Here is a 57,671-nt window from a genome sequence, read left to right as displayed (position 1 = left end):
TACAGCACTGTTATGAAAACGGCAGATTTGTATGCTTTTGATTTGGAGTATCAGCCAAACGGAGTTAAGGGAATGCTGCACACTCCGAAGGGTGAAACAGCTTTTTCTTTGCCTTTAGTCGGTCAGTTCAATTTATCAAATATGTTGGCTGCTGTCGGTGCTGTTTTAGAATTGGGTTTAGATTTGTCTACGATTGTGGAGAAATTATCTCAGTTTTCGGGAGTACCGGGACGGATGGAACGGGTGCAAATTAGTCCCGACCAAGATATTAGCGTTATTGTCGATTACGCGCACACTCCCGACAGTTTGGAGAACTTGTTGAAGGCGTCGCGGCCGTTTATTCCGGGCCAGATGATTTGCGTGTTTGGCTGCGGTGGCGATCGCGATCGCACTAAGCGGCCGATCATGGGTAAAATTGTTGCAGAATTAGCCGATATAACTGTTGTTACTTCCGACAATCCGCGCACTGAAAATCCCGATCGCATTTTGGACGATATTTTAGCAGGAATTCCCGCCGCAGTAAAGCCGAGCGTTTTGTGCGATCGAGCCGCTGCAATTCGCACTGCTATTATGGACGCTAAACCCGGAGATGGCGTGCTGATTGCAGGAAAAGGACACGAAGATTATCAAATTTTGGGAACAGAAAAAGTCCATTTTGACGATCGAGAACAAGCGCGAAATGCCTTGAAAGCCAGAATGAATTCGGTTAAGTGAATGCGGTGAACAGTTAACAGTTAAGTGAATTCACTTAACCGTTAACTGTTAGCTGTTCGCTGGCTGTAAAATTTATTGTATTTTTAAGTATGGATACGAAGGTATAATCTGATTTGCAGTAGATTATAATAGTAAAATAAAATATTTTAATAGCAAAATAATTATTGTTATGATAGAACTAACTGGCTATCAAATTCTCGCTCGAATTTATTCAGGCACTCGCACCCTAGTTTATCGCGGAACTCGCCTCTGCGACAAAAAACCGGTGGCCATCAAGGTCTTGCGAAACGAGTATCCCACCTTCAGCGAACTCTTGCATTTTCGCAATCAATACACGATCGCCAAAAACCTGAATTTGCCCGGAATTATCCAAACCTACAGCTTGGAACCCTACCGCAACGGCTATGCCCTGATTGTGGAAGACTTCGGGGGAATTTCTCTGAAGGAATGGACGGGGAAAGGAAAAACCGTGCAATCTCTGGTTGATTTTTTCCAAATTGCGATCGACCTAAGCAACACATTAGATATACTTTACCGCCACCGCATCATTCACAAAGACATTAAACCCGCCAATATTTTAATAAATCCTGAGACTAAACAAGTCAAACTCATTGACTTTAGTATTGCATCTTTGCTGCCGCGAGAAACTCAAATGCTGATGAGTCCCAACGTAATTGAAGGAACACTCAGCTATCTATCTCCCGAACAAACAGGAAGGATGAATCGTGGTCTTGACTACCGCACAGATTTTTATTCATTAGGTGTAACTTTTTACGAGTTACTGACAGGAAAATTGCCATTTCAATCCAGCGATGCGATGGAATTGATCCACTGCCATATTGCCCAGCACCCGCCATCTGTACGTGAAATTAATCCCGACATACCCCTTGTTCTCTCGGAGATGGTCAGCAAATTAATGGCCAAAAATGCCGAATGTCGCTATCAGAGTGCATTAGGGCTGAAAGCAGATTTAAAAACTTGTTGGCAACAACTCAATGAGACAGGTAAAATTGAGAGTTTTGCCATTGGGCGGCGAGATTTTTGCGATCGCTTTATCATACCAGAAAAACTCTACGGCCGAGCCACCGAAGTCGCTGCATTATTAGCCGCATTCGAGCGAGTAGCAAACCCCTCTAAATCTCGTCCCCCAGAACAGCCTGCGACCGATAGAAACGATGTAAAAGAAGACCTCGCCTTGATTAAGGAGGACTGGCGTGACTTGAACTTATCCCGCAGCGAAATGATGCTAGTAGCCGGATTTTCCGGCATTGGGAAAACCGCTGTAGTCAACGAAATTCACAAACCAATAGTTCGCCAGCGCGGTTATTTTATCAAAGGCAAATACGACCAATTTCAACGTAACATTCCCTTTAGTGCTTTTGTGCAAGCCTTCCGAGATTTGATGGAGCAATTACTCTCAGAAAGCGACGCTCAGCTAGAACGATGGCAAAGGAAAATTATCAATGCTCTTGGCGAAAACGGTCAAGTTATTGTAGAAGTAATTCCTGAATTGGAACGAATTATTGGCAAACAACAGCCTGTCTCGGAACTTTCGGGAAGTGCCGCCGAAAATCGTTTCAATTTACTATTTCAAAAATTTATCTCTGTTTTTGCCACAAAAGAACATCCCTTAGTGATTTTTTTGGATGATTTGCAATGGTCAGATTCAGCATCCCTGAAGCTTTTGCAAGTGTTGATGAGTGAAAAAGATAGTCAGAATTTGCTGGTAATTGGGGCATATCGAGATAACGAAGTCTCTCCGGCTCATCCATTTATGTTGGCAGTAGCAGAGATGGAAAAATCCCAAGTAACGGTAAATACTATTACCTTGGAACCTCTGAGTCAAGTCGATATTAATGATTTGATAGCAGATACTCTCTCGTGCGAGATCCTTCTTGCTCAGCCATTAACCGAGTTAGTTTATCAAAAAACCAAAGGCAATCCATTTTTTGCCACGCAATTTCTCAGGGCGCTACAGGAAGATGGGCTGATTACGTTTGATCCCACCCCCCTTTCCCAGGGCGGAGAGAAAGGGGTAACATCCCCCCTTATCAGGGGAGGACACAGGGGCGTAACAGGGGGGTGGCAGTGCGATATCGCCAAAGTCAAAGCCCTAACTATCACCGATGATGTAGTGGAGTTTATGGCGGTGCAATTACAGAAGTTGCCGCCAGAAACTCAGGATGTGCTGAAGTTAGCTGCGTGCATTGGAGCGCAGTTTGATTTGAATACATTGGCGGTAGTCAGCGAGAAGTCGCCGGAAGAAACTGCTGCAGATTTGTGGAAATCTTTGCAAGAAGGATTCATCTTACCAACCAGTGAAATTTACAAGTTTTATATAGGGAAAGAAGAGGGAAAAAGCACCCCCAACTTGCCAAATACTGCCGCTCAATTACCTCACTACAAATTTCTTCACGATCGGGTTCAGCAAGCTGCTTATTCATTAATTCCTGATGACCAAAAGCAAGCCACCCATCTCAAAATAGGACAGTTACTTCTTCCGAATTTCTCCGAGCTTGAAAGAGGAGAAGAAGTGTTCGATATTATCAATCATTTTATCATTGGCTCGGAGCTAATAACGCAGCAAGAAGAACGAACCAAGCTCGCTAAGATTAGCCTCTTTGCAGGGCAGAGAGCCAAACTCTCAACTGCTTATGAATCGGCGACCAAATATCTCGCTTTCGGCTTAAATTTTCTACCAGCTAATAAATGGGAATCGGCATATAAGTTAACATTTACGATGTATTTAGAAAGCCTTGAGGCTGAATTTTTGGCAGGAAATTTTGAGCAAGCTGAAAATTTTATAGAGATCGCATTTAGTTATGCCATTTCTAGTCTTGATCGAGCCAAAATAATTGCGATTCAGCTAACTCATTATCAAAATAAGGCTCTGTATCAAAAGGCGATTCAGGTAGGAATTGAAGGGCTAAAACTGTTAGGCTTAAAACTGGCGATTATGCCCAATGAAGCAGAGTTAGAAGGGCTGGCTCTGGAAGTTAAAAAAACCTTAAATCAGCGCGCAGTTGCAGGACTAATCGACGCACCACTCATTGTCGATGAAGAACGCCAAATGCTGATCAAACTGCTAATGAACATGGTACCGCCTACTTACCTAACTAATCAGGAGTTGTTAGTGTTGGTTGTTTTACACATGACCAATCTCTGTTTGGAATACGGGAATACCAACGTGGCGGGTTTTGTTTATGTTTGGTATGGCACAATTCTCTGCCAACGCTTTCAAGACTATGAATTGGGCTATGAGTTTGGACTTTTAGGGTTAAAGGTGAATGAAAAATTTCATAACACCACCCTAAATGGCAAAATTTATATGTCGTTTGGCAACTTTATCAACCATTGGCGCAAGCACGTCAGTTCTAATCTTGTTCTGCAACAAGCTGCTTATCAGGGGGCAATGGAGGTAGGCGATTTTTCTTGGTGCCATCACAGTGCTCTGTTCAGTTTCTGGCAGCAGGCGATCGTCTCAAGCGATATTCACAGCTTGCTGGCTCGACATGAAAAGTACATCAGCTTTGCCGAACGGACGGAGATTACGACAGCGTTTGCCCTAATTCTTCAGTGCAAGCTCCTAGAGAATTTGCAAGGGCTAACGATAGGGAAGTATAGCCTTAGCTCTGAAACATTTGATGAAGAGTCGGCGCTAGCAACCTTCAATGAAATTGGCTATGGCTATGGCAGTAGTACATACTATTTCGCTAAAGCATTTTTGTTTTTCACCTATGGTGAGTATGCTAAAGCTGATGAAATGTTAGTAGCGGCGGCAGAGTTTTCTAATACACTTTATGGACAATTTCAACGTGTTCTGCATTGTTTTTATCAGTCTTTGAGTGTATTGCAACTTTATGGGCAAGCACCGGAAAAACACCCAAAAGATTATCAAGAAGTTGTTCAGAATAATCGCCAACAACTTAAAATGTGGGCAGAGAACTGTCCTGAAAACTGTCTGTCCAAATTTCTGCTTTTAGAGGCGGAGATGGCTCGTGTTGCGGAACAAAACTGGCAGGCTGCTGAGTTGTACGATCGCGCTATTCAACTCGCTAAAGAAAACGAATTCCTCAACGAGGAAGCCCTCGCCTACGAACTCGCCGCTAAATTCTACCTCGCTTGGGGCAAAGAAAAAGTCGCTGCCGGCTATATGCAGGAAGCCTACTATTGTTACGCCCGCTGGGGAGCAAAAGCCAAAACCGATGACTTAGAAAAACGTTATCCCCATCTGCTGCGCCCCATCTTACAACAGTCCGCCGAACCCTTCACTATTTTAGAAACCCTATCCACCCTCACCAATCCCACCTACTCAATTCATTCGACCACCCATCCCACTACCTCAAGCACCTCCATCAACCATGCTCTAGATTTTACGACCCTGCTGCAAATCTCCCAAATGATCTCCAGCACGATCGACCTGGATGAGTTGCTGCAAATTGTCACCCAAACCATGTTACAAAACTCGGGAGCCGATCGCTGTGCACTGATGCTCTGCCAAGATCAACAATGGCAAGTGCGGGCAATAGCTACCTGGGAACACATTAGCCTGCAAAGAGAACCCCTAGAGAATAATCCCACCGTTCCTGTTAAATTAATCCAGTATGTCAAAAACACCCTAGCAGCAGTTGTCATCGATCACGCCAAAACTGATCTGCCTGTGATTGACGATTATTTAGAGCACCACCAACCAGAGAGTTTGCTGGGTTTGCCAATTCTAAATCAGGGGAATTTGGTAGGCATTTTGTATCTAGAAAATCGGATAACCAGTGGGGTGTTTAGTCGCGATCGCCTCCTAGTGCTGAATTTTCTCTCTAGTCAAGCGGCGATCGCTCTGGAGAATGCCCGCCTCTATCACCAAGTGCAGCAGACTTTGAATGAACTTCAGCAAACTCAGATGCAAATGATCCAAAGTGAAAAGATGTCAGCATTAGGTAATTTAGTGGCAGGGGTGGCCCATGAAATCAACAACCCCGTTGGTTTCATTGCCGGGAACATTAATGAAGCTCATGCGGGAGTCCAAGACTTAATTGATTATTTGCACCTCTATCAAGAAAAGTTTCCTCCATCCGAAACAGAATTGATTAAGAAAGCAGAGGAAATAGATTTAGATTATCTAGTAGAAGATTTACCCAAAATGTTGAGTTCCATGAAAATAGGATGCGAGCGCATCAAAAGCATCAGCACCTCCCTCCGCACTTTCTCTCGCGCCGATACGGCCCATAAAGTTGAAGCCAATATCCACGAAGGCCTCAATAGCACTTTGATGATTTTACGCCATCGCCTGAAAGCGAATGACAAGCATCCTGAAATTAAAATCATTAAAGACTACGGCAATATTCCCAAAGTAAAATGTTATTTGGGACAATTAAACCAGGTATTTATGAATTTGTTAGCAAATGCGATCGATGCCTTAGAAGAATCGAATCAAGGACGGAGTTTTGCCGAAATTCAATCCCATCCCAATCACATCACTATTCGGACTAAAGTCGAAAGTGAAAAGGTAAAAATTTCCATCGCCGATAACGGAAAAGGAATGTCAGAAGAGGTGAAAAATCGTATTTTCGACCATCTATTTACTACTAAAGATGTGGGCAAAGGAACTGGGTTAGGACTGGCGATCGCGCGTCAAATTGTAGAAGAAAAACACGGCGGAAAACTGAGTTGTTTTTCTTCACCGGGAGAAGGAACGGAATTTGTCATTGAGATTTTAATTGATTAAAGATTAGTTGTCCGTTGTTAGTTGTCCGTTGTTGACCGATATTAATGAGCTCTCTCTTCTCTTCCTCTGCGTTCTCTGCGTCCTCTGCGGTTAAATCATTCCGATGCAACCGGAATTGATAGGACAACCAACAACTGACAACTGACTATTGCAGCGGCAAAAATACCGTCATCACCTCGCCCTTTTGGGGCCGCTGGCGAATTACCAACTTCCCGCCAGCAGCCCGAAATAAATTCTTAGTCACGCTCAAGTTTAAACTCAAACTTCCCGTCTCCGGCTGCACCATCAACAAAGGCCCGATAGATCGCAAAGGAGCATTCCCCTTAGCTGCAAAAGTCGATGCGACATTACCTTCAGGTAGGTGTTCCGATTCCAACTGCAACTTTAACTGATCGCCCGCCAAAGTCACCTCCACCTGAATGCGACTCCCAGAGGGCAAAGTTCGAGTAAAATTCTCAATCAAATTAGTTAAAACCTGATCCAGCATCGTCGGATCGCTGACTACCGCCGGCAACTTTTTCGGCACAATAACTTCCAAAGTGTGGTTTCGCACAGCCGCCTGTTTTTGCCAGCGGGGAATGCTATTTTGTAGCACTTCACCGAGGGACATTGCTGTTAGCTGCACGCCCGAATTTTTAGCTTGCGACATTTCCAATTCCACGGCGCGGAAAATTAAACCGAAGCGATCGATCTGAGCGGTACACTCAGCATCAATCATTTCCAAACGCTTGACCACAACCGGGTCGAGTTTGGGACGTTTCAGCAGCAGCCGAGTCAGCGTGCGAATAGTAGCCAAAGGAGTGCGCACTTCGTGGGCGATCGCCTGTAGCAATTCCACCTCTTTAGTAGCCAGAGGAATTGGAGATTTGCAGTTGATATCTGTAGCCGATAACTTGTGATGTCTATGGTTCAAACCATCATCAATTCTTTCATCCTTTATCCTGCCTGCTTCATCTTTCCCAATCGGCAAATTATGCAACAGCAAGCGGCTGAACTGCATTACTGTTTGATAATTGGGTGCCACAGGCAAAAACTGCTGGAACAGCGCGTCTAATTTACTAGAATTATTAGTTAATTGGCTAACTGGTAAATTGAAGCTGCCGTCAGAATTGGCAAGCAAACATTCGCTTTCTGTCACCCTGCGCCGCAAAACCTCCCAAGCTTTGGCGACTACTTGCGGATCGAAAGAAAATAGAAAAGCCGGAATTCCTGCAGAATTTTCACCCAAAACCATCACCAGGCTAAAACTAGCAGTTAAAACCAAACAAAACTGCTCGTTGGCTAAGGGATCGCCACTTGCCAAAGCCAAAGCCGGGGCCGCCGCAGGCACTGATGTTTGCACATCAGCCGCCGGCATTAAAGCTAAAGTTTGTCTAGCTCGAAAAGACCACAAAGCTGCATCGTTGTCGGGAATACTGGTAAAAATCCAATTGGCAAAGCCGTTGGCCAAAGCGGGGTCAGTCAAAACCGAAGACGGGCCAGACAACACCAATCCCTGACAGGAATTGGGGATTGTCGATCGACAATTTGCTCGATCGGCATCTGTTTTTTGTCCGGCTTTTTGCCGATCGAGCATTTGATTCAAAGCTGCGATCGCCCCGTACCATTCGTGCTCAGCTTTCAGCCGAGAAGCCCCACGGCTTGCAGGACACCGATGGCGGTTGTTTTCTCCCGCCAACTTAGCATCAAAGAGACTCAGGTCATTTTCTTGGCCTTCGGAGGCTAAAATTTCGCTTATTGTCGGTAAAAAGTAAGTATTCACAGTTATAAACCCACCTTCGGAGGCATGAAGGGTGAAGTATTTATGTATAGGAAAGTTCAGGAGTTAGGAGTCAAGCACCAGCACGATCAAAAAATCCCGCATAATTTCTTGCACCTTCCTCCTAACTCACAGGATATCCACATTTGTCAACTAACGATATTGGCAGAACCGTACCAATAAGCCGCAATCTCCGCGCTTGGGGCGATATTTTGGACGATCGCCCTAACAAAAGTGCAAAATGAAGTAAGTTAAACACCGTGCTTTCCTTATGCCCACCTCGATCGCCGACTCGAAAAATCTGCTGTCCGACTTAATGGCACGCTACCGTCACCAAGTCGATTATCTGGCAATTCGACTGGAAGAAGCCGAAGGCACCGACATCCTGCTGCGGGGCGAAAAAATTGAAACCCTCAGCGAAGGAGTCTCAATTGGCGGTCAAGTCCGAGCTTGTCACAAAGGCGGCTGGGGCTTTGCCAGTTTTAACCGACTTTCCACCCTCGCCGAAAGAATCGAAGAAGCCATCGCCGCGGCAAAACTGATCGGCGAAGAAGAAACGATCCTGGCGCCTGTCACCCCAGTACAAGACATTTGTTTGCTGCCGCTGACAGGAACCGACCCCCGTCTGGTTCCCCTAATTGACAAAAAGCAATTGTGCGATCGCTACGCGGCCATCCTCCGCAGCATTGACCCCCGCATCGCCACAATCTCCGTGCGCTACGGCGACAGCACCCAGCGCATCATCCTCGCCACCTCCGAAGGCACCATGCTCGAACAAGGTTGGGCAGACATGGAAATGCGCTTTGCCGCCACAGCCCGCAGCGGGGAAACCGTACAAACTGGCCGCGAAACCACTGGTTCTCGCAAAGCTTACGAAGACTTAACCGATCTCGATGTTCAAGTTCGCAGCGCCGCCCAGAGAGCCGTAGATTCCCTAGCCTTACCCCCCGTCCAAGGCAACACCTACACCGTCGTCATCGACCCAATTTTAACCGGATTATTCGTCCACGAAGCCTTCGGACATCTTTCCGAAGCCGACATGGCCTACGAAAATCCCGACATTTTGGAAATTATGACCCTCGGCCGCCAGTTCGGCCCCAAAAACTTGCAAATTTTCGACGGTGCAGCGCCAGAGGGACACCGGGGCAGCTATGTCTACGACGACGAAGGCACTCCCGCGACTACTACTCAGTTAATTAAAGACGGCGCTTTAGTCGGGCGACTGCACTCGCGGGAAACGGCGGGTAAATTGGGAGAAACGCCTACTGGCAATGCTCGCTGTTTGAATTATCATTATCCGCCGATCGTCCGCATGACGAATACTTGGATCGAACGGGGTGACACGCCAGTTGCTGACTTATTTTCTGGTATCAAAGAAGGAGTTTATGCGCGCAATTGGCAAGGCGGCATGACTAACGGCGAAATGTTTACTTTCAGTGCCGGCGAAGCTTGGATGATCCGCGACGGAAAACTCGACAATCCGGTGCGGGATGTTACCCTTTCGGGTAATGTTTTCAGCACTTTAGCTGATATTGAGGCGATCGGCGACGATTTCTACTGGGATGAATCCGGCGGCTGTGGCAAGGCAGGACAAAGCGGTTTGCCCGTCGGTTGTGGCGGCCCGAGTTTGCGGATTCGCGATGTCGTTGTTGGTGGCGAAGCTGCGGAAGAAGATTAAAGCTGAAAAAGTTTAAAAAAGAAAGGTAAAGCGCCAGATTCCTACTCGCGCTTTACCTTTCTTTTTTGAGTGCAACATTTCGCGCCCGTTTGTGGTGTCTGATATTTTGACGATATTGGGCAAAAAAACCCGAATAGCGAACAATTATGCATTGAGTCGTCAAATACCGCTGAAAAATCGGTTTTTTGCTACGCAGTACGTAAGTCCCCAATTAATGGCTCGAAATTTTCAATTTTTCTCTTCTTCTCTCAATTTTATATTGTCCCATTCTCCCCCTAATTCCCTGCAATTATCGCTTTTTTCGGCTTTATCTCCCCTGGCCTCGTCCTGGTGGCGTATTATTATCTGGCTCTTTATCGTAAAAGGTCTGAGTGTCGGCTACGGCGGTTAAAATTTCGGGAGCAGAGTTGTCTCGAGCAAAAAAGGTCGATCGAGTTTCTAAGCTTTGAGCATTAACTGCGCCAGCACTCAGTAACAGGCTTGACATCAGGATGGAAGAGTAAACGCGCATCATAAATTTTGGTGTTTGTATTTTCTCCTTCTTGATACGCAGTCTGTACTCTGGTATCAGGATAAAAAAATAATTGTGGCGAAGTCATCAATTAGTAAGTGAGGACACCTGCAATTTTTTTGAGTTTTGGTTAAAAGCTGGTGAAATCCATCCTTTAGCTCGCTTGTTCGCGGGTAATTTCTAGTTATCTGCTACTGGCGGGCAACCAGCAGAATTCAAGACCATGTTCAAAAAAAGAATACTACTCTTCTCTGCCCGTGTTCCCCACCCTGGTAGCTATAAATCATTCCCAAATCTCAAATCTCAAATCTCAAATCTCAAAGGGTATCGCCCCAGGAATCCTTTTGAAACAGTCTTCCAAGAAAGAAACAAAAACCGCCAATTGTAAAGTTTTACTACTTTTATGATTAACTTGATAATTTATTGAGGTGAAGCGGCAACCCGGGGATTAAAGACACAATAGGAGAGTACCCAGCCGCGCCATCAGCACGTTAGATATAAATATCTTGGTGAATGAGATTCCTTAAAGTGGGCAATGCCTAATTTTTTACATTAACTTCATAAATGGTTGCTATTATATTTTCAAATAAATTGTGAACTTTTTATTTTTTGTGATTTTTTCTGACTTTTCTGATCTTGCTTGGTGACAAGAGGGCTTACGCGCCACTTTGAAGGAGGAGTCGAAAGCGGTTGGAGAAAAAAGCCCCTTCACAAAATCGTGGATTCAATCTCAAATCTCACCTCTCAAAGCGACTAACTGGCGCGCAGGGATTAAAAAAACCAGGTTTTAAAACCGCTATCGCGGAGTCAATCTCACATATCAAATCTCAAAGCGACTGACTTGCACATCTACCTCCAGGAATAGCGAGTCGAGCGTTGACGAGTTGTCCAAAATAACATCAGCTTGTTGACACTTTTGAGCTAGCGGCAACTGGGCGTTAATGCGGGCCTTAGCTCGATCGTAACTCAAGCCGTCTCGCTGCATTAGTCGTTCTAACTGCACTTCGGGTGAACAGTACACTACCCAAATTTCGGTACACAAGTCAGTCATGTTAGCTTCAAACAGCAGCGGCACTACCAAAACCAAAGTCAACGTGTCAGCCGGCGCGCAGAAACCGGGTTTTTTTTCAACAATACTTCGTTCTAGCTTTTGGTTAAAAAAGCCGGTTTCTTGAGTCTTTGTACCTAAATCCTGTGTGCTTTGGGATACCAAACTCGATGCAGCAATGTAGCTTTGAGTTTCCTCAACTAATCGGCGGCGCACGTAAGGGTGAATCTGTTGTTCCAACCACTGCCGCTCGTCTGGGTTACAAAAAATAATACTTCCCAACTCGGGCCGATTTAAATTGCCGTCCGGGAGCAAAATACCGGCGCCGTATCGTTTTACAATAGAGTCAAGTATTGGCGAACCGGGGTTCACAGCTTCGCGGGCGTAAATATCGGCATCTAAAATCGGAAATCCACAGGCATCTGCAAGATAATTAGATATAGCGGTTTTACCGGTGGCGATGCCCCCAGTTAAACCGATCAGACGGACAATTCGATCGCTCATAATTTTCTCTGTTTAAACTTCCTGTGTTTCGACACTTACTATCAGTCTTTGCTATGTTGGTGACACAATCAAATTTAGACTTAAATTTTAAGATTTGCGATCGAGAGTTCGCGTTAGGAAGTGTCAGGATGGGGGTGCGATCGACTCTTTTTTACCTAAAATCTCAATTTTAAACTCGAATTAAGGTCTAGACCGAGGCAAACTTATGAATGCTCAACGTGCTGTGCGGTCGATTCTGGCAGCAATTCCCCTTGCTGGATTTTTGATAGTAGATTTTTTACCCAACCTGGTTTTCCTCAAAGAAAACAGCAGCGGATGGGTACTCGTGGCAATTTATCCCCAATCTCAAATTGCTGCAGCACAATCTATTACTCCAGCCCCAGACGGCACCGGAACCGCTGTCACCGCCCCAGGTCCAGGGTCGCCTCCTCGCTACGACATTAAAGGCGGCACTACCTCCAGAGACGGAGCCAATTTGTTCCACAGTTTTACTCGGTTCGGTCTTAATTCTGGCGAAACTGCCAATTTCATCTCCAACCCAAGCGTTAAAAATATCCTCGGCCGTGTTGTCGGGGGCGACGCTTCCTTAATTAACGGTCTAATTCAAGTTAGTGGCGGCAATTCTAATTTGTTGCTGATGAATCCCGCAGGCATTATCTTCGGAGCAAATGCCCGACTCGATGTATCCGGGTCTTTTTTGGCTACCACCGCTAGCGGTATCGGTTTTGACAACGGCTGGTTCAACGGTACAGGGGCGAACGACTTCGCGGCCCTAGTCGGAGCGCCGAATGCTTTTGTTTTTGGCTCGCAGCCCGCGAGTATTGTCAATGCCGGTAACTTGGCTGTCGGCATGGGGCAAAATTTGACTTTGCTAGGCGGCACGGTGATCAGTACAGGGCAACTTTCAGCCCCGGGCGGTCAAATTACAGTGGCGGCTGTCCCGGGCGAAAATCTGGTGCGGTTCAGTCAAAACGGACTTTTGCTGAGTTTAGAAGTTTCTCCAGCAGCCGGAGTGTCGGGTTCGGAAGCGGTTCCCTTCTCTCCCCAGAGTTTACCAGGGCTGCTGTCGGGTCCCGGCGTGGCTCACGCTACGGGTATAACTACGAACGCTCAAGGTGAAGTTGTGCTCACAGGCGGTCAAACAGTGCCAGGAGGTGCTGGAACTGCGCTGGTAGCGGGTTCTGCGGACGTGTCTGCTACGGGGGGCCAGGGAGGAAGCGTCAACGTGTTGGGCGACAAGGTAGGGCTGTTGGGAGCGAAGATTGAAGCTTCGGGGCCCGACGGCGGCGGAACGGTGCGGATCGGGGGAGATTACCGAGGCGAGGGAACTGTGCCGAATGCCAGGATGACTTACGTGGATGGCAAAAGTTCGATCGCCGCCAACGCAACTGAATCAGGCAACGGCGGCAGAATTGTGGTCTGGGCTGACAACACAACAGCATTTTTGGGCAGCATCAGCGCAAATGGCGTTTCTGCAACAACCACCGCAGGTGTTGGGGGGTTTGTGGAAGTTTCGGGCAAGCAAAGATTGATTTTTAACGGTACTGTCGATACGTCTGGGACAAACGGTTTGGGGACTTTGCTGTTAGATCCAGACAATATTTTAATTACAGATTCGCCAGAAGGTGCGGGCGATGCGGAAATTATTGCCAACAATAATATTTTGGCAACAGGAACGCCATCACCACAGCCAAAAATTTCTGAGCCTTCGCTGACAATTTCGGCTACAGCTTTGGAAAGTATGTCGGCGACTGCAAATGTGGTTCTCGAAGCGCTCAATGATATTACAATTGCTGATTTGGCGGACAATCAGTTGAGCTTTCAAGCAACTACTGGTTCGGTAACATTGAGAGCAGATGCCGATCGCAATGGTGCGGGTGCTTTTTCGATGAATGCTGCAGATACAATTAGCACGGCTGGCGGTGCGATCTCCATTTCGGGAAGTCAAATTACTGCGGGCAATTTGTCGAGTAACGGCGGAAATATTAGTTTGATTAGTCCGGGTTCGACTGTTGCCAATAATATTTCTTCATCCAATCCCAGCACCGGCAGCAGCGGGAATATTGTGCTCGAAGGCCTGAACGTGACGGCCCAAAAACTTGATGCCAGCGGTCGGGAAGCGACGGGAAATGTAACTGTGACGGCTCGGAATGTTCTGGGAGTGAGATCGATCGCAGGGGGCTCGGGAAACATTACTTTGACTGGTGATGAAATTAATTTTAAAGGCGACAAAAATTCAGTCAGAGGTACGGGCTTTTTGGTACTGCAACCTTGGAGTCCAGGTCAAAATATTGCGATCGGCGGTTCTGGAGATGTCGGTACTAATATTTATTTGAATCTGACGGCAAGCGACCTCGGAAGTTTGGAAAATGGGTTTGCTGGAATTACGATCGGCCGCACCAACGGTATCGGTTCAATTCTGATTGCCAACGATTTCACATTTTACGATCCGCTAATTATTCAATCGCCAGCGGGTTTGGGAACAATCACTACCACAAATTCCCTGACAGGGGCAGACAATGCCTCAATTACTATCAAAGGTGACGGCAATATCCGTACCGGAAATATCACTACCCACAATCAGGAAATTCGCATTGTCAGCACCGCAGGCAATGTCACAACCGGTCGGCTACTTACTGGAACTTCTCGCACCATCAACACTTCTGTCAATTCTTCCGAAGATACAGGCAATTCGGCGGGAGATGTTAGTGTTACCGCACACGGGACGGTGACTGCCGGGGCGATTGAGACAAGGGGCGATCGCGCAGGGAATGTGACGCTGACGGGGCCCAAGGGAGTCACTGCGGGGGCGATCGAAGCTGGTGGCGTCCAAACAGGGGGAGATGTTACCCTGACGGGCAACGAAATTGACTTGACAGGTGACAAAAATTCGCTCACCAGCAACGGCAATCTGGTGCTGCAACCGGCTGATCCGAGTCAAAATATTATAATTCAAGGTTCTGGCGATACAGAAGCTCTGAACTTGACTGCTGCGGAATTGAACACTTTTCGGAATGGGTTTGCTTCGATCACGATCGGACGTTCTGACGGTAGCGGTGTGATTTCGATTCCTTCTGAAACTCCAAATTCAACGCCAAATTCAACGCCAGTGGCGCTGACATTTCAAGATCCGACGACGATTCGATCGCCATCGGGCAGCGGCGCGATCGAGGGAACGGGTGCGATCGTCGGCACTGATAACGCCACGATCTCTCTGATGGGGGGTACTGTAGCCGTCGGAGACGTTACCTCGACTGCGGGGATTAACATCACTAGCAGTCAAGGCAAGTTGACTGCTGGTACGGTTTCATCTCGCTCAACTTCCGGGGTGGCGGGCCCTATCACTATTCGCAGCGCCGGTGCGGTAGAAACCGGCAACATCGATGCTTTTGGTGCCAGAAGCGGGGGAGATATTTCGATTGCGGCGCCGGGCCGGATCGTTACAGGGGTGATCAACTCGAGTTCGCAATCGGGAAGTGCCGGTTCGAGCCAAATTACCGGGAACAAAGATATTGAAGTTGTTTCGATCAAAGCTCGTGGCAATATCGGCGGCGATGTGGCAGTCGAAGCTGGGGGAGCATTTCGGGCTGCGGGAACAGGAACGGCTGCTGAGCGCGCCCAGGTCAGCATTTCTACAGACGGGCTGGCTCAATCGGGTTCACAGACGCTGCTGCAAAGCACTTGCCCGTCGGGAACCTGCACGGCGGCGACTGTTGGGACGGGAAACTCAAAGTCGAACACTGCCACCTCCTCAACTGCGATCGGGCCGCTGGCGATCGTGGCGAGTCCGGCACCAACTACCAGCGTGGAACTGAAAACTACAGACAATTCTCAACAAATTGTGACTCAGGTGAGTCTCCCTCCCGCAGCGTCGGTGCCAAAGGGCAGTACCACAAATGTCTCGCCAGAACCTGCTGCTGCGTCTGTTGAGGCGGGGTCGAACGAGACTGCTGCCGGCCCGGTACTGCTGTCGCCGTCGGTGTTAACAGACAATTTGGGCGCGCCTGCGACGACAGAAAACGGCAGCGTGGCAACAACTCCACAGAAGCCTGCGAGCGCGGTGAGTGCAGAAAGTGTCGGGAATGTGAGGGTTCCTGAGATTTCTCGATCGAGTTCGATCGCGCAAATAAGTCCGATCGACGCAGTGCAGCAAAGGGATAGAACTCAGGGCCGGGAATTTGAACGTTACTTTGGGGGTAATCTCACTGAAAAGTCAGTCACGCAGCAAAGTATTCGAGATACTCTCAGCAGCGTCAATCGCTTGACTGGGGTTAAACCCGCGATCCTTTACGTTTGGGCGAAAGAAAAACATTTAGAACTTGTGTTGTTATTGCCAGACGGCAAAAATGTTTTTAAAAGCGTGCCTGCAAGCCGCGAGACAGTGCTGCAAGTTGCTAAAGAATTCACTAATGCTATCAGAACTCCTAGGAGATTGAATGCTGCTAATTACAAGGAACCTGCCGAGAAACTTTACCAGTGGTTAATTGCACCGCTGCAACCAGAATTGGAGGCTAACAAGATTGCCACCTTGGTGTTTTCGATGGATGCCGGTTTGCGAACTTTGCCTTTGGCTGCTCTTTACGACGGCAAGCAGTTTTTGGTAGAAAAGTACAGTTTGGGGCTGATTCCGAGTTTGAGTTTAACTGATACTCGCTATGCCGATGTTAAGGGTTCTGAAGTGTTAGCGATGGGTGCGTCGAATTTTCCTGCCAAATACGATCAAAATCCTTTGCCTGCGGTGCCGCTGGAAATATCGACAATTGTCGGCAAGATTTGGCCGGGTTCGTCTTTTCTCAATGAAGCTTTTACTTTGGCAAATTTGAAGAACAAGCGCAATCAACCGCAATACAAAATTATTCATTTAGCTACTCACGGGGATTTTCAGCCTGGGGGGGCGGAAAATTCTTACATTCAGTTTTGGGATACTAAGTTGCGGTTGAATCAGTTGGAGCAGTTGAAGCTATCTAACCCGCAGGTGGAGTTGTTGGTTTTGAGTGCGTGTACTACGGCGGTGGGAGACGAACAAGCTGAGTTGGGGTTTGCAGGGTTGGCGGTACACGCGGGGGTAAAATCCGCTTTGGCGAGTTTGTGGTATGTCAGCGATGTCGCTACTTTGGGGCTGATGACTGAGTTTTACCAGGAGTTGCGTACAGCGCCGATTAAGGCTGAGGCTTTGCGGCAAGCGCAGTTGGCGATGCTGCGGGGAGAAGTGCGGTTGCAAGATGGTTATTTGGTGCGATCGGGCAACAATCAAGCTCTGCCTTTGCCGTCAGAGTTGACCGCCAGGGGCGATCGAAATTTCTCGCATCCTTATTATTGGGCTGCTTTTACCATGATCGGTTCGCCGTGGTAATTCAGAAGGAACAGCGTGCGATCGGCCAAAAAACCGGGAGAGAACAAGTTGCAAAACTCGGTGGATGGGAATAGCTAAAAAAGTGCGGTAACTCACACTAGAAACCGCGACCTCAACATCGAAAACGAGATAAAATGGAACAATAAAACTGAAAAAAAAATTCGACTGCTAGCGCCAGAAATATTGATTGTATACAAGTCTTTACTAAAAAATTTTAGTGCAGATAAATTTTGATACTTCGATAAAAAAGTTTCGATTACCCAACAACAATCGCTCTTTGTTATCAAGCCATAACACTCGGCGGTGAGAATAAACTCATTGGGAGCAACGCTTTCTCCGTTTTGGTCAACAAGCATTGTCAACAAAATTTCATAAGGCTCTAATGATTGATTAGAGGTAATAGAGCCAATCTTTTGGAAGTAGAGACAAAAACGATTGGTTTCTAACGCACGGCTGATTTTGGAAATCAACTGCCTCTCACCACGTTATCTAATTATATTAGTTCGCCATCGTCTCCACGATAAACATGAACACAGTTGCGACCTTTGCCTTTGGCAACATAACAAGCTGCATCAACCGCCCCAATAACCTCCATCAAATCTTGGCTGGCTTGGTTGATGGCAACAACTCCAATACTGACCCCGATGATAAAGGTTTTGCTATCCCAAATAAACTGAAACTGATGCACTAGGTCTTTGAGTTTTTCCGCAATCTGAACTGCTTTAGATAGGGGACATTTAGTAAGCAAAAGACCAAATTCGTCACCTCCCAAGCGAGCCAATGTGTCATTAGCGCGGACTCCATTTTGTAAAAGTGTAGTGATTTGGCGCAGTAGCTCATCGCCAGCAATATGACCAGCGGTATCGTTAACGGCTTTGAACTTATCTAAATCTAAATAACAGAGAGCGTGCTGCTGATTCCTATCTTGAACAGAGGCGATCGCCTCAATTAGTCGCTGCTCAAATCCTCGACGGTTGATTAAACCCGTCAGAGCATCGTGAGTGGCTTCCCAAGAGAGTTGACGAGCATGATTGCGCGATTCGGTAACATCATGAAAGACGATGACTGCCCCAATAATTTGACCTTGGCGGTCTCGAATCGGTGCTGCTGAGTCCTTAATGGCATACTCCGTCCCATCGCGCGCAATGAGAATAGTATGGTTAGGTAAGCCCACAATTCGCTTCTCCAACAGAGCCTTGTCGATCGGATTCTCTACTGGCTTTCGCGTTACTTCATTGACAATTTCAAAGACTGTAGACAGGGGTAGTCCATGAGCCTCATGAGCCTTCCAGCCTGTCAGTTGCTCAGCGATAGGATTGAAAAATCGCACATTACCTTGAGCATTGGTAGTAATAACTGCATCACCAATCGATTGGAGAGTCACTTGAGCGAGTTCTTTTTCGGCAAAGAGCGACGCTTCGAGACGTTGGCGTTCTTCCATTTCTCTCAAGAGACGTAAATTCTGCTCTTGGAGGCTTTTTTGCAACCGTCGGATGGTTAGGTGAGTTTCGACACGAGCTAATACTTCTTCGGCTTGAAACGGCTTAGCAATATAATCTACCCCACCAACAGCAAGCCCCTCAACCTTATTGAAAGTTTCATTGAGAGCACTCAAAAAAATTATCGGAATGTCTGCGGTTTTCTCGTCAGATTTTAATTGTTTACAAACTTCATAGCCATCCAAATCGGGCAATTTAATGTCGAGTAAAATTAGTTCCATCCATGGCGATTGGGCGGCTCGGAGCGCCATTGCGCCTGTTGTGACACTGCGAACTTTATAACCATGTGCGCTCAAAGTACGGCTCAGAAGACGCAGGTTATCAGGCAGATCGTCAACAATTAAAATATTGCCTCGGTAGTTGGTAGCTGGATCGCTAACTCTATCGCTAGTTATATCGAGAATCCTACTGCTTTCCATAGTTTATTACCAGAGGATTATAAGCCTCTGAATAAGAGTATAGTTGAATTATTAGGTTATAAACTCACTTTACGCACAACGAAGTTCTGCGATCGCAGAGTTCTAGGAGTGGCACGCTGGCACAGCCCCTACAATATCTGACTTGTTGAGGTAGGAATAATCCCCCCGTGGTTGCCCTTTTTCGTTTGGGGTAAAATTAGGAGAAGATTTTTGCAACCCAAGCAGCCCATTTATAAACAAGCACATTTCTTACAGGGCAAGTCTACTCCTCATTGCGATCGGATGTCTCGTGCTGCTGGGTTGGCAATTTGACATCTCCGTACTCAACAGTGGTTTTCCCGGTATGACTTCCATGATGAAGCGGGCAATGGCAGAACTCAATCGCTAAACACTTCAGCACTCATTAATAATGCAGGTTAGATATGATTACACAATTTTTTGAGACAGGAGGATTCATTCCTCATGGTCACTGCTATCTCTGGCAAACAAATTTAGTAGGATTACATATTTTATCCGATGGTTTAATCGCTTTAGCTTACTACTCCATCCCCATCATGCTAATCTACTTTGTGCGACAGCGGCAAGATACTCCATTTCAGAAAGTATTTTTTCTGTTTGGCGCTTTCATAATTGCCTGTGGTACAACTCATATTATGGATATTTGGACGCTTTGGTTTCCTACTTATTGGCTTTCTGGAGGACTTAAAGCTATTACTGCTCTGATTTCTATATATACTGCATCTGAGCTAGTGTTTTTAATTCCATCAGCCTTAGCTTTACCTAGTCCAGCTCAACTTATTACGGCAAATCAAGCCTTAGAACAGGAGATCAATGAGCGCAAGCGGGCTAAAAACGAACGCAAAGAAATTGAGGTGGCTTTACGAAACAGTGAAGAGCAGTTTCGCAATGCGTTTGAAAATGCGTCAATTGGAATGGCGATCGTTTCACTTGATGGGCACTGGGTGAAAGTCAATCCTGCCTTATGTCAGATTCTTGGCTACTCCTCAGAAGAGTTGTTAGCGTTAACTTTCCAAGACATTACCCATCCTGACGATTTAGACCTGGATCTTAGTTATGTACATCAGCTATTAGCAGGAACAATTTCAACTTACCAACTGGAAAAACGGTATTTCCATAAACAAGGACATATAATTTGGATTCTTCTTGATGGCTCCCTAGTACAAGATGAACAGGGCAATCCACTGCATTTTATTGCTCAAATCCAAGATATTACCGCTCGAAAAGAAGCTCAAAAGACGCTAGAACTTCAGAGTGTTATTATGAATAACATGGCAGGTGGAGTGTGTTTAATTAAAGCCTCAGATCTCACGATCGTCTACACCAATCCTAAATTGGACGCTATGTTTGGCTACACAGATGGCGAACTCGCAGGTCAACCCGTTGGTATCTTGAATTATGTCGATAGAGAGATTACACCAGACGCCAGCGTTCTAGATATTGTCGCTCAAATTGAGCAGAAAGGAGAAGCACAATATGAAGTCTACAATAAGAAAAAAGATGGAAGACTTTTTTGGTGCAGGGTTCATACTTCTAGGTTTGAGCATCCTGAATATGGAACCGTATATGTTGCCGTTCAGGAGGACGCAACAGAGCTGAAACAAGCTGAGCAGGCTTTGCAGGCTACCACAAATCGCCTCAACTTTCTCCTGAACTACAGCCCGGTAGTTATTTTTAGCTGTAAACCTGGTGGCGATTATCGAGCAACGTTCATCAGCGAAAATGTCAAAGATGTATTGGGCTATGAAAGCATTGCGTTTTTAGAATATTCTGATTTTTGGGTGCATAACTTACACCCAGATGATCGAGAACGAGTGCTTAATGGCTTAGCCAATCTATTCGTCAATGATTTTTATTTCCATGAATACCGTCTACGTCGCTCAGATGGGGTTTATCGCTGGATACTCGGTCAACTCAGACTAATTCGAGATCGTGCAGGTATACCAGTGGAAATCTTGGGATATTTAATTGACATTAGCGATCGCAAACAAGCCGAGTTGGAACTTCAGCAAGCTAAAGAAGCAGCAGAAACAGCAAACCGAGCCAAAAGTATGTTCCTGTCCAATATGAGCCACGAACTCCGTACTCCTCTCAATGCTATTTTGGGATTTACGCAATTGATGAGTTACGATCCTGTTCTGACTCCCGAACTCCAAAAAGATCTGGCGGTCGTCAATCGTAGCGGCACACATTTATTGGAATTGATTAACGACATTTTAGATTTATCTAAAATTGAGAGCGGACAGATGACACTCTCTCTTTCTGACGTTGACCTAAAGTTTTTGCTGATTTCTCTTGAAGAAATGTTGCAAATTAAAGCCCAATCGAAAGGATTGAAACTAATTGTCGAGCGAGATCCCAATCTTCCTCAATTTGTGCATATTGATGAGAAAAAACTGTATCAAGTTTTAGTCAATCTGCTCGGTAATGCGATTAAGTTTACTAATCAAGGAAGCGTCACCTTACGAGTAAGATCAGAACAGAGCGACCAAACTTCCTGTCGCCTATGTTTTGAAATTGAGGATACTGGAGTGGGAATTGCTCCAACAGAAGTTGACAGCTTATTTAAGGCGTTCGTGCAAGCTGAAGCTGGGAATAAATTGAATCAAGGTACTGGTCTAGGTCTAGCTATCAGCCAAAGATTTGTCCAACTCATGGGTAGTCAGATTCAGGTTCAAAGCACATTGAATCAGGGCAGCATTTTTTACTTTGAAGTTGGGGTAAAGTTACCTCAAGCAGTCTGCGTTCCCTCAGAATTGCTTAAACAAAGAGTGATTGGTATAGATCCAGGACAACCAACTTACCGCATCCTTGTAGTTGAAGATGTGGAGGAAAATCGCCGCTTATTGGTCAAACTCCTTACCTCAGTCGGTTTTGAGGTGCGCCAAGCAACACAGGGAGTGGAAGCACTATCTCTGTGGGAAAGTTGGTCCCCACACCTGATTTGGATGGATCTACGAATGCCGATCATGGATGGCTATACAGCTACCAAACGCATTAGAGAACACCCTCATGGACAAGAGACTGTCATTATTGCTTTAACTGCCAGTGCTTTTGAAGAAGATCGAGAGAAAGCTCTTATGGCTGGTTGTGACGACTTTATGAGCAAGCCATTTCAGGAACGGCTCGTCTTTGACAAACTCGCTCAACACTTGGGAGTAGAGTACATCTACACAGTTGTAGAAAAAGATTCCCAAAAACAATTGGTTGATTTTTTATCTCCCGAAGATATAGCCGTGATGTCCTCTCAGTGGTTAGAACAAATGTATCAAGCTGCCTACTATGTTGATCCTGAAGTCATGAACGAGCTAATCAAACAAATTCCCGTATCTAACTCAACCCTTTCCAGTTCGCTAATTGATTCTATCAATAACTTTAAGTATGACCAAATTATGGAGTTAATTCGACCTCTCCTCCCGAATCCAGTTTAGCGATCGAGTTTAAGGACAAAGAAGCTCTAGCCTTTCTCAGTAACATGAGGTGCACGTTTGATAAGCGGGCATAGGGCATAGGGCATAGGGCATAGGGCATAGGGCATATCTCACTTTATTGAGAACTGCTGTATAGTGATCTAAGAAGTGGCTAGGGAGTATCTCAATGAAAGCAGCCCAGCTAGAAATTGGAGTTTTGAGGCTCTCTTGCTGCCAGGCTCTCTTGCTGCGAGGAAAGAGGAAGAAGGAAGGAGCCAGAAGAAGTGTTTTTACAAATATGAGATGCTCCCCTCCCGATCCAACTCGCTCTGACTTGCATTCCTCACTAGGAAATGGTAACGGTTATTTTATTTGTTGAAGATGATATAATAACTCAAAATTGAATTCTGCTAATTCCAAATTTTTTGCAAATTGAGAACAAATCCCGGCAAAACATTTTCCCCAGAAAGGGTGAGAGGAGATTGTAAAACTTCTACATCTTGACCGGGGCGATAAATTTCAACTTCGCGTTTTTTCCGGTTAATCAGCCAACCCAAACGGCAGCCATTTTCCATATATTCTTGCATTTTTTCCTGAGTCTTTTTCAAGCTGTCACTCGGAGAAAGCAACTCGATTACAAAATCAGGACATAGGGGGATAAATTTGTCTTTTTGTTCGGGTGTCAAAGCTGACCAGCGGGATTTTTCTACCCAGGAGACATCAGGAGATCGATCGGCTTTGTTGGGCAGAGTAAATCCTGTTGAGGAATCAAAGGCTTCACCGAGTTCGGTTTGTTCGTTCCACGTCCAGAGTTGAGCCCCTGCTGTTAAGTTGCGTTTCCCTGTTTCTCCTCCGGTTGGTGGCATGACAATTAATTCTCCGTTGGCGTTCCGTTCAAGTTTCAAGTCTGGGTTTTCTTCGCACAGTTGATAAAACTGTTCGGAAGTTAGTTTGATCAGGGAGTTGAGGTTTAAGGTGATAGCAGTCATCGTGATTTACCTGCTGTTTGTAGGAACTTGATTAAGAATTAAAAATGGGATTAGTCATTTTTAATTCTTAATTCTTAACTTCTAATTCTACTGCAATTGCTTGATTCGGTTGAGCGCGTCTAGATACGCACTCGTTCTTCCGCCTTGTTTGTAAAGTTCTGCTGCTTTTTGAAAGTCGGCAATTGCTTGCGGTTTGTTGTTGTTGTTTTCGAGGCGGGCTAGAGCCCGGTTGTAGTAGGCGTCAGCAAAGCCGGGATTGGCTTCGATCGCCCGCGTGTATGCTGGAATCGGGTTAGTGCGTGTATCGGGAGTGCTGGCGATGGTGATGGCATTACCAATATTGAAATGCAATTCCGGGGTGTTGTTGGGTTTGAAAGAGAGTGCTTTGTTGAAATCCTCGATCGCCTCGAAAGTAGATCCCTCATCTAAGTGCACCAGTCCTCGAAAATAAAAGGCCTCAGCGTCTTTTGGGTTGAGGGTGGATAGGGGAACTGCTGTGGGGCGAGAATTGTCTACTTTCAAATCGGATTTGTTCATTCCCGCCGCCGCCAGTTTCGCCATAAAAGTATTGATCGGAACTGCTGCATTAAATCCCGTTTTAATCGGGGCGACTTCGCCGGAACTGGTTTGAGCAAAACCGAATTCCCCTTGTCCGTGTAAACCGATGACTCGGCCTTCGGAGTCAAAAACTGGGCCGCCACTCATGCCGCTCCAAGTTACGGCCTGATACCGCAAAGTGTAACCTTCCGGGCGGTTGCGGGGGCGGCTGGTAACGAGTCCGGGAGAGAGTTCGGGTTCTCGTTCAGCGCCGAAAAGTCCGCCCGTAGCGGGATAGCCGTAAACGAAGATTTGAGTGCCTATGACGGCTTGATCAGAATCGGCGATCGTCGCGACTGGATAGTCTTCTGGGCTTTCAAATTTGACTACGGCTAAATCCGCCTCTGTTTCGGCTGTTTGCAGCCCGGTGACAGAGGTTGCTTGATAGTTTTTGCCTGTGGAGGTGCGAACTGTGTATTTGAGATCGGGTTTTTCGACGACGTGGTTGACTGTTAAAATTGTGTAAGTTTTGCCGTTTTTGGCAATAATTACGCCGGAACCGTCTCCTAGGGAACTGTTAACTTGCACTGTCACCGGCCCGGCAATGTTGGCGACTTGTTCGGGAGTTTTGGCGATCGCACTTTGGCTGATGATTATGGTTAGGGCAGCCGTAGTTCCTGCTAGCAAGGTTGTTAAGGTGTCGAAACGGGAAAAATTTAAGTTCATGGTAGTTGCTGATTATATTAATTACCCTAGTTGGAAATTCAAACATCAAAATGAATAGCTTCATTTTGATGTTTAAACTTTTAAAGGCTAAGTTTATTGCAACTGTTTGATTCTGCTGAGCGCGTCTAGATACGCACTTGTTCGGCCGCCTTGCTTGTAAAGTTCTGCTGCTTTTTGAAAGTCGGCCATTGCTCGCGGTTTGTTGTTGTTTTCAAGGTAAGCTAAAGCTCGGTTGTAGTAGGCGTCGGCAAAACCGGGATTGGCTTTGATCGCCTGCGTGTATGCTTCCATAGCGCTGGGCGCGCGGGTTGTCTCGATGCTGGCGAGAAGAGTGCGGGCATTGCCGATGTTGAAATGCAATTCAGGAGTGTAGTTGGGTTTGAAAGAGAGTGCTTTGTAGAAATCATCGATCGCCCCCGAAGGATTGTCTTGATCTAACCGCGAAAGTCCTCGAAAATAATAAGCTTGGGCGTCTTGCGGATTGGCGGTGGATACGGGGCCTTGATTTGCGGGAGTATTGTCTACTTTCAACTCGGATTTGTTTATTCCCGCCGCCACTAGCTTGGCGATAAATGTATTGATGGGAACTGCTGCGTTAAATCCCGTTTTAATCGGGGCGACTTCGCCGGAACTGGTTTGAGCAAAACCGAATTCCCCTTGTCCGTGTAAACCGATGACTCGGCCTTCGGAGTCAAAAACTGGACCGCCACTCATGCCGCTCCAAGTTACGGCCTGATACCGCAAAGTGTAACCTTCCGGGCGGTTCCCCGGGCGACTGGTAACGAGTCCGGGAGAGAGTTCTGGTTCTCGTTCAGCGCCGAAAAGTCCGCCCGTAGCGGGATAGCCGTAAACGAAGATTTGAGTGCCGATGACGGCTTGATCGGAATCGGCGATCGTCGCGACTGGATATTCTTCGGGACTTTCAAATTTGACTACGGCTAAATCCGGGTCAGTTTCGGCGGTTTGCAAACGGGTGACGGAGGTTGCTTGATAGTTTTTGCCTTTAGACGTGCGAACGGTGTATTTCACGTCTGCTTTTTCTACGACGTGGTTGACTGTTAAAACTGTGTAAGTTTTGCCTGTTTTGGCAATAATTACCCCAGAACCGTCTCCGAGGGAACTGTTAATTTGTACAGTCAGCGGCCCAGCAATGCTGGCGACTTCTTGGGGAGTTTTGGCGATCGCACTTTGGCTGATGACTATAGTTAAGGCTGCGGTAGTTCCTGCTAGCAGGGTGCTTAAGGTGTCGTAACGAGAAAAATTTATATTCATGGCTATTGCTAATTAGTAGTTGGGTAGCGGGATTTGGGGAAGAAAGGGCGATCGGCGGTTTGTGCTTTTTTTTGTTTAGTTTTATTACTGATTTGACGCAAAGGAGCTCGGCTTTGTTCTTTAGTGATAATTTTACTCGCTTTTTTGTTCCGCGATTCGCTATTTCCATGTAGGGTGAGTACGCCGTACCTTACTTAATCTCCATGAAGGCTGCCCAACTTACTTATTAAAACTCAATAATATATGACTCAAACTCGGTGGTTAGTTCTTCCTTAGTCATGGTTCCCCGTGCGACTCCCATGACTAAATCATATACTCCATCGTCCGTCAAATTTAGAGTGCAACCATTTAAACGTAAAAAGGTATCTGTCACGGCAAAAGCCGTTCGTTTATTACCGTCAATAAACGGATGATTCATCGCTATGTGATAGAGATAAGCAGCAGCTTGTTCGGCAATTGTCGGATGCAAAAATTGACCGCCAAAAGTTGCTTGCGATTGAGCCAAAGCCGACTCTAACAAGCCTTCATCTCTGACGCCGGGAGTGCCACCAAATCTTTCTATCTGTCTGACGTGGATATTGACAACCATACTTTTGCTGACAAAATTAGGAGTTGGCAAGGCGACGATAAACCTCCTTTCTTTCGCGTTCTGAATCTAGATATGCCTGCCATGCTTTGGCTTCTAGTTTTTGTTGTTCTTCTTCTTCAGTCTTTAAGGAACGGACAAATTCAAGCACTTTCAGCAGCAAGGGTTCTGGCACTTGGTCGAGTTCTTGAAGAAGTTGGTCTTTTGCGGTCATGTTTCTTTCCTCCTAATGATCGTACAACTATTTTACAACCTCGCTTGTGCCCATTCAACGATCGCCTCAGTCAGCCCATCCAAGGTATATTCCTTAGCTTCCACATCTAACTTACCCAATAAATTTTGGCAGCTTTTGGAAGTTTCCGGGCCGATGGAGGCAATGCAAACGTTTTCCAACCAATCCTTAGAGAGGGACAATTTTGGGCTTTCTTGTATGAGATTGCAAAAGTTATGTACGGTTTTGGAACTGGCAAATGTTATGATATTTACGGCTTGATTTTGGAGTGCGGATAGGGCGATCGGATCAATATTTTCTGGACAGCAAGATTGGTAAGCTGGCACTTCTATTACTTGCGCTCCTTTGGCGGTGAATTCTTTAACTAAAACTTCTCTGCCGCCGCTTTCTACTCTGGGAAATAGGATTTTGCAGTTTTGCAAGTTATCGGGGAAGTTCTCTACTAGGGAATCGGCGACAAAGTTGGGGGGAATAAAGTCTGGTTGTAGAGAGTGCGATCGCAAACTTTCTGCTGTTTTTTTCCCGACAACTGCGATTTTAATACCAAACAAACTCCGGGCGTCTTTGCCTTTTGCTTGTAATCGTTGAAAAAAGCAGTCTACAGCGTTGTGGGAAGTGAGAATTAACCAGTGAAAGCTTGACAATTGTGCGATCGCACTGTCTAATGGTTCCCAAGTGGACGGCGGCCCAATTACCAAGGCGGGCATTTCGATAACGCGGGCTCCTTGTTGCTGGAGTCGATCGCTAAATTCAGCCGACTGAGAAACTGATCGCGTGACTAAAATGGTTTTTCCTGCTAGTGGCAATTTGCTGTTGTTAGCGGTGACTGGTGTATCGATCATATTTGTGCTTTCTGGCTGGATTAAATATTCGCGCAATCTAACTACTTCCCCAATTACGATCACGCAAGGCGACAGAGATTGACCTGCTGTTTGCTGTACAATGTTGGAGAGAGTACCGAGCCAAATTTGCTGTTCGGGGCGGCCACAATCTCGGATAATGGCGATCGGAGTTTCGGTCGATCGTCCGTGCTTTTGCAATTGCCAAATTATCTCGCTTAAATTGCGCCCTCCCATCAATATTACCAAAGTTTCTATCTGCACTAATGCTTCCCATTCCAAAGCATCCGGTTCATGGGCGCTCATCACTGCAAAACAGCGACTCATTACCGGATCTGTGAGGGGAATTCCTGCTAGTAAAGGTGCGGCTAATGCGGAGGATATTCCGGGTATTACTTCAAACTCGCAGCCGGCTGTGATTAATGCTTGAATTTCGGAACTAGAACGACCAAAAATAAACGGATCGCCACTTTTTAAACGGATCACTTGTTTTCCGAGTTGGCAATTTTCTACCAGCAAACGGTTAATTTCTTGCTGCTGGGTAGAAGGTTTGCCACCGCGTTTCCCGACTTCGATTTTCCGACAAGTTGCTGGGATTAATTCGAGTTGCGGGATGTCGATGAGAGCATCGTAGATTAAGACTTCGGCTTGGGATAGCAGTTTGTGCGATCGCACTGTCATCAAGTTACAATCTCCGGGGCCCGCACCGACTAGATAAACTTTCCCTTTTTGGTTTTTCACAATTCCTCCTCGATAGTATAGTTTTATGAATATTGCTAGCCTATAGTAAGGTACGCATGGTGCACCCTACACTATAGTAAGGCGCGCCGAGGCGCACCCTACGTTATACTCAGCAGTTTGATTGTATAATAAAAGCTATTTATGCAGATTATCATCATCACCGCCGCCGATGCAAATTACTTTGAATTGGTGCAAGGTACTATTTTATCGGTGCGGGAAAAACCAGAGGGTGAAAATGTGGCGATCGGCTTTTTCGATCTCGGCTGCACTCCCCAACAGTTGCAGTGGCTGGAAACACAAGTTAATATCATTCAAAAGCCCGATTGGGACTTTGACTTTCCTGGCAGAAATGAATCTCCCGAACATTTAAAAGGACTATTAGTTAGACCTTGTTTGCGAAAATACTTTCCCAATTTTGATATATACCTTTGGATTGATGCGGATGCTTGGGTTCAAGACTGGAGAGCCATTAATTTGTTGGTTGAAGGAGCATCGCGCCGGGGACTGGCAATTGTTCCCGAAGTTCACAGGGCGAGCTTGCAGCAGTACGGGCAACTTCCTCAGTTTTGGCACTGGGTTTATCAACAATATGAAGCTAACTTTGGTGAAGAAATTGCTAAAAAGTTCTACAGTTATCCAATATTAAATGCCGGAGTTTTCGCACTCCGAAAAGAAACTTCGCACTGGGAAATATGGGCTGAAAAAATCAATCAAGGATTGCAAAGATCCGGCTGTGTCATGACAGATCAATTTGCCCTCAACCTCGCTGTTTACAGTGGCGAACTGTTCAATCTCACTGAAATGCTCCCAGCTTGGTGCAATTGGATATTCAACGGTTTTCCGGTTTGGGACAAGCAGCGAGGCTGTTTTGTGGAGCCTTACTTGCCACAGGAGGCGATCGGCATTTTGCATTTAGCTGGCCGCCAGCAGTTTGACCGAGTACAATTGATGGCAACTGACGGCGATATACTGGAAATTAGCGTCCGTTATCAACCTAAAAAACAGGAAGCAATACCAATATTTCAAGAACCCAAAATGACTTACCAACAACCTGAACTTAGCAAAAATAATTTATTACAACCAGGGGATTACGTTTCGCCAGGGTTCCAAATAATTATACCTGACTCCTATTTCCCCAATATGATTATTGCCGATCCAAATGCGAGTAACTGGCCTTACTTGCGCCGGGAAATTCCGCATAATTGGTATGCAGACAAGCGCTATCCATTCATCGGGTTTTTGAATCGCGACGAAGCCCACATTCTTTACAATACAGCCCTGCAATTCAAAGGTAAAAAAGCATTAGAAATAGGTTGCTGGCTGGGTTGGTCAGCCTGTCATTTAGCGCTCGCGGGAGTTGCATTAGATGTCGTCGATCCGCTGTTAGAAAGAGAAGACATCAGACAAAGCGTAATCGACTCAATTCAAGGTGCTCTAAATGCGTCGGGCGTTCAAACATCAGTCGAGCTAATACCAGGCTACAGCCCCCAAAGAGTAGAAGAATTTTCCGCTCAATTCAACCGCAAATGGTCGTTAATTTTCATTGACGGAGAACACGGAGGTGATGGGCCGTTAAATGATGCCATTGCGTGTGAAAAATTGGCTGAGGAAGATGCAATAATTTTATTTCACGATTTAACCGCTCCCGATGTGGGTAAAGGTTTAGATTACTTGAAGCAAAGGGGATGGCAAACGGTAGTATATCAAACAATGCAAATTATGGGTGCTGCTTGGCGGGGCAATGTCGAGCCAGTAAAACATCAACCCGACCCCAATATATCCTGGCAGTTGCCAGCACATTTGCACGGTTACAATATTAGCAGTTTAGAGACAATTAATTCTCAAAGAGCAAACCAAACCCATCAAAACCAACAGTCATCTTATACAAGAGATTGTCACCAATTAATTGGAGAAGGAAGTCGCAGTTCTGCTAGAGAAATTATTCCCCTGCTGTTAGAATTGCTGCAACCGACTTTACCTAAAAGTGTGGTGGATGTGGGCTGCGGTACGGGAAGCTGGTTAGCGGCTTTTCACAAGTTGGGAATTGCTGATTGTTTAGGAATAGATGGCGATTATGTCGATCGCACTCTTTTAGAAATTCCTTTAAATCAGTTCAAGTCTTACGACTTAAAGCAACCGCTGCAAGTAGAAAGAAAGTTTGATTTGGCAATTTCTCTGGAAGTTGCGGAACATTTACCCAGTACCTGTGCGGAAAAATTTGTTAATTCTCTAACTAAACTAGCACCAGTAATTTTGTTTTCAGCAGCAATACCATTTCAAGGCGGTGTCGAACACGTTAACGAACAGTGGCCACAATATTGGGCTTATTACTTTGAGCAAAATGGTTTTGCAGTCATTGATTGCTTGAGAAAAAAAATCTGGAACAATGAAAAAGTAGAGCCTTGGTACGCTCAGAATATCTTAATTTTTGTCAAAGAAGAATACTTCTCGAAATATCCCAGGTTAGTAAATGAGTATCAAAATACCGATTTAAATCTATTAGCGATTGTTCATCCAAAGATTTATTTTTACGGCTTACAAGCGGCTCGAAATCCTAGCGAAAATTCACATTCAAACCATCCTGAAAGCGTCCCGCAAATTGCGGCGTCGCCACAGCTTGAAAGTCAACCTTTGATATCTGTGATTATTCCCTGTTACAATCAAGCTCATTTTTTGTCGCAAGCAGTAACTAGCGTTATCAATCAAACTTACAAAAATTGGGAAATAATCATTGTCAATGATGGCAGCTTAGATACTACTAGCACAGCAGCCAAAAATTTGATAGCAGCAAATCCTCAGCATCAAATGAGGCTAATAGAACAAGCTAATCAAGGGATATCAATGGCTAGAAATACTGGCATATCGGCAGCAAACGGCGAATACATAATGCCCTTAGATGCCGATGATATTTTAGCTCCAAATGCCTTGATTTGTCTTTTAGAAATATGTCTAAAATCCAAAGTACCTTGCGTAGCATTTGGTTCTTATCAACTTTTTGGCGGCAATGAAAATCACACAATACCCAGTTATGATTTATATTCACCTAAAAAAATTAAACAATCTAATATGATTTGCACGTCTTCATTGTATCACAAATCAGTTTGGAATTTGGTCAACGGTTACAAAGCAGAGATGAAAGAAGGTTATGAGGATTGGGAATTTTGGGTTAATTGTCACAAACATAGGATTCCTTTTTTGGGAACGAGAGAAATAGTTCTTAATTATCGTAGCGTTCATGGTTCTAGGAATGCAACTGCTCAACAATATCATCACAAATTGGTAGCACAAATTGTTTCTTACAATCCAGAACTATACGATATTGAAAGTGTAAACAGTGCTAACAAACTATTGGTATCACTCGCAAATTAATCTTTTTAATACGGACTAAAGTCTTTACTACGAACAAATTTCAGAAAGTTTGTAGTCAGGACTTTAGTGTTATCTACATATCGGCAATCACATCCAAAAAACGCTTAACTTGTTTTTCCCAAGTCCAATCCAGCATAAAATTAGCCGCAGCTAAACCGCGACGTTTTGATTCTTCGCGATTAGTATAAACTTGTTCCAAAGCATCGACAACTTCTGCAACCTCAGACTCTCCCCAACCTTCTACACCGGAAAAAGGAGCAGTAAGTTTAGCTCGTCCTTGACTCCATAAAGGATAGCAAATGTGGCTGTAAATCAAGTCTAAATGACCAGTATTTGCTGATAAAATAGTCGGAATTCCGCAGGCCATACTTTCCATCGCGACTAAATTAGTGCCACCTTCGCAGCGGTTGGTGAAAACAGCGCAGTCGGCTTCTCGCAAAATTTGTCCGGCGAGGTGATTGGGAATTAACCCAATGTCGATAAAAGAGTCAACTGGCAAACCATTAGCCACTAACCATTGGGAAATTTCTAAACTTCCGTCGCGGTTGATATTGGGAAGTCCGGCAACGTTTCCGGTTTGTTCGATTCCTAACATATACTGAGGCCAAAAATTGTGCCATGTTGTTAGTAACAAAGCCTCTGGATGTTTGGCGCGAAATCGTTTGAAAGCAGCAATTACAATATCTTGACCTTTGCGATATTCCAGTTTGCCGCCGGAGAAAATGACGAAGCGATCGCCAAATAGATTAGATTTGGGTGCAGGATGGAAAATTGTTGGGTCAATTCCTTGATATACCATCGCCACATTAGTCAAGCCGCGGCTTCTCAAAACATCGGCATTCCAGTTAGAACCGGCGACAATCACGCGATATTTTTTGGCTGTTTCTAGTGCTTCTGCTGTGATTCGTGTGTCTTCAAAAAATATGACTCCTATTTGACAAGCGCTGGTAATTTGATTGTCAACTCCAGAGGATGCTAAATTATTCCCCAAAGCATAAAGTACGGGAAAATTACAACTGATTTGTTTGTCGGAATTTGCTGCTACTAATTCCTGAAAAATTTTGTGCTTTTCAATTACAGGTAACAACAGCGATTTATGCAGCGGATTCATTGAATCTGAGGTGATTGATGGCGGTGCTAAAAGTGCAACTTCCCAGGCGGGATTTTGCCGCAGTTGTAGTGTTAAATTCATGGCGTAAATTCCCCAGCCGCTGGTGATGCTGAGGGGCCAACTAATGCCGATTCCGGTAATTTGTGGGGGAGTTTCTGGGGGTTGGATTTGAGGCGGAGTATCAGAATCTGCGTTACCAGGCTGAGTATTGGAACGAGTAGATTGTAGGGGCGGTGCCCCCGTGCCCGCCCTATCTAGCAAGGCTGCTTTTATACGATCGCACACTCCATCCCAATCACCCGGTTTTTGCTGGCGAAACAGACGCACAGTGGGATACCAAGGGCTATCTTCGCGTTCCAGCATCCAGCGCCAATCGGGAACAAAAGACAGCAAAATCCAGACGGGTTTGCCCAAAGCACCGGCTAAATGCGCCACAGCAGTATCTACGCAAATTACTAAATCGAGTTGCGAAATAATTGCTGCTGTGTCGGCAAAATCAACGCAATGTTCGCTCAAATCTTCAATTTGGTGTTGATTTAATAAAGTGCGTGAAGCGCAGCTATCCTGTAGGGAATCGCCCGCTGACAAATCTTTCTGAAGACTGTAAAACCTCACTCCCGGAACATCTACAAATTTCACAAAATCGCTCAATTTACACGAGCGCTGATGATTGTTGCGGTGCAGCGGGCCGCCCGCCCACACAAGACCTACTTTTAGTTTATTGTTCGGCTCTAGGAAAAATTTAAAATCCTGTGGCGGAGCTAAATAAGGAATATTTGCCGGTATATTTTCCAAAGTCGTTCCCAGAATTCTGGGCAAACTTAGCAGGGGGGCTTGCACTTGAAAATCTATCAAATCGCTCGGTCTGACTCCTACTCGATCGACTCCGGCAATTCCTTCAAATAAACGCTTCAGCAAGACATGACAAGCAACAATAACTTTCCCACGTTTTTGCTTAACTAAAGGCGCGTAGCGGATAAACTGTATCGTATCGCCAAAACCTTGTTCAGGGTGCAGTAAAATTGTTTTTCCCTGCAAATCAGAGCCGTCCCAAAGCGGTTGCTCAAAAGAGCTTTGATCCAATTGTTCAGCTTGCCAGCGCGATTCGTACTCCGCAAAACCACGCTTCAAATCTCTAGTTAAGAGCAAAGCGAAGGCTAGTCTCAAGCGCCAATTTGGCGAGTTGGGACGTAGTTGAATTGCTTTATTGTAGAAGTTGATCGCCTCTGCGACTTGTCCCTGTTCTTCGAGGGCGGTACCCAAGTATAAGTTAGTTTCAGCCTGGTTAGGATTGATTTTTAGCGATTTTTGGTAATGAGCAATAGCCTCGGCTATTTGCCCGTTTTCCTGTTTGATATCACCTAAACAACTGTGGGCTTCTGCGTGGCTGGGTGAGGCAGCAATTACTTGTTCGTAGCGAGCGGCTGCTTCTGCTTTTTTACCTTGTTTTTGTAAAGCATTTGCTATGTGAAATTGTACCTGTGCGGGCGATAAGGAAAATCGAGGCGAAGCCTGGGTATATCCGTTACCAGGCACAGCCTGGGAACGATTAGAGATTAGGTGTTTTAAGGCAGTTTTTACGCGATCGCAAACTCCCACCCAATCCCCCGGTGTTTGCTGCCGAAACAGTCGCGCCGTCGGATACCAAGGGCTATCTTCGCGTTCCAACATCCACCGCCAATCCGGCATAAAACACAGCAAAATCCATACGGGTTTACCCAAAGCACCTGCTAAGTGCGCGATAGCGGTATCCACGCAAATTACTAAATCGAGTTGCGATATCACCGCCGCAGTATCGGCAAAATCGTTCAAATTGTCGCTCAAATCTATCACTGGAATTTGAGTTAACAAAGTACGATTGCCAGCCGACATTTCTTTCTGAAGACTGTAAAAAGTTACACCGCGAATATCTAACAATTGCAGGAAGTAGCTTAAATCGCTCGATCTCTGAAAATCCTTCAAATGTTCCGCACTTCCCGCCCACGCAATCCCAACTTTAAACTGACCATCGGAATTTAGAGAAAAGTGCCAATTCGGCGGCGCAGCTAAATAAGGAACCTTTGCCGGTATATTTTCTAAATTTGTTCCGAGAATATACGGCAAACTCATCAGCGGTGCTTGCAGTTGGAAATCGGGCAATTCATCCATCCGAATCACCACTTGTTCAATCCCAGGAATCTGCTTAAATAAACGCTTGAGTTCTTGATAGCAAGAAAGGATTACTTTGCCGCCTTTTTGCTGCACAATTGCCGCGTATCGCACAAATTGAATGGCATCGCCCAAACCTTGTTCGGAACGGAGTAAAATAGTTTGCCCGTTCAAATCTGAACCGTCCCAAATCGGTTGGTCAAAATTCAACCTTTGCAATTTTTTCGCTTGTTCTGTTTGCCAGCGCCACTCGTATTCTGCTAAACCGCGCGGCAAGTCCCCAGTTAGCAGCAAGACTAAGCTTAAATTGAAGTGAGCTTTAACACAAGTTTCATCAATTTCTAGAGCTTTAGTGTAACAAAAAATTGCTTGACTTACGTCTCCTAATTGTTCATTTGCACTGCCTAAATTAGTGAGAGCTTCTAGATAATTCGGATTCAAAGATATTGCTCGTTCCAAGCTAGAAATTGCCTGTTCTATTTTGCCAGCACCCAAGGATAACGTTCCCAGGTGATAGTGTCCTTTAGGATTGTTGGGTTCTGCTTCAATTGCACGCTCGTAAAGGCGTTCTGCCTCGGCTAACTGACCTTTTGCTTGCATCGCCGCACCCAAATTTACCAGCGCTGGCGCATAATTGGAATTGACAGAAAGTGCTTGATGAAAACAGGCGATCGCAGTCTGCAACTCGCCCTGCTGCTGGAGTATCGCGCCGAGATTGTTGAGAGCTTTGACGTAAATCGGATTCAGGGCGATCGCCTTTTGAAAACAAGATACAGCATCGGGTATATTGCCTTGATCTTGCAGCAAAATACCCAAGTTATTGTGCGCTTGAGCGCAGTTCGGAGCGATTTCGACCGCGCGCTGATAATAGGTGGCAGCTTCGGCTAAATCGCCTGTTTGGTGCAGCGTCACTGCCAAATTCGTGGCGGCTTCGATCGAATTCGGCTGCCAAACTAAAGCCTTTTTAAAACAAGCGATCGCCTCCGACAATCTACCTTGCGCTTTCAGAACATTTCCGCAATTGAACTGTTCTTGAGCTAAGTCAACATAGGGCTGAGCTTCTATTAGTGGTTGAGATTCCTGATGCTGAGAAATTATTTTTCTGAGCGCCAAACTAGCTTGTTCTAAAACTCCTTCCCAATCTCCCGCTGTAGACTGGCGAAACAGGCGCGCCGTCGGATACCAAGGACTATCTTCGCGTTGCAACATCCACCGCCAATCCGGCACAAAACACAGCAAAATCCACACTGGTTTGCCCAAAGCACCAGCCAAGTGTGCCACACAAGTATCTACAGAAATTACTAAATCTAGAGCCGAGATTGCCGCCGCAGTATCCGCCAAGTCGTGCAAATAAGAGCTTAAATCTGTTACGGCCATTTGCTCTAACAAATCGCGCTCGTCTGCTGTCATTTCCTTTTGCAAACTGTAAAAATCTGCTCCGGGAATATCTAACACTTTGGTGAACAAATTTAGCGGAAACGATCGCACCTTATTTTGGGAGTATTGAGAATTTCCAGACCACACAATCCCTACTTTCAAATTAGTAGTTGGATTGAGAGTAAATTCGCAACCGGGCGGCGGAGCTAAATAAGGAACTTTGACGGGTATAGTTTCTAAAGTTGTTCCCAGAAGGTGAGGCAAACTCATGAGCTGCGCGCGCACTTGAAAATCCGGCGCATCCTCGGGATTAACTATTAACCCATCGATTCCCGAAACTTGTGCAAACAAGCGCTGCAACTGCGGCAAACACCAAACAATTACCCTACCGCCTTTTTGCTTGACTAAATCTGCGTAGCGGATAAACTGAATTGCATCGCCTAAACCCTGTTCCGGGCAAAGCAAAATAGTTTTTCCCTGCAAATCTTTGCCATCCCAAAGCGGCTGAATAAAGTTGTGGGAGCGGAACTGTTTTTCTTTAACTAGGAGTCGCCATTCGTACTCGCAAAAACCGCGCTGAAAGTCTCCCGCCAGCAGCAAAACTAAACCTAAATTTAGGTGAGATTCAGGATGGCCGACATTGAACTTAACTGTTTGGCTGTAGCAGGTGAGAGCATCTGCAACTTGGCCGCGATCGTGCAAAGCACTTCCCAAACTGGTGAGGGGAGTGATATAACCGGGTTTGAGTTCGATCGCCCGACGGTAACAATCGATCGCCTCTGCCATTTTTCCCGCTTCCTCAAAAGCTTTGCCGAGATTGTTCAAAGCTTGTGGAAAGTCGGGTTTCAGGATCAAAGCTTGCTCGTAGCAGGCGATCGCATCTTCAATTTTGCCCTGTTTGTGCAGGACAATTCCCAGATTGCAGTGAGCCTGTGCACTGGCTGGCAATGCCTGAATGGCTTGCTGGCAAACAGCTAAATCCTCATCCAACTTATCTGGGCTAGACAGCGAATTCCCGAAAGCGAGATCAGTTTTTGCCCAATCCGGTTGCAGCGCCAGAGCTCGATCGTAGTATGCGATGGCGCGGTCAATTTTGCCCTGTCGGATCGAGGCGTATGCTAAATGGTGCAGGGCGTCCACATAATTTGGATCGATCGCGATCGCCCGTTCGTAATTCGCGATCGCCCGTTCGTAATTCGCGCCCGCTTCCTCCCCTTGTTCCTCCAAAGCAATTCCCAAATTCAAATAAGCCACCGCGCAATTTGGATTGACTTGAATCGCTTGCTCGTAGCAGCTTATAGCCTCCGCCACATCCCCTTGCTCTTCCCGCAACAGCCCCAAATTAATCAGCGCTTCCGCGCAATTCGGGTTTAAAGACAGCGCCCGCTCATATTCTGCGATCGCCTCTTCAGTCTCTCCTGCTTCCGCGAGCGCGCTACCCAAATTGCTGGCAGTTTCCGCCAAATGCCCGTCGATTGCTAGGGCTTGTCGGTAGTGCGCGATCGCCTCTGTTAGCCTGCCCGTTTGCTGTTTGACAACGCCTAAATTGCTGTAGGCGGCTGCGTAATTAGGATCGATTGCGATCGCTCGCTCATAACAAGTGATCGCACCGCCCAAATCGGCTTGCTGCTGCAAATCCACGCCCAACCGAAACTCTGTATCCGCCGAATCCGACGGCACAAATGCAGCAGCCACCGCGCCTAGAGCTTCCGCCACCCGATCGAAAACGTCCTCCCAGTCGCCCCGCTGATGCTGGCGAAACAGCCGCGCCGTGGGATACCAAGGACTATCTTCACGTTCCAACAGCCACCGCCAATCCGGCGAAAACGCCAGCAAAATCCACACTGGTTTGCCCAAAGCGCCCGCCAAATGGGCGACAGCGGTATCGACACTAATGACTAAATCCAGTTTGGCGATCGCAGCAGCAGTATCGGCCAAATCGCCAAAATGCGGGCTCAAATCTACGATCGACCTTTGATTCAACAGCGCGCGATCGGCCTCGGAAACCTCTTTCTGCAAGCTGTAAAAACTTACCCCCGAAACGTCAAAAAGCGGCAGAAACTGACTTAAACTGCAAGAACGCTGCTTGTTTTTGCGGTGTTTTGGATTCCCCGCCCACACAATTCCAACTTTCAAAGTGCGATCGGGCAGAAGCGTAAATTCAGCACCTGCAGGCGGAGATAAATAAGCGGTATTTGCCGGTATTGTTTCCAGCTTTGTACCGATAATATAGGGCAAACTCAACATCGGCACTTGCACGTCAAATTCCGGCAGTGGCTCGCCTTTAACTATTAGCAAATCAATGCCGTCTACCGTTGCAAATAAACGGTGCAATTGCGGGTAACAGCCCACAATGACCCTACCGCCTTTATTTTTGACGATCGCAGCGTAGCGAATAAACTGAAGCGAATCGCCTAAACCTTGTTCGGCGTGCAGCAAAATAGTCTTTCCCACCAAATCTGAACCGTCCCATAGCGGCCGGTATTCTCTGGCCGAAACAGTATTATCCGGCCCCGTCAAAAAACAGGAATGACCAGTGTGAAATTCTTTAATTTGCCAGCGCCACTCGTATTCGGCGAGACCATTTTCCAAATCTCCCACCAACAGCAAAGCCAAGGACAAATTCAGGTGAGCGCTAGCATGATCTGGACTTAAATGAATTGCTCGTCTGTAGCAGGATATCGCATCTTCTACCGCGCCTTTTTCCAGAAACGTCCTGCCTAAATTGTTGATAGCTTCCACAAAATCCGGCAGCAATTCGAGAGCTTTGTGATAATACTCCAGCGCCTCTTCTAAATTGCCCTGTTCTTGCAAAACTGTTGCTAGATTGTTGTAAGCTTCCCAGCTATGCGGCTGAATTTCCAGCGCTCGTCGGTACAGCTCGCTAGCCCTGAAAAGTCCCCCCTTTTCTTGCAGCGCCACAGCTAAATTAATCAGTGCGGGTACGAAATTCGGTTCAGCGACAAGAGCTTGTTCGTAATGTGCGATCGCCTCTTCCACTTGACCTTGTTCCTCAAAAATCTTTGCCAAGTTGTAAGATGTTTGAGGAATATTGGGATTAAGCGCTAAAGCTTCTCGGTAATGCGACATAGCTGCGTCCACTTCGCCGTTTTCTTGCTTGAGAAAACCCAAATTAATCCGCGCTTGGACGCAACTTGGGTCAAGAGATATTATCTGTTCGTAAATGGCGATCGCCTCTTCCCTATCGCCTGTTTCCATTAAATGCTCCGCTTGCCGCAATAAATCCTCTAAAACAACCAAACTCTCCCCGCCAGTTCCGATCGCAACCGATGTCTCAATCCCCTGCGATTGCTTAGCTGCGGAGCCTTCTGCTAACCCTTCGCTCGCAATCACAAATATTTGTTTACTCTCTTGAACTACGCTTGCACCTGTCATTGTGAGCGCCACATAATCGAGGGAAGCCGTATGATTAGCACTCATTGCGAGTGAAACGAAGTCAAGCGAATCTTTGGCAGAATCCTCGGAATAACTAGCAGTATTTGCAATCGCAAAAGAACTCAAAGCCGCCTGCACTTCCTCAAACAATTCTTGCCAACTTTCCGGCTGACTTTGGCGGAAAAGCCTCGCAGTTGGATACCAAGGATTGTCTTCACGATCCAGCAGCCAACGCCAGTCAGGAGCAAAAGAAAGCAGCACCCAAACCGGTTTTCCTAAAGCACCGGCTAAGTGCGCCACAGCCGTATCGACACTAATGACTAAATCCAGTTGAGATATAGCCGAAGCGGTATCAGCAAAGTCGTTCAAATGCGGAGTTAAATCCGGCACTAAGTGTTGGTGTAACAAAGTGCGATCGCTCAGGGACAAGTTTTTTTGTAAACTATAAAAAGCAATCCCCGGAACATCCAAAAATCGAATAAAATCGCTCAACCTGCAAGAACGCTGATTGTCTTTCCGGCGCTTCTGGTTCCCCGCCCAAACAATCCCTACCTTCAATTTTGCATCAGAAGAAAGCGCAAACTTGCACTCAGCAGGCGGAGCTAAATAAGGAACATTTGCCGGTATTGTTTCCAGAGTTGTCCCGACAATTCGCGGCAAACTCATCAGCGGCGCGTGAACATCAAATTCTGGCAAACCTTCAAGATTAACTGATAAATATTCAATACCAGCAACTGTCGCAAACAACCGCATCAGTTCGGGGTAGCAAGCCACCATAACTTTAGCCCCTCGGCTGCGAAGAATCGGCGCGTAGCGAATAAACTGAATAGAATCGCCGAAGCCTTGCTCGACGTGGAGTAAAATAGTTTTTCCCTGCAAATTTGAACCATCCCAAACCGGCTGTTTAAATTGCCTCGGTTGTAGTTGCGGAGTGCGCCACCGCCAATCGTATTCAGCAAAACCGCGCTGAAAATCTCCGAACAATAGCAAAGTTAAGGCGAATTCCAGGTGGGCTGTGGCGTTGTCTGGCTGCAATTCCAAGGCTCGACTGTGACAAGAAAAAGCCTCTTGAAATTCTCCCAAATCGACCAAAGCGTGTCCGAGATTGTTAATAGCCTCCACGAAATCTGGCTTTAAGTTTAATGCTTGTCTGTAGTAGGATATTGCGGCTTTTACATTGCCTTGTTCGTGGTAAAATGCTCCTACATTGTTGTGAGCTTCGGGATTGGTGGGTTCTAGTTTTACAGCTTGCTGGTAGCAGTTGAAAGCTTCGGCGAATTTCCCCTGCTGTTGCAAAACTGTTCCCAATCCCATCAGGGAATATATCAAATTTGGATTAATATTTAAAGCGTGGACGTAATAAGTTATTGCCTCGTTTAACTGTGTTTTTTGTTTAAATAAATGTCCTAAATTGTGCGCTGTTTCCGGCAGGTTGGGGTCGAGTTGCAACGCTGTTTGGTAATATAAAATAGCTGCGTCTATTTCCCCTAATTGCTGTTTTACCCAGCCCAAATTATTGTAAGCGAGTGCGGAATTTGGCTGGATTTTGATGACTTGTTCGTAACTGGCGATCGCCCTTTGATACTCGCCTACATCCAGCAAAACATTAGCCTTATTTAAATGTGCTTCTACAAAATCGGGGTTTTGGGCGATCGCCCGTTCGTAAAAGTCGATCGCCTCTGCAATTTTTCCCTGCTGTCTCGCCGCTATTCCCAACAAACACAGCACGTTTGCTGATTCCGGCTGTACTTCTATTATTTGCCGGTACAATTTCTCAGCTTCTAACAAACGGCCCGCTTGGTGATGTTCCCAAGCTAATTTCAAAGAGTCTTCGGCACCCAGTTTGCAGGCAGATTTCCGAATTTTTTTTTGAGAAGCCATAGTTGTCTTGGTTGTTTGGGAGTTCGCTAACTGGTAATTGCCAAATTGTTCTAACTTGTTAACTCTTCCTTCATTCTTTCCCCTTTCTTCTTCCTTCTTCCTTCTTCCTTCTTCCGACTTCCTTCTTCCTGACATCCGTTACATCCGCTACAGAATCCGTTGCCGAACTTCCTTCTTCCTGACATCCGTTACATCCGTCGAGCGAATCCGTTGCCGAACTTCTACCCCAACAAACAAGCTGCAGGAAAAATCAGATATTCTAAGAAAAACAACTTCCAGATAAACTGATAAAATGCAGCAATTTCTATTTTATCGTCCAAATTAACTTTCGCGCTCCAAAACCACATCAAACCCAAAGCCGCCAAATGAGAAACTCCCAGAAACACTAAATTAACATTAGACAATACGATCGCACCCGCCAAAGTCGCGCCCAAATAACAAACCGTCAACACCCAGCGAGATAAATTAAAGACGGCCGGCTTGCCCAGCTCAATGGTAAACGTAGTAATATTATATTGCTTGTCCCCTTCCATGTCGGGGATATCTTTAAAAATGGCGATCGCAAACGTAAACACCACAACAAAAACCGTCAGCACCCAAACTTCTGCAGGAATCCGAAAAGACACACTCTCCAAACTCCAGCCAGAAAAAGCGCTTTTCGCCCTTCCCAAACTTAACACCCAATTAAAGTGCAAAAATAACCCTAAATTTACGATCGCGCCCCGCACCGTGAAAATGCACAGCGCCGCCCAAAAAGGAAACCGCTTCAGGCGAATTGGCGGCAGAGAATAAGCAGTCCCGATCGCCAAACTAACACCAACGGTAGCAAGCAAAAACGGACCTTGTAAAACAGCAGTCAAAATTGCTATAATTCCCGTGGCAATTACAATTAATTCCCCGGTTTTCCGAGAAAACAATCCCGATGCGATCGGCAAATACGGCTTATTTATTTTATCAATTTCAACATCTTCTAACTGGTTCAATCCCACAATATAAATATTGCCGCAAATGCAAGCCAACCAGGCAAAAGCTAGGGGCCCAAATACAGGATTCACAAACAGCCGCGCACTTTGGGCGATCGCGTACAAAGCCAATACACTCAAGCTAGTACCCACAATTGTGTGAGGCCGAGAAAACTCCCAAAAAGCCCTCACCCAGCTTTGCGGAGCCGAGCCATTTTTATCAATCCAAGACTTGCCAATCGAATCATTGCCCATAAATCTCACACCCGCACCAAACAAATAATATTCTCTAGGGTGTGCAATGCACACCTTACTCATCAACTCAACACTCAAAACTTCTCTGATATATGCCTGCTATTTTACAGCACAAATCATCCCAAAACGAATCAGCCCGCTCTGATATCCACGGCTCATCAATCCGAGAGCCAGTGCTGCTTGAATAGTCGTCCAACCGCTCGTTAGCAAACCCCAAATAGCACTCGGAGTCAAAGCAGAATCGATCACCACATCCCAAAAAGGAGCAACAGCTTTTGACCAATCAGCGGTGCGAATACTTGTCAAAGGTAAACTGCGGACAATTTCCTCGTATTCCGGCAAAGAAATCACATAAGGCAAAGCATAAACTCGGTAAATTTCTGCCAATTGCTTTCTCTCTTCATCAGTTAATTCTCCCGCCGTTTCTCCCAGCGGGCGGTGACACCAAGTTGCCAAAATCAAAGTTCCTCCCGGCTTGAGAACGCGGCAGCATTCCTGCAAAAACTTAATTTTGTCGGGCATATGTTCGCCACTTTCGAGGGACCAAACCAAGTCGAAGGACTCGTCCGGGAAAGGCATATTCAAAGCATCGGCCACCAAAAAATTCACATTGCTTTCTAGGCCAGCAATTTTAGCGCGTTCGGTCGCTCTGTTGGCCTGTACCGGACTCAGAGTAATCCCGGTCGCTGTAACGCTAGCGCTCGTTTTATTTAGTTCGGGCGATCGGCTATAATTTTGATCCGCCTCGCCATCCAACTTTAAATTATTTTGAGGGAGAGAACTAAACTTTTCGGTCAAATACAGCGTGCTGCCGCCGATCCCGCAACCGACATCGAGAATGCGGTAAGATTCACACAGTGCTTTCTCTGACGGTACTCCAGCCCAAGCCAGCAGTTCTTCTATCAAATCTATCTGAGCCTGTCGGCGCTCTTTTTTTAAATTGCCATCCGGGCCGTAGTAACCGTGGTGCATATGTTCGCCCCACACCTGCTCCCACAAACCGCTAGAAGCGTCGTAAAGTTGCTGAATTTGCTGGTAAAGTGTTGATGTCATCGCCGAATCGCAAGTTATTAAAGGAATTCTACCGTTATTTTCCCGCTGTTGTCATAGAAGTTGGCGATTTAGTTCGATCGGTCTCCGGCCTTAGCCAGACGGAGATGTCCTTATTTCAAGCCTGACTATCTATTTGTGGGTTCCCTCTCAAACCTCAAATCTCAACTCGATTTGTGGGTTCCCTCTCAAACCTCAAATCTAAAATTGATTTGTGGGTTCCCTGTCAAATCTAAAATCTAAAATCTAAAATCTAAAATCGAATGACTGTCTCGCGAACCATTGCTTTGGGCTTTATCGCTGTCATCCTCGCAGGTGCTCTATTACTGATGATGCCCTTTTCCACAATTGATGGAACTTGGAGCGATCCAATAACAGCACTGTTTACCTCTACTTCCTCTGTCTGCGTCACGGGCTTGTCGGTTGTGGATGTCGGAAAATATTACTCTTTTTGGGGGCAACTGTGCCTAGTTTTACTGGTGCAAATAGGAGGCTTGGGCTACATGACAGCCACGACTTTCTTGCTGCTGTTATTGGGTCGCCGCTTTGGTTTGAAAGACAAAGTTGCCCTGCAACAATCTCTCGACAAATCCGGGCTAGCCGGCGTAGTACAACTCGTGCAGTCAATTCTCGCAACAACGCTTTTGTTTGAATTAACAGGAGTGTTTTTGCTGATGACGGTTTTCGTCCCCCAATACGGATTTAAAGAGGGTGTGTGGTCGGCTATATTTCACAGCGTTAATGCCTTTAACAACGCCGGTTTTAGCATCTATTCCGATAATTTGATCGGCTACATCAGTTCGCCTATGGTTAACTTCACAGTCGGGGGTTTAATCATATTTGGGGGAATCGGCTATCAAGTAATTATGGAAATGTACCTGTGGCTGCGCGATCGCTTCAACAAAAGCCCTATCTGCACAGTTTTTTCCCTGAACTTCAAAGTTGTTACCACTACAACGGCTGTCCTTTTAATTTTAGGAACGCTAGCCTTTTTGGTGCTCGAATACGACAACCCAAACACTTTGGGCGCTCTAAATTTTCCTCAAAAGCTGATGGCAGCTTGGTTTCAATCTGTTACTCCCCGCACGGCGGGGTTCAATACAATTAGCATTGGCCAAATGACCGAAGCCTCGCTATTTCTGACCATCGCGCTGATGTTTATCGGCGCCAGTCCTGGCAGCACCGGCGGCGGAATCAAAACCACAACTTTTAGGCTATTGTTTTGCTGTACCACAGCAGTTATCGAAGGCCAGGAAGATGTGGAGTGCTATCAGCGTCAAATCCCGCCACCCATGATTCTGAAAACCATTAGCGTAGTCTTCGGTTCCCTGTTGGTCGCGTTCACATCTGCAATTTTAATCGAGCTGACCAATCCCCAAGTAGAATTTATCGCAGCGCTGTATGAAGCAGTTTCAGCTTTTGGCACGGTCGGTCTTTCCACTGGGATTACACCCACGCTTTCAGCGATCGGTAAGTTGATTTTGATTGCTACGATGTACATAGGTCGGGTTGGGGTGCTGCTGCTGATAAGTGCTGCATTCGGCGACCCAAAACCCAGGTCTTTTAAGTATGCTGAGGAAAGTTTGTTAGTGGGATAAAAAAATCCTGTCTCGTTGCTGATAATCTAAACAATGGGTGACAACCCAAATCAACTTTTACTACTTACCCAACAATCAAAAGGAGGCGGCGCTGTCTCTGCTCAAATTTAAACAGCAAGACGCTCAGCGCTGGATATTCAGTGAACCTGTCATCTTTAAATTTTTTTCGGACTTTGCGCGCCGAAAACAAGCAGTTTGCAGTTATTGGTTTGGGCCGCTTCGGCAAAGCTGTGTGTTCGACTCTGCACGGTTTGGGTTACGAAGTCCTGGGGGTTGACACCGATGAAAAAAAAGTAACTCAAGCTTTGACCGATCGTATTGCTGCTCACGTTGTGCAGTTAGATTCTACTGAGCCTAGCGCTCTTGCGGAAGCCGGCATATTTGAATTTGAAACAGTGATTGTTGCGATCGGCAATTACCTAGCAGAAAGCATTACCACCACCCTTAATCTTAAGGAAGGGGGGGTACGTCACGTAATAGCCAAAGCTTCTTCGGAAACTCACTTAAAACTGTTGAAAAAAGTCGGCGCAGATCATGTAGTTTTTCCAGAACGAGAAATGGGCTGCTCTGTGGCCCGCCTTCTTACAAAACCCAGCATTTTAGAACGCTTTGACCTCGACCCAGATCACAGTATTGTTGAGTTGCTCGTTCCTGACAAGTTTGACGGTAAAACCGTCTCCGAATTGGAGCTCCGGCGCAAGTATGGTTTGAACTTGCTAGCAGTCGGGCGCGCCGAAAAGTTCGAGATTAATCCGGAGCCAACCGAACGCTTAAGAAAGGGCGACGCGATGGTAGTAATTGGTTCTAATAAAGATATCAATCGCTTGCCAATTTAACAGCTCGCCATTTTACGCACATATAGCAACATTCCTGGACTCAGAAACCCGATTTATTGTGTTCCGAGTGTCTAAGCCCTGAGCAATTCTTGCGAGATGTGTGAAAATTTCAGACTCTTACAAACCCGGTTTATCTTAGATAAACCGGGTTTCTCTGTCGATCTTGATATTCTAATTTTTAACCGAAATATCTAAATTGAATTTCACCAGTTCTGGGGTTGGTTCCGCCTTTGCGACCCCCTCGGAGAACCTAGCCAGACAAATCACGAAAATTGTTAACAACGTAGCAGCACTTGATCGCGCTCCCGCAAATCATAGGAGCGCTAGCCTTGAAAATTCAGCCCACTTTCAAGATTTTTTGCAAATAAGCTTTGCCAAAAACCACCACCGCCAAGACTAGAGCGAGTTCAACAAACCAAGGACACGCCGCCACAAACCAAATTAACGAACACACTCCAATAATTGCAGCTATGGGAGCGGGAATTCCGTCTAGCGTTCTGTTGTCAGTCCCGGCAGTCACCCACCAAGCAACCAAGCAGACCGTCAAAGGAATCAAGCAACTTGTGATCATGATTTTTACCCCATCAATGTTTTTTACATATGGCATCTGAGCATATTGTTACAATACATCAAAGATTCTGAAATGCACCATCAATTGCGATAAAATTTAAGGTTAGGTAATTCATACTCTGGGGTGATATATTTTGTAATTTTTAGCTTAGCCTCTCTCAGAAGGCATAAGTAGGTTGGCATCAGGCAGGAGTGTGGGATTTTTATTTCGGCAGAAGTGCTTTTGCTTTCTACCTTGAGATGAATTGCGATGCGCCCATCTCTGCAAGTTATACTCAGGAGTGCAGTCAGTTACTGTAGAGCGTGAATCAATGCTGGGCAAATTTTTTCGCAAGCCAGAATCAGAAAACAGCGATCGCGTCCCCCCGGGTCAATACCTCGCCAACGGGTTTCCCGTGCTGACCTACGGCGATACACCCTCCGTCAGCATTGAGAGTTGGGAATTTAAAGTGTGGGGATTGGCCAAACCAAAAACCTTCACTTGGTCGGACTTCCAGGCCATGCCCCAAAGTAACTTTACTGCGGATTTTCACTGCGTCACTCGGTGGTCAAAACTCGACGTGCAGTGGACGGGAGTCAAAGTCACAGATTTTATGAACTACATAGAATTCGATCCGAAAGCTCTGCACGTCCTGGAACACTGCTACGGCGGCTACACTACCAACATTGCGATCGCCGACTTCATCCGAGAAGAAAACTTTTTCGCCCACACCGTCTTCGGCGAACCTCTATCGGCCGACCACGGTGGCCCAATGCGGCTCGTAGTTCCCCACTTGTACGCTTGGAAAAGCGCTAAATGGATTAACGGCCTGGAGTTTACAGAAACCCAAGAACTGGGTTTTTGGGAACGTAACGGCTACCACCAGCGGGGCGAACCTTGGGCAGAGGAACGCTACAGCGGTCTGTTTTGAGGCGGGCGATCAGGAGCAAGGACGGGGCCAGACCTTCTCTATACAATCTTTGTTGAGGGCCAATCCGGTCTTTTACCGCTTAACTCTGCAGAAATTGCATCTCCTCGATCGCATTTTTGGGATATCTCACGCCACGGTATCTATTTAATTCAACCAAAATACGTAGACCCAACGATCGCATTTTGTAAGTAATTTACCCGATAGATAAACTACTTTAACTGCCCTACACCAGCCCCAAAAAACAAACATTGCCAGTTTCTGGCTAATAGAAAACTTCTGGAACTGTCAGTACCCACGAATATTACCGTATTTATACTTAAGTGTTTGCTATTGAGGATTGAGACTTGAGAATATAATAAAAAATTAGCATAAGCCCCATCCCAATCACTTTTGATGCCCCGCGCTCCCATGCCCGCGACTGCAAGGTTTCAAGCCACAATATTTATAATTATTTAGTGGGTATTATGAGGGAGCGATCGCCCGCCTGCAGATGCGATCGACACCATTTATGAAGGATATGTAAAGGCTTGATAAAGAATATGTCAAACTTTACCTAAAGTCCCCCAAATACAAACAAAGTATCGCATAATGAAAATATTAAGACCACCGCACAAAAGGAACAGGTTATGAATACCAAACTCTTATCCGCCTTAACAGCTACCGCCGCCGCCACAGCTCTGTTTGGCGCCGGAGCTCCAGCTCAAGCCTTCTCCTTTGGTACCAACGGCATCACATTCAGCCAAGATACAAGCGTGAAGTTTAACTTCAAAGAATCTCACGGTGGGTATACTTCCTCTTTGGGAATCTACAGCGTGAAGGACTCGGCGCGCACTCTAGTTAGCACCCTGTTTTCGGAAACTAAATCCTCAGACGACGACTGGGAGAACGAATGGAAAGGAACTCTCGGCAATACAGTCTTGGGTTCTGGATCGACAGTATTCACATTCCTGGCTAATCAAATTTATACTTTGGGACTCAACAGCGGCACCAACGGCAGTGTCTACTCGACCTCAGCTTTCAACAGCAAGGGCAGCCAGCAAGCCGTGTTTGGCGCGCAATCGCAACTGTGGAACGCGCTCGACAAAGAAACCACGAACGCCTTCAAAGCAGCCGGAGAATTCACAAACGGATTCGATTCTCTGTTTAACGGAGGCACGCTAATTGGCTTCGACGATCGCGGTGGCGGGAACGACTCAGACTTCCAAGATTTCACAGTGAGCGCAGAAGCAGTTCCCGAACCGATGACAATGACTGGTTTGGCTCTCGGTTTGGGTGGCTTGGTTGCAGCCCGCCGTCGCCGCGCTAGCAAGACTACTTCATGATATTTTTCAACGGCGACAATTTCCTCAATTACGTTTGACAAAATAAAATTCAATTAGGAGGCGCGCTAATCAGAAATGGGCTCGCCTTTTGCTTGATTTTAAAAGTCAGAAGGGAGAAGTCATATCAATTCTGGTTGTACTCTTCATGATTGTTGACTGTGGACTGTTGACTCGGGGTCGCCAAACTGAATGATGGTTGAGTGTTGGATGTTGACTCGATTTTACGCGCGACGATGAAGCGCGGATTTGATATCAGAGGGAAGTTCGGCCACGCAGCAGCGTACGAGATTTAACGGATTTAACGCATGGGTGTGGAGGGCAAAAGTTAAGAGTGAAGAAGTCCGACCGGAAAAACAGGATTTTTCCGACTCTCCGACTATCCCACTCTCGCCCTCTCCCACTGTCTCCCTCTCCCAATTCAAAATTCAAAACTCACTTACGGTAAAGTGTTCGATCGTACAAAGTCACCGAGCCCAGTTGAAGAATTTGGCTTTGCATAATAGCGAGATGATTTTGATTGTTTTGTGGGATGGGCCCCTGATCCCGAAGGCGCGTATTTTCACAGCAGGTGGGACGCCTAACCCCTACTCCCCACAAGAATCATCCTCAAATTGTGCAACGCGCCGAATTTGGTCAGCCCGGACGCACGCTACTTTAATCGCCACCACAACCAGGTCTTTTGTCCGTCGCACCTGTGCTTGTTCATGCAGCGTCCAATAGCGGAGAATAAGATCGAAGGAAGCTTAGTTAATGCCTGAACTATCAACTTCTCAAGTTGTTTGGGACAAAACGCCTTCGACGGAAATAGGTTTAACCAAGGTTTCAATTGCTCAGGAAGGTCGGTATCGTAGGCTAAAATTAACGCAGGTTGGTTCGCCTGTGTGGAATGGTTGTTAGTATCCGCACTGAATTGGTAAATACGCTCGCCTTCGGCACGATAACTTGCTCTCCCAAATCACTAATAAGTTGAGTTGAACGCAGCAAAATCTTTTCAAGATTACCTTCAAAGCCTTCTACAATTATCCGATCGCCCAATTGAAACGGTTCGTGCAACAGCAAGAATATTTCCGCTAAAAAGTATTTGAAGATGTCTTGGAATAGGAAACTAATCCCTACTGAACCAAGTCCTAACCAACTGATGATATCTGCAGGTCGCCAAGCTGGGAACGCAATCACGCAGGGGATCAAACTGCCAGCAGCCCAAGTGAGAGTGTCAAATAATTAAAGAATGCCACGCTAACACAAAAGATTGAGATCCATCGCCGGACAGGAATATTTGACTCTCACTCTGCGGGTGACTCCATCGACTCGTTCGCTAATCATTAAAACACAATCAAAATTTAAGATTAGCAGCGCCGACCCCGATCGAGTAAAATCACAGCACTTGCCCGCCGATGACTTAATCTGCTAAAACTAACAAAGTTTGATGATTTCTGAGAAATAACATACATGGTTGCTACATCCGTCAAGATTAAACACGAAGTCAAAGACTTGTCCCTCGCCCCCTTGGGAAAGCAACGCATCGAGTGGGCCGGCCGGGAAATGCCCGTTTTGCGGCAAATTCAAGAACGCTTCGCTAAAGAAAAGCCTTTCGCTGGCATTCGCTTGGCTGCTTGCTGCCACGTAACCACAGAAACCGCTCATTTGGCGATCGCCATCAAACTCGGCGGTGGCGACGCCGTACTGATCGCCAGCAACCCCTTGAGCACTCAAGATGACGTAGCGGCTTGCTTAGTTCAAGACTACGGCATTTCCGTCTTCGCCCTCAAAGGAGAAGATGCGGCTACCTACGAACGTCACGTCTACACAGCCCTAGACCACCGCCCCAATATTATCATCGACGACGGCAGCGACGTGGTAGCGGCACTAATCCAGCACCGCCCGAACCAAATTTCCGACTTAATCGGAACTACCGAAGAAACTACCACAGGCATCGTGCGCCTGCGGGCCATGTTGAAAGACGGTGTGCTGACTTTCCCCGCAATGAACGTCAACGACGCCGACACCAAGCACTTCTTTGACAACCGCTACGGCACCGGTCAATCTACCCTAGACGGCATTATCCGCGCTACGAATATTTTGTTAGCCGGTAAAAATATTGTGGTTGCAGGTTACGGTTGGTGCGGCAAAGGCACGGCACTGCGCGCCCGCGGTATGGGTGCTAACGTAATTGTCACCGAAATCGATCCGATTCGGGCGATCGAAGCAGTGATGGACGGTTTCCGCGTCATGCCGATGGACGAAGCAGCAACAGTCGGAGATATATTCATTACCGTTACCGGCAACAAACACGTCATTCGTGCCGAACATTTCGAGACAATGAAAGACGGCGCAATTGTTTGCAATTCAGGTCACTTCGACATTGAAATTGACCTCAAATCCCTCGGCGCAAAAAGCACCGACGTGAAAACAGTCCGGTCTTTCACTCAAGAATATCACCTCAATAATGGCAAGTCGATTATTGTGTTGGGCGAAGGTCGTTTGATCAACTTGGCAGCCGCCGAAGGACACCCCAGCGCCGTGATGGATATGAGCTTTGCTAACCAAGCTTTAGCCTGCGAATATCTAGTTACGAACAAAGGCAAACTAGAGCCTGGTATTCACTCAATTCCCGTGGAAGTTGACAAAGAAATTGCCCGTCTCAAATTGGAAGCAATGGGTATTCACATTGATACCTTGACTGCCGAACAAATTGAGTACACAAACTCTTGGACTTCGGGGACTTAATCATCGTTTATCGTTCCCAGGCTCTTCCTGGGAATGAATGCAGCAAGGCTCTGCCTCCCGTATTCGGAGTCGAGGCAGAGCCTCGCTTATATGCGTTAATAGGCTCTGCCTTTAATGAGCAAAAACGAGCAAAAATACAAGCAACAAAAGCAACAAGAAGATTACAAACTACATATTACCTAGTGAATCAAAATGGTTGAATGGATAACTAACACAATGCAGTCGATGGGCTATCTGGGAATAGGGCTGTTGATGTTTTTAGAAAATCTTTTTCCGCCCATACCCTCAGAATTGATTATGCCACTGGCAGGATTCACGGCATCAAAGGGTGATGATATGCAGTTAGCACCGGCGATCGCAGCAGGAGTAATTGGTACAATTCTGGGCGCGCTTCCCTGGTACTATGCGGGTAAACTATTGAGCGAAGAACGCTTGAGGAATTTAGCCGACAAATACGGCAAGTGGATCACAGTATCGGGCGCCGATATTGACAAAGCAAATAGATGGTTTAACAGACACGGCAACAAAGCCGTGTTTTTGTGTCGCCTCGTACCGGGAGTTCGCACCCTGATTTCCCTGCCCGCTGGCATCAATAATATGCCTTTAATTCCTTTTTTACTATACTCAACAGGTGGCACTCTTTTATGGGTAAGTTTCCTGACTTTTGCAGGATATAAACTAGGGGAAAATTATACACTTGTAGATGATTATCTGGGCCCTGTTTCCAAAATAGTTGTGGTGATTATTGTCATTTGGTTTATATTGTGGGTTGTCAAAAAGAATATGCAGAAGGAAAAATATCGCAAATAAATGCAAAATTTGTGAAAATAATCTGCGTTTATTTGCGTTCATCAGCGGCTACAATCACCATTTTGACCCGCCCAAAAACCCATACAACTTTCTGAAAGGAGTCGTGATCCGCCCAAAATTTTAGAATAAGGTTCAACCTCCCAGATTCATGGGGGGAGTAAATCTAAAAATCTCAAATCTAAAATCTAAAATCCACTGACCTGTTTCCAGCATCTTCCCAACCGTAGCGCTGAAAGATAGAGAGGGAGATTTGATAGAAACTTCTGCTATCTTTGCTACTTTTTTAAATTAGCTTTTAAATGGGTAATCGCCCAAAAGTCACAGTGACGGGCAGCCGAGCGCCCAAAAATCCCACTTAAATTTATACAAATATTTAGGATTGGTTGAGGTTTAGGCAGACAATCGTGGCAAAATAGGGAACATTCCTATCCGCACTGTTAAGATATGTACGAAAAGATTGTAGCCCCAACAACAGGTTCTAAAATTACTTTCAAAGACGGTTCGCCGATCGTCCCCAATGACCCGATTATTCCCTTCATTCGCGGCGACGGTACCGGCGTTGACTTGTGGCCTGCATCCCAGAAAGTGATGGATGCTGCGGTAGAAAAGGCTTACGGTGGCGATCGAAAAATCAACTGGTTTAAAATCTATGTAGGCGACGAAGCCTGCGATGTCTACGGTACTTACCAATATCTGCCCCAGGATTCCTTAAACGCCATCAAAGAATACGGAGTCGCCATCAAAGGGCCACTGACAACCCCAATCGGGGGTGGCATTCGATCGCTAAACGTAGCTTTGCGGCAAATCTTCGACCTTTACGCCTGCGTGCGACCCTGCAAATATTATGCTGGAACACCATCGCTACACAAAACTCCTGAACTCCTAGATGTAATTATTTACCGGGAAAATACAGAAGATATTTACCTCGGAATTGAATGGGCCAAAGGCAGCGAAATCGGCAAAAAATTGATTGAATTCCTCAATAATGAGTTAATTCCCGCAACACCCGAACATGGCAAAAAACAAATTCGCCTTGATTCAGGAATCGGAATTAAACCCATTAGCAAAACAGGTTCTCAGCGTTTAGTACGGCGCGCCATTACCCACGCTTTGCGGTTGCCGAAAGACAAGCAGCAAGTAACTTTGGTGCACAAAGGCAACATCATGAAATATACTGAAGGAGCTTTCCGAGATTGGGGTTATGAATTAGCAACCACCGAATTTCGCGAACAGTGCGTAACTGAAAGAGAGTCTTGGATTCTGGGCAACAAAGAAAAAAATCCCGACATTAGCTTAGAAGATAATGCTCGCCAAATAGACCCTGGATACGATGCTTTGACCCCAGAAAAACAAGCCAAAATTCGTCAAGAAGTAGCCGACGTTCTGTTTGCAATTTGGGACAGTCACGGCAGTGGTCAGTGGAAAGAAAAAATCATGGTCAACGACCGAATTGCTGACAGTATTTTCCAACAAATTCAAACACGGCCGGCCGAGTATTCGATTTTGGCGACAATGAATCTGAACGGGGATTATTTATCCGATGCGGCCGCTGCCATTGTGGGTGGATTGGGTATGGGCCCTGGTGCGAATATTGGTGATGAATGTGCAGTTTTTGAGGCTACTCACGGCACTGCACCGAAACACGCTGGTTTGGATAAAGTCAATCCCGGTTCCCTGATTTTGTCCGGGGTGATGATGTTAGAATACATGGGATGGCAGGAAGCAGCAGACTTGATTAAGAAGGGTTTGGGAGCGGCAATTTCTAACGGTGAAGTTACTTACGATTTGGCGAGGTTGATGGAGCCGCCGGTGCCTGAGTTGAAGTGTTCGGAGTTTGCGGAGGCGATTATTAAGCATTTCGCGGATTGAGTTCCTCGGTGCGCCAACAATTGAGTGCTGGAAGCAGGTCAGAAAATCATTCCCATCCTGAATCAGCAGTAGCTTTAAAACAACACCGCGATCTTCTATGTATTGGTACACTTGCCAAGATAGGGAGAGCGGTGTTATAAAGTTCTTGAGTCCCAGAGCAATTATCACTCATTCGCGAACAATTAGTTAGGGTAGGGAAGTAAGGAGGCAACCCCAGGGAATTTCTCCTAAACCTATATCCCGAATTATGACAACTTGTACAGATACTGGAGTTTTTATGGAAAATAAAGAGAAAACTGATACGATGCGGGTTTTGATTCTGGCGGATGTTTGCAATCCTGAGTGGCCTTCTTTACCGGTAGTTGGATATAAATTTGCGCGGGCGATCAGCAATTATGTTAATGCTACGGTTGTTACCCAAATTAGGAATAAACCAAATATTGATAAAGTCGGGATGGGTAACGCTAAAGTAGTTTATATAGATACAGAAAATGTTGCTGCTCCCATTCAAAATCTAGCTAATTTACTAACCGGTGGCTCAGAAAAATCCTGGACTATTAGGACAGCGCTGGGTTATTTCAGCTATCTCGCCTTTGAGTGGGAAGTATGGCAGCGCTACAAGCAAGAGTTGCAACGCGGGGATTTCGATGTCGTTCACCGGATTACCCCGATGTCGCCCACGCAGCCAAGTCCTATGGCAGCTTGGAGTCCTATTCCTTTTTTACTAGGGCCTCTCAACGGCGGGCTGCCTTGGCCGAAAGCTTTCACAACAGAGTTGAAGCGGGAACGGGAGTGGTTGAGCTATGTGCGAAATGCTTACAGGTTAATGCCTTTTTACCGCTCTACTTATGAACGTTCAGCAGGAATTCTGGCGGCATTCGATCACACGATCGTAGATTTGCCAGCCTCAGCGAGATCGAAGACAATTAATTATGCCGAAGTTGGCATCGATCCCGAATTGTTTAAGCTGCCCGAACGCTCTAGCAGCGAACAAGTGACTGTACTGTTTGCCGGGAGGCTAGTTCCCTATAAATTGCCAGAAGTTGTTATTCGCGCTTTTGCTAACAGTTCGATTTTGCAGCAGCATAAATTAGCGATCGTTGGCGACGGACCCGAACGTCCTAGACTAGAACAATTAATCGCAGAACAAAATTTAGGCAACTGCGTTAAACTTTTAGGTCAAAAAACCCAACCTGAAGTGGGAGAATTGATGCGCCAAGCTGAGATTTTTGCTTTTCCCTCGATTCGCGAACTGGGGGCTGGCGTTGTAGTTGAGGCAATGGCCTGCGGTATGGCTTGTGTTGTAGTTGACTACGGCGGACCAGGTGCGCTGGTAGAGCCCGATCGGGGGATTAAAGTTCCTATGGGTAATTTTGACACACTGGTAAAAAATTTTACCGCAGAACTCGAACAGCTTGTCGCCGATCGCGCTCGTGTTGCACGCATGGGCATTGCAGCCCACAATTATGCCATGAATCACTATTCCTGGGATGTTAAAGCTCAGCAGATGCTGCAAGTTTATCAATGGTTAGCAAGTCATGGCAGTGTCAAACCGGATTTTGAGCAACAGTCAAATACCTTGTGACCGCTCGTCAAGTTTAATTCTCAGTTAGGACTTACGCCAACTGCCATGCCACGCTCAACGGCGGGACGCTTCTGCACTGTTTCTACCCAACGTTTGAGGTGGGGGTGGTTGTCGAGGGTTAATCCTTGAAATTCGTAAATAGCAACCCACGGATAGGTAGCAATGTCGGCGATCGAATAGTCGCCGCAAATGTATTCATATTTTGCTAGTTGAGTGTCTAATACTCCGTAGAGGCGCAAGGTTTCTTTTTCGTAACGCCCAATCGCATAGGGAATTTGTTCGGGTGCAAAGCGTTTGAAGTGGTTTAGCTGACCAAACATCGGGCCGACGCTGGCCATTTGAAACATCAGCCACTGCATAACTTGAAAGTATTTTTGTTTGTCGGTGGGCAGAAATCTGCCGCTTTTTTCGGCAAGATAGAGCAGAATAGCGCCGGACTCGAAGACGGTGATGCCGTTATCTCGATCGACTATCGCCGGAATTTTGCTGTTGGGGTTGATGGCGATGAACTCTGGGCTAAATTGGTCGTTTTTTGTGATGTCGATGACGTGCACGTTGTAGGGTAAACCTATTTCTTCGAGCATGATCGAGACTTTGCGACCGTTCGGGGTGGTAAAAGTGTAGAGGTCAATCATAGTTGTGATGTTAAGTTGAAAGTTTGCAAGGCAGGAAATAACATGATATACTATCACAATTTGGATGGAAATTCTGATAGTATATCTATTGTGTTAAAATTATATTCTAATAATAGAAGAATAACGATCGCTCGAAATGGACATTATTGAAATTATCAAAGACGATTATCAAAGATTTCCCGAGAATCAGACTTACAGCATCTATGCAAAAGATGTTTATTTTGAAGATCCGGTGAACCGATTTACAGGAGTTGAGCGCTACCGCAAAATGATCGGGTTTATAGGTACTTTTTTTCAGGATGTAAATCTCGATTTGTACGGGATTTCTCAGTCGGGAGATACTATAGACACTCGCTGGACTCTGAGCTGGATAGCACCGCTACCTTGGAAACCGAAAATGGCGATCGCCGGTAGGAGCGAACTGAAAGTCAACAGCGACGGTTTAATTGTTTCTCACATCGATTACTGGGACTGTTCGCGGTTGGATGTTCTCAAACAGCTTGTATTTCCTCGGAAAACTAATGTTTGAGAATTTTTCTTAGGTTTTTTAGCAATAAAAAATATTGTTTTAAGAGCGATATCCCTTTTTTAACCGCAGATGTTAGCAGATAAACACAGATGAACGCCATTGGTAACAAGTTAGACAGGAGTAGATTTTGTCAATACCTCTTTGTGAATAAATATAATTGGTAATAATGATAA

The 57,671-nt window shown here is 46.0% G+C and carries 32 protein-coding genes (1 of these 32 running past the window's edge); 15 read left to right on the top strand and 17 right to left on the bottom strand.

Going from position 1 to position 57,671, the window contains the following annotated elements:
• Positions 1-714, top strand: the 3' portion of a protein-coding gene (locus tag QUA77_RS13430; protein WP_333450526.1) for a UDP-N-acetylmuramoyl-L-alanyl-D-glutamate--2,6-diaminopimelate ligase. It extends 789 nt beyond the left edge of the window; 714 of the gene's 1,503 nt are visible here — the last part of the coding sequence; the start codon falls outside the window, past its left edge; the stop codon is at positions 712-714.
• Positions 715-883: 169 nt separating this feature from the next.
• Positions 884-6,436 (top strand): AAA family ATPase, encoded by a 5,553-nt coding sequence (locus tag QUA77_RS13425; protein WP_333450524.1) that lies wholly within the window; start codon positions 884-886, stop codon positions 6,434-6,436.
• Between the two features lie 145 nt (positions 6,437-6,581).
• Here QUA77_RS13425 and QUA77_RS13420 read toward each other — a convergent pair whose 3' ends face one another.
• Positions 6,582-8,198 carry a HAMP domain-containing sensor histidine kinase gene (locus QUA77_RS13420; protein ID WP_333450522.1) on the bottom strand — a complete coding sequence of 539 codons (1,617 nt, stop codon included), beginning with the start codon at positions 8,196-8,198 and terminating at the stop codon, positions 6,582-6,584.
• Between the two features lie 268 nt (positions 8,199-8,466).
• Between QUA77_RS13420 and QUA77_RS13415 the strand changes: the two genes are divergently transcribed.
• Positions 8,467-9,873 carry a TldD/PmbA family protein gene (locus QUA77_RS13415; RefSeq protein WP_333034970.1) on the top strand — a complete coding sequence of 469 codons (1,407 nt, stop codon included), beginning with the start codon at positions 8,467-8,469 and terminating at the stop codon, positions 9,871-9,873.
• 307 nt (positions 9,874-10,180) lie between these two features.
• Here the strand turns inward: QUA77_RS13415 and patX are convergent, their stop codons facing one another.
• Together patX and coaE are read right to left on the bottom strand one after the other, a co-directional pair.
• Positions 10,181-10,387, bottom strand: a complete 207-nt coding sequence (gene patX, locus QUA77_RS13410; RefSeq protein WP_333034972.1) for a heterocyst-inhibiting protein PatX — start codon at positions 10,385-10,387, stop codon at positions 10,181-10,183.
• Between the two features lie 817 nt (positions 10,388-11,204).
• Positions 11,205-11,936 carry a dephospho-CoA kinase gene (gene coaE, locus QUA77_RS13405; protein ID WP_333064793.1) on the bottom strand — a complete coding sequence of 244 codons (732 nt, stop codon included), beginning with the start codon at positions 11,934-11,936 and terminating at the stop codon, positions 11,205-11,207.
• A gap of 205 nt (positions 11,937-12,141) precedes the next feature.
• Here coaE and QUA77_RS13400 point away from each other — a divergent pair, with 205 nt between their 5' ends.
• On the top strand, positions 12,142-17,289 hold the full coding sequence (locus tag QUA77_RS13400) for a CHAT domain-containing protein (protein ID WP_333450520.1): 5,148 nt from the start codon (positions 12,142-12,144) through the stop codon (positions 17,287-17,289).
• A gap of 92 nt (positions 17,290-17,381) precedes the next feature.
• Here the strand turns inward: QUA77_RS13400 and QUA77_RS13395 are convergent, their stop codons facing one another.
• Together QUA77_RS13395 and QUA77_RS13390 are read right to left on the bottom strand one after the other, a co-directional pair.
• Positions 17,382-17,759 carry an EAL domain-containing protein gene (locus tag QUA77_RS13395; protein ID WP_333034976.1) on the bottom strand — a complete coding sequence of 126 codons (378 nt, stop codon included), beginning with the start codon at positions 17,757-17,759 and terminating at the stop codon, positions 17,382-17,384.
• Positions 17,760-17,782: 23 nt separating this feature from the next.
• Positions 17,783-19,207: a diguanylate cyclase gene (locus QUA77_RS13390; RefSeq protein ID WP_333450518.1), complete on the bottom strand. Its 1,425-nt coding sequence runs from the start codon at positions 19,205-19,207 to the stop codon at positions 17,783-17,785.
• Between the two features lie 422 nt (positions 19,208-19,629).
• Between QUA77_RS13390 and QUA77_RS13385 the strand changes: the two genes are divergently transcribed.
• Positions 19,630-22,656, top strand: coding sequence for a PAS domain S-box protein (locus tag QUA77_RS13385; RefSeq protein ID WP_333450516.1), 3,027 nt, complete (start codon positions 19,630-19,632; stop codon positions 22,654-22,656).
• Positions 22,657-23,045: 389 nt separating this feature from the next.
• Here QUA77_RS13385 and QUA77_RS13380 read toward each other — a convergent pair whose 3' ends face one another.
• From QUA77_RS13380 to cobA, 6 genes are all read right to left on the bottom strand, one after another.
• On the bottom strand, positions 23,046-23,624 hold the full coding sequence (locus tag QUA77_RS13380; protein ID WP_333034980.1) for a Uma2 family endonuclease: 579 nt from the start codon (positions 23,622-23,624) through the stop codon (positions 23,046-23,048).
• Between the two features lie 87 nt (positions 23,625-23,711).
• The gene (locus QUA77_RS13375; RefSeq protein ID WP_333034981.1) at positions 23,712-24,887 is read right to left on the bottom strand and encodes a tetratricopeptide repeat-containing serine protease family protein; all 1,176 of its coding nucleotides are present in this window, start codon (positions 24,885-24,887) and stop codon (positions 23,712-23,714) included.
• Between the two features lie 93 nt (positions 24,888-24,980).
• Positions 24,981-26,159, bottom strand: coding sequence for a tetratricopeptide repeat-containing serine protease family protein (locus tag QUA77_RS13370; protein WP_333034983.1), 1,179 nt, complete (start codon positions 26,157-26,159; stop codon positions 24,981-24,983).
• A 226-nt stretch (positions 26,160-26,385) separates the two neighbouring features.
• Positions 26,386-26,748 carry a type II toxin-antitoxin system death-on-curing family toxin gene (locus tag QUA77_RS13365; protein ID WP_333034985.1) on the bottom strand — a complete coding sequence of 121 codons (363 nt, stop codon included), beginning with the start codon at positions 26,746-26,748 and terminating at the stop codon, positions 26,386-26,388.
• A 16-nt stretch (positions 26,749-26,764) separates the two neighbouring features.
• Entirely contained in the window at positions 26,765-26,959 is a 195-nt protein-coding gene (locus QUA77_RS13360) for a DUF2281 domain-containing protein (RefSeq protein ID WP_333034987.1), read from the bottom strand.
• A gap of 32 nt (positions 26,960-26,991) precedes the next feature.
• Positions 26,992-28,557 (bottom strand): uroporphyrinogen-III C-methyltransferase, encoded by a 1,566-nt coding sequence (gene cobA, locus QUA77_RS13355; protein WP_333034989.1) that lies wholly within the window; start codon positions 28,555-28,557, stop codon positions 26,992-26,994.
• A gap of 141 nt (positions 28,558-28,698) precedes the next feature.
• Between cobA and QUA77_RS13350 the strand changes: the two genes are divergently transcribed.
• Positions 28,699-31,926, top strand: coding sequence for a glycosyltransferase (locus QUA77_RS13350; RefSeq protein WP_333450513.1), 3,228 nt, complete (start codon positions 28,699-28,701; stop codon positions 31,924-31,926).
• A gap of 73 nt (positions 31,927-31,999) precedes the next feature.
• Here QUA77_RS13350 and QUA77_RS13345 read toward each other — a convergent pair whose 3' ends face one another.
• From QUA77_RS13345 to QUA77_RS13335, 3 genes are all read right to left on the bottom strand, one after another.
• Positions 32,000-41,974 carry a tetratricopeptide repeat protein gene (locus tag QUA77_RS13345; protein ID WP_333450512.1) on the bottom strand — a complete coding sequence of 3,325 codons (9,975 nt, stop codon included), beginning with the start codon at positions 41,972-41,974 and terminating at the stop codon, positions 32,000-32,002.
• A gap of 86 nt (positions 41,975-42,060) precedes the next feature.
• Positions 42,061-43,119, bottom strand: coding sequence for a homogentisate phytyltransferase (locus tag QUA77_RS13340; RefSeq protein WP_333450509.1), 1,059 nt, complete (start codon positions 43,117-43,119; stop codon positions 42,061-42,063).
• 36 nt (positions 43,120-43,155) lie between these two features.
• A complete protein-coding gene (locus QUA77_RS13335) occupies positions 43,156-44,109 on the bottom strand; it encodes a methyltransferase domain-containing protein (protein ID WP_333450507.1) in 954 nt (317 codons plus the stop codon).
• 260 nt (positions 44,110-44,369) lie between these two features.
• On the opposite strand from QUA77_RS13335, the gene QUA77_RS13330 reads away from it, so the two are divergent.
• Positions 44,370-45,704, top strand: coding sequence for a TrkH family potassium uptake protein (locus QUA77_RS13330; RefSeq protein ID WP_333450505.1), 1,335 nt, complete (start codon positions 44,370-44,372; stop codon positions 45,702-45,704).
• 140 nt (positions 45,705-45,844) lie between these two features.
• Complete coding sequence (locus QUA77_RS13325; protein ID WP_333034999.1) at positions 45,845-46,540, top strand: TrkA family potassium uptake protein; 696 nt, start codon at positions 45,845-45,847, stop codon at positions 46,538-46,540.
• A 337-nt stretch (positions 46,541-46,877) separates the two neighbouring features.
• Here the strand turns inward: QUA77_RS13325 and QUA77_RS13320 are convergent, their stop codons facing one another.
• A complete protein-coding gene (locus QUA77_RS13320) occupies positions 46,878-47,111 on the bottom strand; it encodes a hypothetical protein (RefSeq protein ID WP_333035001.1) in 234 nt (77 codons plus the stop codon).
• A 310-nt stretch (positions 47,112-47,421) separates the two neighbouring features.
• On the opposite strand from QUA77_RS13320, the gene QUA77_RS13315 reads away from it, so the two are divergent.
• Positions 47,422-48,021, top strand: a complete 600-nt coding sequence (locus tag QUA77_RS13315; protein ID WP_333450502.1) for a sulfite oxidase-like oxidoreductase — start codon at positions 47,422-47,424, stop codon at positions 48,019-48,021.
• 626 nt (positions 48,022-48,647) lie between these two features.
• Entirely contained in the window at positions 48,648-49,343 is a 696-nt protein-coding gene (locus QUA77_RS13310) for a PEP-CTERM sorting domain-containing protein (protein ID WP_333035004.1), read from the top strand.
• 858 nt (positions 49,344-50,201) lie between these two features.
• Here QUA77_RS13310 and QUA77_RS13305 read toward each other — a convergent pair.
• Positions 50,202-50,519, bottom strand: coding sequence for a mechanosensitive ion channel domain-containing protein (locus tag QUA77_RS13305; protein WP_333450500.1), 318 nt, complete (start codon positions 50,517-50,519; stop codon positions 50,202-50,204).
• 273 nt (positions 50,520-50,792) lie between these two features.
• On the opposite strand from QUA77_RS13305, the gene ahcY reads away from it, so the two are divergent.
• From ahcY to QUA77_RS13285, 4 genes are all read left to right on the top strand, one after another.
• On the top strand, positions 50,793-52,070 hold the full coding sequence (gene ahcY / locus QUA77_RS13300) for an adenosylhomocysteinase (protein WP_333035008.1): 1,278 nt from the start codon (positions 50,793-50,795) through the stop codon (positions 52,068-52,070).
• Positions 52,071-52,262: 192 nt separating this feature from the next.
• Positions 52,263-52,880 carry a DedA family protein gene (locus tag QUA77_RS13295; RefSeq protein WP_333035010.1) on the top strand — a complete coding sequence of 206 codons (618 nt, stop codon included), beginning with the start codon at positions 52,263-52,265 and terminating at the stop codon, positions 52,878-52,880.
• A 444-nt stretch (positions 52,881-53,324) separates the two neighbouring features.
• A complete protein-coding gene (locus tag QUA77_RS13290; protein WP_333035013.1) occupies positions 53,325-54,749 on the top strand; it encodes an NADP-dependent isocitrate dehydrogenase in 1,425 nt (474 codons plus the stop codon).
• Between the two features lie 247 nt (positions 54,750-54,996).
• Positions 54,997-56,334, top strand: coding sequence for a glycosyltransferase family 4 protein (locus tag QUA77_RS13285; protein ID WP_333063606.1), 1,338 nt, complete (start codon positions 54,997-54,999; stop codon positions 56,332-56,334).
• Between the two features lie 20 nt (positions 56,335-56,354).
• On the opposite strand, the gene QUA77_RS13280 is transcribed toward QUA77_RS13285, so the two are convergent.
• Positions 56,355-56,969: a glutathione S-transferase N-terminal domain-containing protein gene (locus QUA77_RS13280; protein WP_333035015.1), complete on the bottom strand. Its 615-nt coding sequence runs from the start codon at positions 56,967-56,969 to the stop codon at positions 56,355-56,357.
• Positions 56,970-57,105: 136 nt separating this feature from the next.
• On the opposite strand from QUA77_RS13280, the gene QUA77_RS13275 reads away from it, so the two are divergent.
• Entirely contained in the window at positions 57,106-57,498 is a 393-nt protein-coding gene (locus QUA77_RS13275; protein ID WP_333035017.1) for a DUF2358 domain-containing protein, read from the top strand.
• Positions 57,499-57,671: the final 173 nt, after the last annotated feature.

Source organism: Microcoleus sp. K5-D4, from assembly GCF_036704575.1.
In the GTDB taxonomy this organism is placed as follows: domain Bacteria; phylum Cyanobacteriota; class Cyanobacteriia; order Cyanobacteriales; family Microcoleaceae; genus Microcoleus.
The sequence above is the reverse complement of the archived record's forward strand: the minus strand, read 5'-3'. Positions and strand labels throughout refer to the sequence as shown.

Excerpts from the sequence above, each read along its gene's own strand:
- QUA77_RS13380 (WP_333034980.1), bottom strand. The coding sequence starts at position 23,624 with ATGACTGCTATCACCTTAAACCTCAACTCCCTGATCAAACTAACTTCC.
- QUA77_RS13350 (WP_333450513.1), top strand. The coding sequence starts at position 28,699 with ATGCAGATTATCATCATCACCGCCGCCGATGCAAATTACTTTGAATTG.
- QUA77_RS13365 (WP_333034985.1), bottom strand. The coding sequence starts at position 26,748 with ATGGTTGTCAATATCCACGTCAGACAGATAGAAAGATTTGGTGGCACT.
- patX (WP_333034972.1), bottom strand. The coding sequence starts at position 10,387 with ATGATGCGCGTTTACTCTTCCATCCTGATGTCAAGCCTGTTACTGAGT.
- QUA77_RS13275 (WP_333035017.1), top strand. The coding sequence starts at position 57,106 with ATGGACATTATTGAAATTATCAAAGACGATTATCAAAGATTTCCCGAG.
- QUA77_RS13370 (WP_333034983.1), bottom strand. The coding sequence starts at position 26,159 with ATGAATATAAATTTTTCTCGTTACGACACCTTAAGCACCCTGCTAGCA.
- QUA77_RS13285 (WP_333063606.1), top strand. The coding sequence starts at position 54,997 with ATGACAACTTGTACAGATACTGGAGTTTTTATGGAAAATAAAGAGAAA.
- QUA77_RS13385 (WP_333450516.1), top strand. The coding sequence starts at position 19,630 with ATGATTACACAATTTTTTGAGACAGGAGGATTCATTCCTCATGGTCAC.
- QUA77_RS13340 (WP_333450509.1), bottom strand. The coding sequence starts at position 43,119 with ATGAGTAAGGTGTGCATTGCACACCCTAGAGAATATTATTTGTTTGGT.
- QUA77_RS13425 (WP_333450524.1), top strand. The coding sequence starts at position 884 with ATGATAGAACTAACTGGCTATCAAATTCTCGCTCGAATTTATTCAGGC.
- ahcY (WP_333035008.1), top strand. The coding sequence starts at position 50,793 with ATGGTTGCTACATCCGTCAAGATTAAACACGAAGTCAAAGACTTGTCC.
- QUA77_RS13320 (WP_333035001.1), bottom strand. The coding sequence starts at position 47,111 with ATGATCACAAGTTGCTTGATTCCTTTGACGGTCTGCTTGGTTGCTTGG.
- QUA77_RS13360 (WP_333034987.1), bottom strand. The coding sequence starts at position 26,959 with ATGACCGCAAAAGACCAACTTCTTCAAGAACTCGACCAAGTGCCAGAA.
- QUA77_RS13375 (WP_333034981.1), bottom strand. The coding sequence starts at position 24,887 with ATGAACTTAAATTTTTCCCGTTTCGACACCTTAACAACCTTGCTAGCA.
- QUA77_RS13290 (WP_333035013.1), top strand. The coding sequence starts at position 53,325 with ATGTACGAAAAGATTGTAGCCCCAACAACAGGTTCTAAAATTACTTTC.
- QUA77_RS13390 (WP_333450518.1), bottom strand. The coding sequence starts at position 19,207 with ATGGAAAGCAGTAGGATTCTCGATATAACTAGCGATAGAGTTAGCGAT.
- QUA77_RS13330 (WP_333450505.1), top strand. The coding sequence starts at position 44,370 with ATGACTGTCTCGCGAACCATTGCTTTGGGCTTTATCGCTGTCATCCTC.
- QUA77_RS13310 (WP_333035004.1), top strand. The coding sequence starts at position 48,648 with ATGAATACCAAACTCTTATCCGCCTTAACAGCTACCGCCGCCGCCACA.
- QUA77_RS13335 (WP_333450507.1), bottom strand. The coding sequence starts at position 44,109 with ATGACATCAACACTTTACCAGCAAATTCAGCAACTTTACGACGCTTCT.
- QUA77_RS13400 (WP_333450520.1), top strand. The coding sequence starts at position 12,142 with ATGAATGCTCAACGTGCTGTGCGGTCGATTCTGGCAGCAATTCCCCTT.
- coaE (WP_333064793.1), bottom strand. The coding sequence starts at position 11,936 with ATGAGCGATCGAATTGTCCGTCTGATCGGTTTAACTGGGGGCATCGCC.
- QUA77_RS13345 (WP_333450512.1), bottom strand. The coding sequence starts at position 41,974 with ATGTCAGGAAGAAGGAAGTCGGAAGAAGGAAGAAGGAAGAAGGAAGAA.
- QUA77_RS13315 (WP_333450502.1), top strand. The coding sequence starts at position 47,422 with ATGCTGGGCAAATTTTTTCGCAAGCCAGAATCAGAAAACAGCGATCGC.
- QUA77_RS13280 (WP_333035015.1), bottom strand. The coding sequence starts at position 56,969 with ATGATTGACCTCTACACTTTTACCACCCCGAACGGTCGCAAAGTCTCG.
- QUA77_RS13295 (WP_333035010.1), top strand. The coding sequence starts at position 52,263 with ATGGTTGAATGGATAACTAACACAATGCAGTCGATGGGCTATCTGGGA.
- QUA77_RS13415 (WP_333034970.1), top strand. The coding sequence starts at position 8,467 with ATGCCCACCTCGATCGCCGACTCGAAAAATCTGCTGTCCGACTTAATG.